The 55,247-nt window shown below is 67.5% G+C and carries 50 protein-coding genes and 1 tRNA gene; 31 read left to right on the forward strand and 20 right to left on the reverse strand.

Translation table 11 applies throughout. The annotated features are described in order from the left end of the window. Positions 1-548: hypothetical protein (locus tag VBO01S_RS32675; protein WP_062474471.1), on the forward strand; the 548-nt coding region annotated here is incomplete at its 5' end. A gap of 15 nt (positions 549-563) precedes the next feature. On the opposite strand, the gene VBO01S_RS12515 is transcribed toward VBO01S_RS32675, so the two are convergent. From VBO01S_RS12515 to serA, 3 genes are all read right to left on the reverse strand, one after another. Continuing rightward, entirely contained in the window at positions 564-1,001 is a 438-nt protein-coding gene (locus VBO01S_RS12515) for an HIT family protein (protein WP_062474473.1), read from the reverse strand. Next, positions 998-4,876: a DUF3683 domain-containing protein gene (locus tag VBO01S_RS12520; RefSeq protein WP_062474475.1), complete on the reverse strand. Its 3,879-nt coding sequence runs from the start codon at positions 4,874-4,876 to the stop codon at positions 998-1,000. The genes VBO01S_RS12515 and VBO01S_RS12520 overlap by 4 nt, the downstream gene beginning before the upstream one ends. 182 nt (positions 4,877-5,058) lie before the next feature. Continuing rightward, positions 5,059-6,291, reverse strand: coding sequence for a phosphoglycerate dehydrogenase (gene serA, locus VBO01S_RS12525; RefSeq protein ID WP_062474477.1), 1,233 nt, complete (start codon positions 6,289-6,291; stop codon positions 5,059-5,061). Positions 6,292-6,518: 227 nt separating this feature from the next. Between serA and ugpB the strand changes: the two genes are divergently transcribed. The 6 genes from ugpB (at position 6,519) to VBO01S_RS12555 (ending at position 14,025) form a co-directional block, all read left to right on the forward strand. Beyond that, positions 6,519-7,829, forward strand: coding sequence for a sn-glycerol-3-phosphate ABC transporter substrate-binding protein UgpB (gene ugpB, locus VBO01S_RS12530; RefSeq protein ID WP_062474479.1), 1,311 nt, complete (start codon positions 6,519-6,521; stop codon positions 7,827-7,829). 98 nt (positions 7,830-7,927) lie between these two features. Then, positions 7,928-8,809: a sn-glycerol-3-phosphate ABC transporter permease UgpA gene (gene ugpA, locus VBO01S_RS12535; RefSeq protein ID WP_062474481.1), complete on the forward strand. Its 882-nt coding sequence runs from the start codon at positions 7,928-7,930 to the stop codon at positions 8,807-8,809. Between the two features lie 39 nt (positions 8,810-8,848). Further along, positions 8,849-9,700, forward strand: a complete 852-nt coding sequence (gene ugpE, locus VBO01S_RS12540) for a sn-glycerol-3-phosphate ABC transporter permease UgpE (protein ID WP_062474482.1) — start codon at positions 8,849-8,851, stop codon at positions 9,698-9,700. A gap of 2 nt (positions 9,701-9,702) precedes the next feature. Beyond that, the gene (gene ugpC / locus VBO01S_RS12545) at positions 9,703-10,710 is read left to right on the forward strand and encodes a sn-glycerol-3-phosphate ABC transporter ATP-binding protein UgpC (RefSeq protein ID WP_062474484.1); all 1,008 of its coding nucleotides are present in this window, start codon (positions 9,703-9,705) and stop codon (positions 10,708-10,710) included. Between the two features lie 3 nt (positions 10,711-10,713). After that, positions 10,714-11,460 carry a glycerophosphodiester phosphodiesterase gene (gene ugpQ / locus VBO01S_RS12550; protein WP_062474486.1) on the forward strand — a complete coding sequence of 249 codons (747 nt, stop codon included), beginning with the start codon at positions 10,714-10,716 and terminating at the stop codon, positions 11,458-11,460. 51 nt (positions 11,461-11,511) lie between these two features. After that, the gene (locus tag VBO01S_RS12555) at positions 11,512-14,025 is read left to right on the forward strand and encodes a DUF3772 domain-containing protein (protein ID WP_062474488.1); all 2,514 of its coding nucleotides are present in this window, start codon (positions 11,512-11,514) and stop codon (positions 14,023-14,025) included. A gap of 13 nt (positions 14,026-14,038) precedes the next feature. On the opposite strand, the gene VBO01S_RS12560 is transcribed toward VBO01S_RS12555, so the two are convergent. Beyond that, positions 14,039-14,509, reverse strand: coding sequence for an Lrp/AsnC family transcriptional regulator (locus tag VBO01S_RS12560; protein ID WP_056578260.1), 471 nt, complete (start codon positions 14,507-14,509; stop codon positions 14,039-14,041). 225 nt (positions 14,510-14,734) lie between these two features. Between VBO01S_RS12560 and VBO01S_RS12565 the strand changes: the two genes are divergently transcribed. The 4 genes from VBO01S_RS12565 to VBO01S_RS12580 all read left to right on the forward strand — a co-directional run bounded on the left by VBO01S_RS12565 (position 14,735) and on the right by VBO01S_RS12580 (position 18,001). Continuing rightward, positions 14,735-15,712, forward strand: a complete 978-nt coding sequence (locus tag VBO01S_RS12565) for an ABC transporter substrate-binding protein (protein WP_157627359.1) — start codon at positions 14,735-14,737, stop codon at positions 15,710-15,712. Between the two features lie 80 nt (positions 15,713-15,792). Continuing rightward, on the forward strand, positions 15,793-16,689 hold the full coding sequence (locus tag VBO01S_RS12570; protein ID WP_062474491.1) for an ABC transporter permease: 897 nt from the start codon (positions 15,793-15,795) through the stop codon (positions 16,687-16,689). Beyond that, positions 16,689-17,483 (forward strand): ABC transporter ATP-binding protein, encoded by a 795-nt coding sequence (locus VBO01S_RS12575; RefSeq protein ID WP_062474493.1) that lies wholly within the window; start codon positions 16,689-16,691, stop codon positions 17,481-17,483. The genes VBO01S_RS12570 and VBO01S_RS12575 overlap by 1 nt, the downstream gene beginning before the upstream one ends. Beyond that, entirely contained in the window at positions 17,483-18,001 is a 519-nt protein-coding gene (locus VBO01S_RS12580) for a GNAT family N-acetyltransferase (protein ID WP_062474494.1), read from the forward strand. Before VBO01S_RS12575 ends, VBO01S_RS12580 begins: the two co-directional genes overlap by 1 nt. 7 nt (positions 18,002-18,008) lie before the next feature. Here the strand turns inward: VBO01S_RS12580 and VBO01S_RS12585 are convergent, their stop codons facing one another. Next, positions 18,009-18,287 carry a hypothetical protein gene (locus VBO01S_RS12585; RefSeq protein ID WP_062474495.1) on the reverse strand — a complete coding sequence of 93 codons (279 nt, stop codon included), beginning with the start codon at positions 18,285-18,287 and terminating at the stop codon, positions 18,009-18,011. A 112-nt stretch (positions 18,288-18,399) separates the two neighbouring features. Here VBO01S_RS12585 and hemA point away from each other — a divergent pair, with 112 nt between their 5' ends. The 5 genes from hemA (at position 18,400) to paeA (ending at position 23,499) form a co-directional block, all read left to right on the forward strand. Beyond that, positions 18,400-19,674, forward strand: a complete 1,275-nt coding sequence (gene hemA / locus VBO01S_RS12590; RefSeq protein WP_062474496.1) for a glutamyl-tRNA reductase — start codon at positions 18,400-18,402, stop codon at positions 19,672-19,674. 105 nt (positions 19,675-19,779) lie between these two features. Next, positions 19,780-20,868 carry a peptide chain release factor 1 gene (gene prfA, locus VBO01S_RS12595; RefSeq protein ID WP_062474498.1) on the forward strand — a complete coding sequence of 363 codons (1,089 nt, stop codon included), beginning with the start codon at positions 19,780-19,782 and terminating at the stop codon, positions 20,866-20,868. Further along, positions 20,868-21,725, forward strand: a complete 858-nt coding sequence (gene prmC, locus VBO01S_RS12600; protein WP_062474499.1) for a peptide chain release factor N(5)-glutamine methyltransferase — start codon at positions 20,868-20,870, stop codon at positions 21,723-21,725. The genes prfA and prmC overlap by 1 nt, the downstream gene beginning before the upstream one ends. Positions 21,726-21,757: 32 nt before the next feature. Then, entirely contained in the window at positions 21,758-22,087 is a 330-nt protein-coding gene (gene grxD, locus VBO01S_RS12605) for a Grx4 family monothiol glutaredoxin (RefSeq protein ID WP_062474501.1), read from the forward strand. A 92-nt stretch (positions 22,088-22,179) separates the two neighbouring features. Next, on the forward strand, positions 22,180-23,499 hold the full coding sequence (paeA, locus tag VBO01S_RS12610; RefSeq protein ID WP_062474502.1) for a polyamine export protein PaeA: 1,320 nt from the start codon (positions 22,180-22,182) through the stop codon (positions 23,497-23,499). A 10-nt stretch (positions 23,500-23,509) separates the two neighbouring features. Here the strand turns inward: paeA and VBO01S_RS12615 are convergent, their stop codons facing one another. Together VBO01S_RS12615 and VBO01S_RS12620 are read right to left on the reverse strand one after the other, a co-directional pair. Further along, complete coding sequence (locus VBO01S_RS12615; protein WP_062474504.1) at positions 23,510-24,166, reverse strand: lytic transglycosylase domain-containing protein; 657 nt, start codon at positions 24,164-24,166, stop codon at positions 23,510-23,512. Then, a complete protein-coding gene (locus VBO01S_RS12620; RefSeq protein ID WP_062474505.1) occupies positions 24,163-25,908 on the reverse strand; it encodes a proline--tRNA ligase in 1,746 nt (581 codons plus the stop codon). Before VBO01S_RS12620 ends, VBO01S_RS12615 begins: the two co-directional genes overlap by 4 nt. Positions 25,909-26,043: 135 nt before the next feature. Here VBO01S_RS12620 and VBO01S_RS12625 point away from each other — a divergent pair, with 135 nt between their 5' ends. Together VBO01S_RS12625 and VBO01S_RS12630 are read left to right on the forward strand one after the other, a co-directional pair. Then, entirely contained in the window at positions 26,044-26,712 is a 669-nt protein-coding gene (locus VBO01S_RS12625; RefSeq protein WP_062474507.1) for an RNA pyrophosphohydrolase, read from the forward strand. A 31-nt stretch (positions 26,713-26,743) separates the two neighbouring features. After that, complete coding sequence (locus VBO01S_RS12630; protein ID WP_255221111.1) at positions 26,744-27,253, forward strand: CNP1-like family protein; 510 nt, start codon at positions 26,744-26,746, stop codon at positions 27,251-27,253. Positions 27,254-27,290: 37 nt separating this feature from the next. Here VBO01S_RS12630 and proB read toward each other — a convergent pair whose 3' ends face one another. The 4 genes from proB to rplU all read right to left on the reverse strand — a co-directional run bounded on the left by proB (position 27,291) and on the right by rplU (position 30,244). Then, complete coding sequence (gene proB / locus VBO01S_RS12635) at positions 27,291-28,430, reverse strand: glutamate 5-kinase (protein WP_062474510.1); 1,140 nt, start codon at positions 28,428-28,430, stop codon at positions 27,291-27,293. 80 nt (positions 28,431-28,510) lie between these two features. After that, positions 28,511-29,587, reverse strand: coding sequence for an Obg family GTPase CgtA (gene cgtA, locus VBO01S_RS12640; protein WP_062474512.1), 1,077 nt, complete (start codon positions 29,585-29,587; stop codon positions 28,511-28,513). A 72-nt stretch (positions 29,588-29,659) separates the two neighbouring features. Further along, a complete protein-coding gene (rpmA, locus tag VBO01S_RS12645) occupies positions 29,660-29,920 on the reverse strand; it encodes a 50S ribosomal protein L27 (protein ID WP_013543198.1) in 261 nt (86 codons plus the stop codon). 12 nt (positions 29,921-29,932) lie between these two features. Then, positions 29,933-30,244, reverse strand: coding sequence for a 50S ribosomal protein L21 (gene rplU, locus VBO01S_RS12650; RefSeq protein ID WP_062474515.1), 312 nt, complete (start codon positions 30,242-30,244; stop codon positions 29,933-29,935). Between the two features lie 182 nt (positions 30,245-30,426). Between rplU and VBO01S_RS12655 the strand changes: the two genes are divergently transcribed. The 10 genes from VBO01S_RS12655 to VBO01S_RS12700 all read left to right on the forward strand — a co-directional run bounded on the left by VBO01S_RS12655 (position 30,427) and on the right by VBO01S_RS12700 (position 39,856). Beyond that, the gene (locus VBO01S_RS12655) at positions 30,427-31,419 is read left to right on the forward strand and encodes a polyprenyl synthetase family protein (protein WP_062474516.1); all 993 of its coding nucleotides are present in this window, start codon (positions 30,427-30,429) and stop codon (positions 31,417-31,419) included. A 52-nt stretch (positions 31,420-31,471) separates the two neighbouring features. Further along, positions 31,472-31,548: transfer RNA gene (locus VBO01S_RS12660), tRNA-Pro, on the forward strand. 115 nt (positions 31,549-31,663) lie between these two features. Then, positions 31,664-33,397 carry a type IV-A pilus assembly ATPase PilB gene (gene pilB / locus VBO01S_RS12665; RefSeq protein ID WP_062474518.1) on the forward strand — a complete coding sequence of 578 codons (1,734 nt, stop codon included), beginning with the start codon at positions 31,664-31,666 and terminating at the stop codon, positions 33,395-33,397. Positions 33,398-33,421: 24 nt separating this feature from the next. After that, a complete protein-coding gene (locus VBO01S_RS12670) occupies positions 33,422-34,651 on the forward strand; it encodes a type II secretion system F family protein (RefSeq protein WP_062474520.1) in 1,230 nt (409 codons plus the stop codon). Beyond that, positions 34,651-35,616 (forward strand): prepilin peptidase, encoded by a 966-nt coding sequence (locus tag VBO01S_RS12675; RefSeq protein WP_062474521.1) that lies wholly within the window; start codon positions 34,651-34,653, stop codon positions 35,614-35,616. The genes VBO01S_RS12670 and VBO01S_RS12675 overlap by 1 nt, the downstream gene beginning before the upstream one ends. A 13-nt stretch (positions 35,617-35,629) precedes the next feature. Continuing rightward, positions 35,630-36,238, forward strand: coding sequence for a dephospho-CoA kinase (gene coaE, locus VBO01S_RS12680; protein WP_062474523.1), 609 nt, complete (start codon positions 35,630-35,632; stop codon positions 36,236-36,238). Between the two features lie 76 nt (positions 36,239-36,314). After that, a complete protein-coding gene (locus tag VBO01S_RS12685; protein WP_062474524.1) occupies positions 36,315-37,808 on the forward strand; it encodes an MBOAT family O-acyltransferase in 1,494 nt (497 codons plus the stop codon). 6 nt (positions 37,809-37,814) lie between these two features. Beyond that, entirely contained in the window at positions 37,815-38,846 is a 1,032-nt protein-coding gene (locus VBO01S_RS12690; RefSeq protein ID WP_062474527.1) for an alginate O-acetyltransferase AlgX-related protein, read from the forward strand. 36 nt (positions 38,847-38,882) lie between these two features. Next, positions 38,883-39,638, forward strand: a complete 756-nt coding sequence (gene zapD, locus VBO01S_RS12695) for a cell division protein ZapD (RefSeq protein ID WP_062474529.1) — start codon at positions 38,883-38,885, stop codon at positions 39,636-39,638. Positions 39,639-39,646: 8 nt separating this feature from the next. Then, positions 39,647-39,856 carry a DNA gyrase inhibitor YacG gene (locus tag VBO01S_RS12700; protein WP_062474531.1) on the forward strand — a complete coding sequence of 70 codons (210 nt, stop codon included), beginning with the start codon at positions 39,647-39,649 and terminating at the stop codon, positions 39,854-39,856. Between the two features lie 39 nt (positions 39,857-39,895). Here VBO01S_RS12700 and VBO01S_RS12705 read toward each other — a convergent pair whose 3' ends face one another. From VBO01S_RS12705 to secA, 5 genes are read right to left on the reverse strand one after another with little or no spacing between them, the layout of a single operon-like run. Continuing rightward, positions 39,896-41,860, reverse strand: a complete 1,965-nt coding sequence (locus tag VBO01S_RS12705) for an acyltransferase family protein (RefSeq protein WP_062474533.1) — start codon at positions 41,858-41,860, stop codon at positions 39,896-39,898. 37 nt (positions 41,861-41,897) lie between these two features. Continuing rightward, positions 41,898-42,356, reverse strand: coding sequence for an NUDIX domain-containing protein (locus tag VBO01S_RS12710; RefSeq protein ID WP_062474534.1), 459 nt, complete (start codon positions 42,354-42,356; stop codon positions 41,898-41,900). After that, positions 42,353-43,228, reverse strand: coding sequence for an ATP-binding protein (locus tag VBO01S_RS12715; RefSeq protein WP_062474537.1), 876 nt, complete (start codon positions 43,226-43,228; stop codon positions 42,353-42,355). The genes VBO01S_RS12710 and VBO01S_RS12715 overlap by 4 nt, the downstream gene beginning before the upstream one ends. Further along, positions 43,225-44,454, reverse strand: coding sequence for a bifunctional glutamate N-acetyltransferase/amino-acid acetyltransferase ArgJ (gene argJ / locus VBO01S_RS12720; protein WP_062474539.1), 1,230 nt, complete (start codon positions 44,452-44,454; stop codon positions 43,225-43,227). Before argJ ends, VBO01S_RS12715 begins: the two co-directional genes overlap by 4 nt. A 30-nt stretch (positions 44,455-44,484) precedes the next feature. Beyond that, a complete protein-coding gene (secA, locus tag VBO01S_RS12725; RefSeq protein WP_062474541.1) occupies positions 44,485-47,271 on the reverse strand; it encodes a preprotein translocase subunit SecA in 2,787 nt (928 codons plus the stop codon). 204 nt (positions 47,272-47,475) lie between these two features. Between secA and VBO01S_RS12730 the strand changes: the two genes are divergently transcribed. After that, a complete protein-coding gene (locus tag VBO01S_RS12730; protein ID WP_062474543.1) occupies positions 47,476-47,784 on the forward strand; it encodes a DciA family protein in 309 nt (102 codons plus the stop codon). Positions 47,785-47,805: 21 nt separating this feature from the next. Here VBO01S_RS12730 and VBO01S_RS12735 read toward each other — a convergent pair whose 3' ends face one another. The 4 genes from VBO01S_RS12735 to VBO01S_RS12750 form a co-directional block, all read right to left on the reverse strand. Beyond that, positions 47,806-49,041 (reverse strand): pyridoxal-phosphate dependent enzyme, encoded by a 1,236-nt coding sequence (locus tag VBO01S_RS12735; RefSeq protein WP_062474544.1) that lies wholly within the window; start codon positions 49,039-49,041, stop codon positions 47,806-47,808. Between the two features lie 104 nt (positions 49,042-49,145). Continuing rightward, entirely contained in the window at positions 49,146-49,838 is a 693-nt protein-coding gene (locus VBO01S_RS12740; RefSeq protein ID WP_255221112.1) for a PA4824 family protein, read from the reverse strand. A gap of 90 nt (positions 49,839-49,928) precedes the next feature. Beyond that, a complete protein-coding gene (locus tag VBO01S_RS12745) occupies positions 49,929-50,936 on the reverse strand; it encodes a response regulator transcription factor (protein WP_062474545.1) in 1,008 nt (335 codons plus the stop codon). 20 nt (positions 50,937-50,956) lie between these two features. Continuing rightward, positions 50,957-54,583 carry a hybrid sensor histidine kinase/response regulator gene (locus tag VBO01S_RS12750; RefSeq protein WP_062474547.1) on the reverse strand — a complete coding sequence of 1,209 codons (3,627 nt, stop codon included), beginning with the start codon at positions 54,581-54,583 and terminating at the stop codon, positions 50,957-50,959. Positions 54,584-54,685: 102 nt separating this feature from the next. Here VBO01S_RS12750 and VBO01S_RS12755 point away from each other — a divergent pair, with 102 nt between their 5' ends. Further along, on the forward strand, positions 54,686-54,988 hold the full coding sequence (locus VBO01S_RS12755) for an urease subunit gamma (protein WP_062474548.1): 303 nt from the start codon (positions 54,686-54,688) through the stop codon (positions 54,986-54,988). Between the two features lie 29 nt (positions 54,989-55,017). Then, the coding region (locus VBO01S_RS12760) for a HupE/UreJ family protein (RefSeq protein ID WP_174543656.1) at positions 55,018-55,247 on the forward strand (230 nt) is incomplete at its 3' end.

Consider the following 55,247-nt stretch of genomic DNA (forward strand, 5'->3'; position numbering starts at 1 on the left):
CGATGGCGCTGGGCGACGACGCCGCGCATGCCGCCCAGGCCGGCTCGCGCGGCTTCGGCGGCGCGCATGAACTGAGCACCGTGAACGCCGCGCTGCCACCCGAGGTCGCGGCCTACCTTGCCAAGCCGGCGAAGGAGCTCACGCCCAAGGACACGTCGTTCATGATGGACAACTACCGGCAGATGGTCGAGCGCGCCGGCAAGAGCGGCGACTTCACCGCCGTCGAGCGCATGCCGACCTCGGCGGGCACCGCACGCACGCTGCCTGCGGAGCCGGTCAAGGCTGCAGCAACACCGCAGCCGACGACCACTGCAGCAACCGCGTCATCTGGCAGCTCGGGCGCGCTGCCCTTCCACGCGGTGCGCCTGCTGGCCCATGCCGCGCATGCGGGCAACAAGAGCGCGCAGGCCGAGCTCGATCGCGTGTGCAGGGATGGCAGCGTGGCCTCGAAGCGCTTCTCGAAGGAAACGCGCGCCACGCCGGAATTCAAACAGGCCTGCGCGGACCGCAAGGCAGGCAGCGCGACGCGCACCGCCGCGGCCAACTAAGAAGAAACGAAGGCCTCAGGCCAGCGACGCGAGCCGGCGGACCATGTCGGCCTCCGCCTGCGGCAGCAGCGCCTGCACGGCGGCCAGCCGCTCGGCTGGCGCGGTCCGTTGCACGGCAGCCCAGACCGAACCGGGGAAATGGCTGTCCCAGTCGAAGCGCGCGATCACGTGCCAGTGCAGGTGCGCCACCATGTTGCCGAGCGCGGCGATGTTGAGCTTGGTGGGCGCCAGCGCGTCGCGCAGGCACTGCTCCACGCGCACCACGGCCTCCATGCACAGCACGCGGTCGGCCGCGTCGAGGTCGGAGAACTCCGCCGCATGGTCGCGCCACACCACGCGGTAGAAGGCCGGAAAGCCTTCTTCCTGCGCATGGATGACGCGCAGCTTCGCGCCTTCGAACACGACACGCCCGCCGGGCGCGTCGCACAGCGGGCAACCCGCCACTGCCGTCATACGAGCACCCGCTCGATGCCGCCCTGGTTGGCGGCCGCCACGTAGTTCGGCATCCAGTCGTCGCCGAGCAGCTTGTTGGCCATCTCGACCACGATGTAGTCGGCTTCGAGCAGGCCGTTGTTCAGGTCGTTGCCGTAGCGCGAGAGGCCTTGCAGGCAGCTCGGGCAGCTGGTGAGGATCTTCACGTTGCCGGTCGCGCCGACATTGCCGCTCTCGCGCAGCGCGGCCTCGCCCTTCTTCAGCTCTTCTTCCTTGCGGAAGCGGATCTGCGTCGAGATGTCGGGCCGCGACACACCCAGCGTGCCCGACTCGCCGCAGCAGCGGTCGTTCTTGAGCACGTTGTCGCCGACCAGCGCCTTCACGGTCTTCATCGGGTCCTGCTGCTTCATCGGCGAATGGCAGGGGTCGTGGTACAGGTAGCCGCCACCGCCCGCATCGGCCAGGGTGATGCCCTTTTCGAGCAGGTACTCGTGGATGTCGATGATCCGGCAGCCCGGGAAAATCTTGTCGAACTGGTAGCCCTGCAGCTGGTCGTAGCAGGTGCCGCAGCTCACCACCACCGTCTTGATGTCGAGGTAGTTGAGCGTGTTGGCGACGCGGTGGAAGAGCACGCGGTTGTCCGTGATCATCTTCTCGGCCTTGTCGAACTGGCCGCTGCCGCGCTGCGGATAGCCGCAGCACAGGTAGCCCGGCGGCAGCACGGTCTGCACGCCCGCGTGCCAGAGCATCGCCTGTGTGGCCAGGCCCACCTGCGAGAACAGCCGCTCCGACCCGCACCCCGGGAAGTAGAAGACCGCCTCGGTTTCCGAGGTGGTCGTCTTCGGGTCGCGGATGATCGGCACGTAGTCGGCATCCTCGATGTCCAGCAGCGCGCGCGCCGTCTTCTTCGGCAGGTTGCCCGGCATCTTCTTGTTGATGAAGTGGATCACCTGCTCCTTGATGGGCGCAGGCCCCAGCGTGGCCGGCGGCGCGCCGGTCTGCTTCTTCGCGAGGCCGCGCAGCAGGTCGTTGGCCATGCGCTGCGCCTTGAAGCCGATGCCCACCATGCCGGCGCGCACCGCCTTGATGGTCTGCGGGTTGGTCGCGTTCAGGAAGAACATCGCGGCCGCGTTGCCGGGACGGAAGCTCTTCTGGCCCATCTTGCGCAGCAGGTTGCGCATGTTCATCGACACGTCGCCGAAGTCGATCTTCACGGGGCACGGCGTGAGGCACTTGTGGCACACGGTGCAGTGGTCGGCCACGTCCTCGAACTCTTCCCAGTGCTTGATGCTGATGCCGCGCCGGGTCTGCTCCTCGTAGAGGAAGGCCTCGACCAGCAGCGAGGTCGCGAGGATCTTGTTGCGCGGGCTGTACAGCAGGTTGGCGCGCGGCACGTGCGTGGCACACACCGGCTTGCACTTGCCGCAGCGCAGGCAGTCCTTCACGCTGTCGGCGATGGCGCCGATGTCGCTCTGCTGCATGATCAGCGACTCGTGCCCCATGAGGCCGAAGCTCGGCGTGTAGGCATTGGTCAGGTCGGCGTGCAGCGTCTGCGCTTGGCCGGCAGGCGCGCGCAGCAGCTTGCCCTTGTTGAAGTGGCCCTCGGGGTCGACCCGGGCCTTGTATTCGGTGAACGGGCGCAGCTCTTCGTCGGTGAGGAACTCGAGCTTGGTGATGCCGATGCCGTGCTCGCCCGAGATCACGCCGTCCAGGCTGCGTGCCAGCGCCATGATGCGCACCACCGCGGCATGCGCGGTCTGCAGCATCTCGTAGTTGTCGCTGTTGACGGGCAGGTTGGTGTGCACGTTGCCGTCGCCCGCGTGCATGTGCAGCGCGACCCACACGCGGCCCTTGAGCACCTGCTTGTGGATGGCGGTGCACTCGGCCAGGATCGGCCCGAACTCGGCGCCCGAAAAAATCTCCTGCAGCGGCTGGCGCAGCTGGGTCTTCCAGCTCGCGCGCAGCGTGTGGTCCTGCAGTTGCGGGAACAGCGAGTCGACGTTCTGCAGCCAGCCGGCCCACAGCGCGCGCACCTCGTGCACCAGCGCCACGGCCTGCACCACGCGGTCTTCCAGCAGCTCGGCCGCCGGGATCTCGTGCGCGTCGTCGGTCTTGCCCAGCGGCAGGTTGCCGCGCGTCAGGAACGCTTCGAGCGCGTCGGTGAGCGCGAGCTTGTTCTGTAGCGACAGCTCGATGTTGATGCGTTCGATGCCGTCGCTGTACTCGGCCATGCGCGGCAGCGGGATCACCACGTCTTCGTTGATCTTGAAGGCGTTGGTGTGCTTGCTGATGGCGGCCGTGCGCTTGCGGTCGAGCCAGAATTTCTTGCGCGCCTCGGGACTGATGGCAATGAAGCCTTCGCCGCTGCGCGAGTTGGCGATGCGCACCACTTCCGAGGTGACGCGCGCCACCGCGTCGGCGTCGTCGCCCGCGATGTCGCCGAACAGCACCATCTTGGGCAGGCCGCCGTGTTTTTTCGACTTGGTGGCGTAGCCCACGGCCTTCAGGTAGCGGTCGTCCAGGTGCTCGAGGCCGGCCAGCAGCACGCCCGAGCGCTTCTGCTCGGCGAACATGAAGTCCTTGATCTCGACGATGCTGGGCACGGCGTCCTTCGCGTTGCCGAAGAATTCGAGGCACACGGTGCGCGTGTGCGCCGGCATCTTGTGCACCACCCAGCGGCAGCTGGTGATGAGGCCGTCGCAGCCCTCTTTCTGGATGCCCGGCAGGCCCGAGAGGAACTTGTCGGTCACGTCCTTGCCCAGGCCTTCCTTGCGGAAGGTGCGGCCCGGGATGTCGAGGCGCTCGGTGCGCAGTTTCGTCTTGCCGTCGGCCGCGTAATACTGCAGCTCGAACACGGCGCTCTCGGCGTCGTGGATCTTGCCCAGGTTGTGGCCGATGCGGGTCACTTCGAGCCATTCGGCCTGCGGCGTGACCATGCGCCACGAGGCGAGGTTGTCCAGCGCCGTGCCCCAGAGCACGGCCTTCTTGCCGCCGGCGTTCATGGCGACGTTGCCGCCGACGCACGAGGCCTCGGCGGAGGTCGGGTCGACCGCGAACACGAAGCCCGCGCGCTCGGCCGCGTCGGCCACGCGCTGCGTGACCACGCCGGCCTCGGTCCAGATGGTGGGCACGGGGTGGTCGAGGCCGGGCATCGCCACGTGCTCGACCTCGGTCATGGCCTCGAGCTTCTCGGTGTTGATGACCACGCTCTTCCAGGTCAGCGGAATGGCGCCGCCGGTGTAGCCGGTGCCGCCGCCGCGCGGAATGATGGTCAGGCCCAGCTCGATGCAGCCCTTGACCAGCAAGGCCATCTCGGCCTCGGTGTCGGGGCACAGCACGACGAAGGGGTACTCGACGCGCCAGTCGGTGGCGTCGGTCACGTGCGACACGCGCGAGAGGCCGTCGAACTTGATGTTGTCCTTGGCCGTGAGCCGGCGCAGCACGCGCGTGGCCTTGCGGCGCAGGGCGGCGACTTCGCGGAAGGTGTCGTCGAAGGCGGCGACGGCCTGGCTGACGAGGCCGGTGAGCTCGCCCACCAGCTGGTCGCGCGGCAGGTCGCTGTCGGGGGTGCGGCGCTTCTGCACTTCGCCCAGGCGGTGGCGCAGGGCATCGACCAGCTGGCCGCGGCGGCGCGGGTTGTCGAGCAGGTCGTCGACAAGGTAGGGGTTGCGCTGCACCACCCAGATGTCGCCCAGCACCTCGTAGAGCATGCGCGCCGATCGGCCGGTGCGGCGCTCGGCGCGCAGGGTCTGGAGCAGGTCCCAGCCGCGTTCGCCCAGGAGGCGAAGCACGATCTCCCGGTCGGAGAAGCTGGTGTAGTTGTAAGGGATCTCGCGCAGTCGTACAGGCTCTGCGGCCTGTGACAACAGCGTATTCAACGCGGTCGGAGCATTCATCGGGTGGGGCCCTTGGCCAGGCGCTGCGCGCCCATGTAGCCGGGGGATGGATTTTAGGGCAGGCCTTGGGGTCTTTGCCCTTCCCGTTCCGCTATTCCCTATGGCAGGCCCGATGCCTGCCGTGGAGGCCGCCGGCCCTCACCCCCGCCCTCTCCCGAGGGAGAGGGGGAAAGACAAGGGGCTTAGAACAGCACGCGGCTGCGAATCGTCCCGTTCACCTTGGCCAGCTTCTCCAGCGCCAGGTCCGAAGAAGCGGCGTCGATGTCCATCACGACGTAGCCGATCTTCTCGTTGGTCTGCAGGAACTGGGACGAGATGTTGATGTTGTTGTCCGAGAAAATCTTGTTGATCTCGGACAGCACGCCCGGCACGTTGCGGTGGATGTGCAGCAGGCGGTGCTTGCCCGGGTGCGCCGGCAGCGCCACCTCGGGGAAGTTGACCGACGAGGTCGAGGTGCCGTTGTCGCTGTACTTGACCAGCTTCTCGGCCACTTCGAGCCCGATGTTGGCCTGCGCCTCCATGGTCGAGCCGCCGATGTGCGGCGTGAGGATCACGTTGTCCAGCCCGCGCAGCGGCGACAGGAACTCGTCCTTGTTGGTGCGCGGCTCGACCGGGAATACGTCGATGGCGGCGCCCAGCAGCTTCTTGCTCTTGAGGGCCTCGGCCAGCGGCTCGATCTCGACCACGGTGCCGCGCGAGGCGTTCAGCAGGATGGCGCCCGGCTTCATGGCGGCGATCTCGGCCGCGCCGATCATCCATTGCGTGGCCTGGGTCTCGGGCACGTGCAGGGTCACGATGTCGCTCTGGCCCAGCAGCTGGTGCAGCTCGCGCACCTGGCGGGCGTTGCCCAGCGGCAGCTTGGTGACCACGTCGTAGAAGGCCACGTGCATGCCCAGCGCCTCGGCCAGCACCGACAGCTGCGCGCCGATGGAGCCGTAGCCCACGATGCCCAGCGTCTTGCCGCGGATCTCGAAGGCGTTCTCGGCCGACTTGAGCCAACCGCCGCGGTGCGCCACGGCGCTTTTCTCGGGCACGCCGCGCAGCAGCAGGATGGCTTCGGCCAGCACCAGCTCGGCCACCGAACGGGTGTTGGAATACGGCGCGTTGAACACGGCCACGCCATGCTCGCGGGCGGCTTCGAGGTCGACCTGGTTGGTGCCGATGCAGAAGCACCCGGCGGCCACCAGCTTGTGGGCGGCGGCGAACACCTCGGCCGTCAGCTGGGTGCGCGAGCGGATGCCCACGAAGTGCACGTCGGCGATCTTGGCCTTGAGTTCGGCGTCGGGCAGTGCACCCGGCAGCGACTCGATGTTGGTGTAGCCGGCGGCGCGCAGCACCTCCACGGCCGAGGGGTGGATGCCTTCGAGCAAAAGGAACTTGATCCTGCTTTTGTCGAGGGAGGTTTTGCTGCTCATGGCGTACTCAAGGAAGCCCCGGCCATGGCGACAAGCTAGGCCAAAAAAGGGAGGGCGATGCTAGCATGGTGCAGCGCAGCATGAGGCCCGCAACCCGCGCCGGGCTTGACGCCAAAGGGGTTTCCCCGATTGGAGGAACCCTTCGGTCCGTGCCCCAATGTGACGCGGCTGTGTCACGCACATGCCCTAGCATTCGCGCTTTCCATTTTTTCCCTTCAGGAGTCTTCATGCGATTCAAGACGCTCGCGTTGGCATCGGCGCTGGCCGCCACGCTGTTCAATGCAGCCCAGGCCCAGACCGAGATCCAGTGGTGGCATTCCATGACCGCCGTCAACAACGAGTGGGTCAACGACCTGGCCAAGCAGTTCAACGAGAGCCAGAAGGAATACAAGATCGTCCCGACCTTCAAGGGCACGTACGACGAATCGATGACGGCCTCCATCGCGGCCTTCCGCGCCGGCAACGCACCGCACATCCTGCAGGTGTTCGAAGTGGGCACCGCCACCATGATGGCCAGCAAGGGCGCCGTCATTCCGGTCGGCCAGGTCATGAAGGACGCGGGCGAGAAGTTCGACCCGTCCGCCTACATCCCCGCCGTGGCCGGTTACTACACCGCCCCCAACGGCCAGATGCTGAGCTTCCCGTTCAACAGCTCGACCACGATCTTCTATTTCAACAAGGACGCCTTCAAGGCCGCCGGCCTGCCCACCGACAAGGCACCCGCCACCTGGCCCGAAGTGGTCGCCGCCGCCGCTAAGCTCAAGGCCAGCGGCCACAAGTGCCCGTTCACCACCGCCTGGCAGAACTGGACGCAGGTCGAGAGCTTCTCGGCCTGGCACAACGTGGAGTTCGCCAGCAAGGCCAACGGCCTGCAGGGCCTGGACGCGCGCCTGAAGGTGAATTCGCCCCTGCACCAGCGCCACATCGAGAACCTGGCCAGCATGTCCAAGCAGGGCCTGTTCATCTACAAGGGCCGCGGCAACGTGCCTGAAGCCTCGTTCGTGTCGGGCGAGTGCGCCATGATCAACACCTCGTCGGGCTTCTACGGCAACGTGGCCAAGAACGCCAAGTTCGCCTACGGCCTGGCCCCCCTGCCCTACTACCCGGACGTGCCGGGCGCACCGCAGAACACCGTGATCGGCGGGGCCAGCCTGTGGGTCATGTCGGGCAAGAAGGCCGCCGAGTACAAGGGCGTGGCCAAGTTCTTCAGTTTCATCTCGACGCCTGAAGTGCAGTCCGCCAGCCACAAGCGCACCGGCTACCTGCCGGTCACCACCGCCTCGTACAAGCTCACCGAAGAGTCGGGCTTCTACAAGCAGAACCCCGGCACCGACGTGGCCGTGACGCAGATGATCCGCAAGGTCACCGACAAGAGCCGCGGCATCCGCCTGGGCAACTACGTGCAGATCCGCGCCATCGAGGACGAAGAGCTCGAACAGGTCTGGGGCGGCAAGAAGACCGCCAAGGAAGCCCTCGACTCGATCGTGACCCGCGGCAACGAGCAGCTCGAACGCTTCCAAAAGGCGAACAAAAGCTAACGATTGAAGATCCGGGCTCCGTGTCCGGCTAATATCGCCCGCCCCCGCACGCCCTTCTTCCAGGGTGCGCCGGGCGGGATTTTTTATGTAGGGGCTTCATGGAAAAACGCGTTTTCTTTCGCTCGGGCTGGTTGCCCTGGCTGCTGCTGACACCGCAGATGGCGGTGATCCTCGTGTTTTTCTTCTGGCCGGCCGGCCAGGCGCTGTTGCAGTCGCTGCAGCAGCAGGACGCGTTCGGCACGTCGGTCGAGTTCGTCGGGTTCGACAACTTCCGCCACCTGTTCGACGACCCGGCCTACGCCGAGTCGTTCAAGACCACCGCGCTGTTCTCGGTGCTGGTGGCCGGCATCGGCATCAGCCTGTCGTTGATGCTGGCCGTGTTCGCCGACCGCATCGTGCGCGGCGGCATGTTCTACAAGACCATGCTGATCCTGCCGTACGCCGTGGCGCCCGCCGTGGCGGCCGTGCTGTGGGTCTTCATGTTCTCGCCCTCGCTGGGCGTGGTGGCCTATGCCCTGGGCAAGATCGGCATCAACTGGAACCACCTGCTCGACTCGGGCCACGCCATGACGCTGATCGTGATGGCCTCGGTGTGGAAGCAGATCTCCTACAACTTCCTGTTCTTCCTGGCCGGCCTGCAGTCGATCCCGAAGTCGCTGATCGAGGCCGCGGCCATCGATGGCGCGCGCCCGTGGCGCCGCTTCTGGACCGTGCAGTTCCCGCTGCTGTCGCCCACCACCTTCTTCCTCTTGGTGATCAACGTGGTGTACGCCTTCTTCGACACCTTCGCGATCGTCGATGCGGCCACGCAGGGCGGTCCGGGCAAGGACACGACCATCCTGGTCTACAAGGTCTACCACGACGGTTTCAAGGGCCTCGACCTCGGCGGCTCGGCCGCGCAGTCGGTGGTGCTGATGGTGATCGTGGTGGCGCTGACCGTCATCCAGTTCCGCTACGTCGAGAAGAAAGTGCAGTACTGATGAAGCAACAAGAACAAATCGAATCCGGCGGAGCACAGCATGGTTGAGAAACGCGGCACGCAGGGCATCCTGGCCCACGTCATCATGATCCTGGGCGTGTTCATCGTCGCCTTCCCGCTCTACCTGGCGTTCGTGGCCTCCACGCACACGGCCCAGGAGATCGTGCAGGCGCCGATGCCCCTGACCCCCGGCTCGAACATCGTCGACAGCTACAAGGGCGCACTGTTCGGGCGCGAGAGCAGCGCGGGCTCCAACGCCCCGGTGGCGCACATGATGTGGGTGAGCTTCGTGACGGCCATGGTCATCGCCATCGGCAAGATCACCATCTCGCTGCTGTCGGCCTTCGCCATCGTGTACTTCCGCTTCCCGTTCAAGAAGATCTGCTTCTGGGCCATCTTCGTGACGCTGATGCTGCCGGTGGAGGTGCGCATCCTGCCCACCTACAAGGTGCTGTCCGACCTGAACATGCTGAACACCTACGCGGGCCTGACGGTGCCGCTGATCGCGTCGGCCACGGCGACCTTCCTGTTCCGCCAGTTCTTCCTCACGGTGCCCGACGAGCTCACCGAAGCGTCGCGCATGGACGGCGCCAGCCCCATGCGCTTTTTCTTCGACGTGCTGCTGCCGCTGTCCAAGACCTCGATCGCGGCGCTGTTCGTGATCCAGTTCATCTACGGCTGGAACCAGTACCTGTGGCCGCTGCTGGCGACCACGAGCGAAGACATGTACCCCGTGGTGGTCGGCATCAAGCGGATGATTGCCGGCGGCGACGGACAGAACGAATGGAACGTCGTGATGGCCACCGCCATCCTGGCGATGCTGCCGCCCGCGCTGGTGGTGATCCTGATGCAAAAGTGGTTCGTCAAGGGCCTCGTGGACACTGAAAAATAACTATGGCTGCTCTCTCTCTACGCAACGTCATCAAGCGCTACGGCCACGGGCCGAAAGCCAACCAGGTCATCCACGGCGTGAGCGCCGAGATCGCCGACCATGAATTCATCGTCATCGTCGGCCCTTCGGGCTGCGGCAAGTCGACGCTGCTGCGCATGGTCGCGGGCCTGGAGGAAATCTCCGCCGGCGAAATCTGCATCGGCGGCAAGGTCGTGAACCAGCTCGAACCCTCCGAGCGCGACATCGCCATGGTGTTCCAGAACTACGCGCTGTACCCGCACATGAGCGTGTTCGCGAACATGGCCTACGGCCTGAAGATCGCCAAGGTGCCGACGGCCGAGATCAAGGTGCGCGTCGACAAGGCGGCCAAGATCCTCGAGCTGGGCCACCTGCTCGAACGCAAGCCGCGCGAACTCTCGGGCGGCCAGCGCCAGCGCGTGGCCATGGGCCGCGCCATCGTGCGCCAGCCGCAGGTGTTCCTGTTCGACGAACCGCTGTCGAACCTGGACGCCAAGCTGCGCGCCCAGACCCGCCTCGAGATCCAGAAGCTGCACCGCGAGCTCGGCATCACCTCGCTGTTCGTCACGCACGACCAGGTCGAGGCCATGACGCTGGCGCAGCGCATCATCGTGATGAACGGAGGCGTGATGGACCAGTTCGCGACGCCCGAAGAGGTGTACTCCAGGCCCGCCACCACCTTCGTGGCGAGCTTCATCGGCTCGCCGCCGATGAACCTGCTCAAGCACGCACCGGGCGTGCGCCCGGGCCAGATCCTGGGCATCCGCCCCGAGCACATGAAGCTCGACGAAAGCGGCTGGACGGTGCAGGTCGAGCAGGTCGAACTGCTGGGCGCCGAGCGCCTGGTGTACGGCCGCATCGGCGAGGAGCAGATCATCATGCGCACCGACGAAGGCGACCACCCGCCGGTGGCCGGCGACACGGTGAAGATCGCCGCGCGCGAAGACAAGCTGCACTGGTTCGACGCCGGCTCCGGCAAGCGCGCCGACTGAGCGATGGCCGAACGCAGCCCCTGGCCCTACCCCCGTTGGGTCGCGCACCGCGGCGCCGGCAAGCTGGCGCCTGAGAACACGCTGGCCGCCTTCCGCTTCGGCGCGTCGCACGGCTACCGCATGTTCGAGTGCGATGCCAAGCTCAGCGCCGACGGCGTGGTGTTCCTGATGCACGACGCCACGCTCGATCGCACCACCAACGGCCACGGCATCGGCGGCCAGCAGGCGTGGAGCGCGCTGTCGCAGCTCGACGCCGGCGGCTGGCATTCGCGCGCCTTCGCGGGCGAGCCGCTGCCCACGCTGGAAAACCTGGCGCGCTTCTGCTGCGCCAACGACCTGCTGCTGAACATAGAGATCAAGCCCACACCCGGCACCGAACGCGAGACCGGCGAAGTGGTCGCACGCGAAGCCGCGCGCCTCTGGCAGGGCGCGGCCGTGCCACCGCTGCTCACCTCGTTCCAGATCGACGCGCTGAAGGGCGCCCAGGCCGTGCAGCCCGAACTGCCGCGCGGCCTGCTGCTCGACACGCTCTGGAACGGCTGGCTCGACACCGCGCTGAACCTGGGTTGCCAGGCCATCGTCTGCAACCACGCACTGTGGGACGCCACCACCGTGGCGCAGGTGCATGGCGCGGGCCTGCGCTCGCTGAGCTACACGGTGAACGACGATTGGGCCGCGCAGCGGCTCATCGACCTGGGCACCGACGGCATCATCACCGACCGCGTCGACCTGTTCAGTCCCGCGGGCTGAGGCTGCATTTCTTACCCGTTCTTACGTCATGGCGGCTTCTATGATGCGGCCATGAATCGGACCTCTCGCCTCGCGGGCCTGCGCCTCCCCGCCCTCCTGGCCGCGTTGACCGTGTGGGCCCTGCTGATGTGCGGCAGCGCCCTCGCGCAGCCCGACGCCAGCATGAACGCAGGCAACGGCAACCCCAACAACAGCGCCAACACCGCGGCGGCGGCCGCCCCGCCCCCCACCATCGCCGAACTGCGCGCGCAGTTCGCCCGCATCGCGCCTTCGGGCAAGGGCAACGCCAGTGTCGTTCCGGGCGCCGAAGACGACGCACGCAAGCAGCTCGCGCAGATCAACGAGATCGGCGTGCAGGCCGACAAGTTCGTCGCCGCCCGCGCCGGCGAGCTGGCCGACCTGAACGCGCGCCTCGGCGAACTCGGCAACCCGCCCGCCGCCGGCGCCACCGAAGACCCCAACATCACGCGCCAGCGCGCGCAGCTGACCAAGGAGCGCAACGCGCTCGACGCGGACATCCGCCTGGCCAAGCTGCTGGCGATCGACGTGCGCCAGCGCGGCACCGACGTGGTGTCGCAGCGGCGCCAGCAGTTCGAGGCCGAGCTCACCAGCCGCGCCGCCTCGCCGCTCAGCGGCGAGTTCTGGGACGACCTGCGCGAGGCTTGGCCCGACGACTTCGAGCGGCTGCAGGCGATCGGGGCAGCGCTCGGCGACGGCTTCGACCAGGCGCTGCAGCCCGAAAGCCGCACACCGGTGATCGCCTCGTTCATCGGCGCGCTGCTGCTCGCCTGGCTCGGCGTCTGGGCCGCCGAGCGCGGGCTGGCGCGCCTGGCCACGCGCGTGCTGCCGGCCGGGCGGCTGCGCCGCTCGCTGCTGGTGATCGCCATCGTCGCCACGCACGTGCTGCTGGTCGCCGTGGCCGCGCACGGCGTCGTCGAAGTGCTCAAGGCCCACGCGATGTGGGACGCGCAGGCGCGCAAGGCGCTGCAATCGGCGGCGCAGACGCTGACCTTCATGGCGTTCATCATCGGCCTGGGGCGCGGGCTGCTGGCCACGGGGCGGCCGTCGTGGCGCCTGCCGGCCATTCCCGACCTCACGGCGCAGCGCCTGTCGGCGCTGCCGTGGCTGGTGGCGCTGGTGGCCGCGCTGGCGTGGACGCCGGCCGAGATCAACGCGCTCATCGACGCCAGCTTTGCCGCCGTGGTCACCACGCACGTGGCGACGGCGCTGCTGCTCACCGCGCTGGTCGGCACCGTCGTGTACCGCCTGAAGGCGCTGCGCGCCGACGCGCCCGAGGCCGGCCTGCCGGAACGGCCGATGTGGGTCGGGGTGCTGGTGGCGCTGATCGTGGTGCTGGTGATCGCGATCTGGGTGCTGGTGGCCTTCGGCTACGTGGCGCTGGCGAGCTTCCTGGCCTCGCAGCTCACCTGGAGCGGCATCGTCGCGGCGGCCTTCTATGTGCTGTTCAAGTTCGCCGACGACCTGTTCATGGCCGTGGTGTCCTCGCGCAGCGCCTCCGGCCAGCGGCTGCAGAAGAGCTTCGGCCTGGCGCCGCAGACGCTCGACCAGGCGGCCACGGTGCTCTCGGGCCTGAGCCGCGTGGCGCTGTTCTTCTACATGCTGGTGGCGCTGGCCGCGCCGCTGGGCACGGGCCCGGGCGAGGTGTTCCAGCGCGGCGGCAAGCTCGGCACCGGCGTGAAGGTGGGCGAATTCCAGCTGGTGCCCGGCGCGATCCTCAGCGCCGTGGCGGTGGCCGTGATCGGCTTCATCGTGCTGCGGGTGTTCAAGCGCTGGCTCTCGCGCAGCTACCTGCCGAGCACGCAGTTCGAACCGGGCATGCAGAGCTCGATCACCACGCTGCTGGGCTACGTGGGCGGCATCCTGGTGGTGGCGTTCTCGCTGTCGGCGCTGGGCATCGGCATCGAGCGCATCGCGTGGGTGGCGAGCGCGCTGTCGGTGGGCATCGGCTTCGGCCTGCAGGCCATCGTGCAGAACTTCATCTCGGGGCTGATCCTGCTGGCCGAGCAGCCGGTGAAAGTGGGCGACTGGGTGGTGCTGGGCACCACCGAGGGCGACGTGCGGCGCATCAACGTGCGCGCCACCGAGATCCAGCTGGGCGACCGCTCGACGCTGATCGTGCCGAACTCGGAGTTCATCACCAAGACCGTGCGCAACATGACGCTGGCCAACGCCGAAGGCCGCGTGCTGATCCGCCTGCCCATGCCGCTGACCACCGACGCGCAGCGCGTGCGCGAGCTGATCCTCGAGGCCTGCCGCGCGCACGAGGGCGTGCTGGAAACGCCGGCGCCCTCGCTCACGCTCGAAGGCATCGAGAACGGGCTGCTGATCTTCCAGGCCATCGCCTACGTGCCGAGCCCCCGGCTGGCGGGCGGCGTGCGCAGCGACCTGCTGTTCACGATCCTCGACGCGCTCAAGCAGGCCGACCTGCCGCTGGCCACGCCCACGACGCTGGTGATGGCGGCGCCCGCGCCGGTGCTGCCCGCCGAGCCGTCGCCGGCGCCGGCCACGCCGGCGTCTCCGCTGCCGGGCACCACCAGCACCTGACGCCGCTGCCGCCCTATTCGAGCGGCAGCGCCCCGGTGCACTTGATCTCGTTCAGGCACACGCTGGAGCGCACCGCCGACACGCCCGGCATGTGCATCAGCGTGTGCATGAGGAACTGCGACAGCGCCTCCAGGTCGCGCGCGACCACCTTGAGCACGTAGTCGAAGTCGCCCGTCACCGAGTAGCACTCCAGGATCTGGCGCATGTCGGCGATCAGGTCCTGGAACTTGGGCAGCTCGTCGACGTGGCCGCGCGCCATCGTGACGTGGATGAAGGCGATCACGCCCAGCCCGATGTGCCGCGCGTTGAGCCGCGCAGCGTAGCCGCTGATCAGCCCCAGTTCCTCGAGCCGCCGGTGGCGCCGCAGGCACTGCGCTGGCGACAACTGGGCCACCTCGGCCAGGTCCAGGTTGGACGCGCGGCCGTGCGCCTGGAGGTGGTCCAGAATCCGCCGATCGGTCCGGTCGAGTTCGATGATCTGCAATTTCGTCTCCTCATACGCATCAAGGATGCAATTATGTTTCCTAAAGCGGGGAAAGCCCGAGGTATTCATGCACCTTAATTGTGCAAAGTACGATCTAGACTTCGACGCGCCCGGACGGCGTTGCGCCACGCCGGGCCGCTGAATTGCGCGCCCTGGTGCTTTGCCGGTGCCTTGCCGGCGGCTTCGAACGCACCCACACCCCTTTCCCCACCCGGAGACCCTTACGTGAAAAACGCTTTGCTTCGCACCCCCTTCAGCGCCGTGGCCCTGGCCCTCGGCGTGCTCGCCGCCGCACCGGCGCTGGCCGCCGACAAGTCGGTCGCCGTGACCGCCATCGTCGAGCACCCGGCGCTGGACGCCGTGCGCGACGGCGTGAAGGAAGAGCTGAAGGCCGCCGGCTACGAAGCGGGCAAGAACCTCAAGTTCACCTACCAGAGCGCACAGGGCAACGTGGGCACCGCCGCCCAGATCGCCCGCAAGTACGTGGGCGATGCGCCCGACGTGATCGTCGCCATCGCCACGCCGTCGGCGCAGGCGACCGTGGCCGCCACCAAGACGATTCCCGTCGTGTACTCGGCCATCACCGACCCGGTGGCCGCCAAGCTGGTGAAGAACTGGGAGCCTTCGGGCACCAACGTGACCGGCGTGTCCGACCTGTCGCCGCTGGAGAAGCACATCGACCTGATCAAGAAGGTCGTGCCCACGGCCAAGCGCGTCGGCGTGATCTACAGCCCCGGCGAAGCCAACTCGGTGGCCATCGTCGAGTCGCTCAAGAAGGCCGCCTCGGCCGCCGGCATGACCGTGGTCGAAGCCGCCGCCGCGCGCACGGTCGACGTGCCCACCGCCGCCCAGAGCCTGGTCGGCAAGGCCGACGTGATCTACACGCCCACCGACAACAACGTGGTCTCGGCCTTCGAGGGCATCGTGAAGGTGGCCCAGCAGGCCAAGCTGCCCGTGGTGGCCGCCGACACCGCCACCGTCGAGCGCGGCGCCGTGGCCGCACTGGGCCTGAACTACACCGACATCGGCCGCCAGACCGGCAAGATCGTGGTGCGCATCCTCAAGGGCGAGAAGCCCGGCGCCATCGCCTCGCAGACCAGCACCAACTTCGAGCTGGTGGTGAACCCCGGCGCGGCCAAGCTGCAGGGCGTGACCCTGTCGGACGCGCTGCTGAAGTCGGCGAAGGTCGTCAGCACCAAGTAAACGCCGCCCCGGCGGGCCTTCCGCTCCCGGCGCAGGCCGGGCGCCGGGGCCCGCCGACTGCGCTCCCGCCGGAAGCCCCCATGTCCCTCATTGCTTCGCTGGGCGCCATCGAGATCGGTCTGATTTTCGGACTGGTCGCGCTGGGCGTCTTCATGTCGTTTCGCATCATCAACTTTCCCGACCTCACGGTGGACGGCAGCTTTCCGCTGGGCGCCGCCGTGGCCGCGACGCTCATCGTCGCGGGCTGGAACCCCGCCGCCGCCACGGCCGTGGCCTGCGTGGCCGGTGCCGCCTCGGGCTGGCTCACGGCCTGGCTCAACGTCAAGCTGAAGATCATGCAGCTGCTCGCGAGCATCCTGGTGATGATCGCGCTGTACTCCATCAACCTGCGCGTGATGGGCAAGCCCAACGTGGCGCTCATCACCGAACCCACCGTGTTCAGCATGGTCAGCTTCGGCGGCATGCCCGAGCAGTGGGCCAAGCCGCTGCTGCTGCTGATCATCGTGATCGCCGCGAAGATCGTCGTCGACCTGTTCTTTGCCTCCGAAGCGGGCCTGGCGATGCGCGCCACCGGCGGCAACGCGCGCATGGCGCGGGCCCAGGGCATCTCGACCGACTTCCAGACCATGGCGGGCCTGGCGCTCTCCAATGCGCTGGTGGCGCTGGCCGGCGCGCTGTTCGCGCAGAGCCAGGGCACGGCCGACATCTCGATGGGCGTGGGCACGATCGTGATCGGCCTGGCCGCCGTGATCATCGGCGAGACCCTGCTGCCCGCGCGCAGCATGGTCATCACCACGCTGGCCTGCGTGCTGGGTGCGCTGCTGTACCGCTTCTTCATCGCGATGGCGCTGAACACCGACTTCATGGGCCTGCAGGCGCAGGACCTGAACCTGGTCACCGCCGTGCTCGTGGCGTTCGCGCTGCTGGTGCCCGCCTACAAGCGCAAGCTGGGCGGACTCTTCAAGGGGAAGAACTGATGCTGCGCGCCCAACAACTCGAAATCACCTTCAACCCGGGCACGCCGATCGAGAACCGCGTGCTGCGCGGCCTGAGCCTGGACATTCCGACCGGCCAGTTCGTCACCGTGATCGGCTCGAACGGCGCGGGCAAGTCGACTTTCCTCAATGCGATCAGCGGCGACCTGATGGTCGACAAGGGCCGCATCGACATCGACGGCAAGGACGTGACGCGCCTGAACGCCTGGCAGCGCTCGGGCATGGTGGCGCGCGTGTTCCAGGACCCGATGGCCGGCACCTGCGAGGCGCTGACCATTGAGGAGAACATGGCGCTGGCGTGGAAGCGCGGCGAGCGGCGCGGCTTCGGCTTTTCGCTCAACCGCAACCTGCGCGAGCTGTTCCGCGAGAAGCTGTCGATCCTGAAGCTGGGCCTGGAAAACCGTCTGGCCGACCGCATCGGCCTGCTCTCGGGCGGCCAGCGCCAGGCCGTGAGCCTGCTGATGGCCTCGCTGCGGCCCTCGCGCATCCTGCTGCTCGATGAGCACACGGCCGCGCTCGACCCGAAGACCGCCGCCTTCGTGCTGGAGCTCACCGCCAAGATCGTCGAAGGCAGCCAGCTCACCGCGATGATGGTCACGCACAGCATGCGCCAAGCGCTGGACTACGGCACGCGCACCGTGATGCTGCACGAGGGCCAGGTCATCCTCGACGTGGCCGGCGACCAGCGCGCGGGCCTGGACGTGCCCGACCTGCTGCGCATGTTCGAGCAGACGCGCGGCGAGAAGCTGGACGACGACAAGCTGCTGCTGGCCTGATGGACGCGGTGCCTTCCCGTCTCCTCGTGCGCGACATGCGCGCGGACGACCTCGACGCGGTGCTGGCGATCCAGCTCGCCTGCTACGGCGCGGGGTTCGTGGAGGACGGCGTGCTCATCGCGCGGCGGCTGGCGGCCTCGCCGCACACCGGCTGGGTGGCCGAGCACGGCGGCGCCGTGCGGGCCTACCTGGCGGCGTATCCCTCGCAGCGCGGCAAGCTCACGCCGCTGCACGGCGACTTCGAGGTGGCGCCCGACGCCGATGCGCTGTACCTGCACGACCTGGCCGTGCACCCCGAGGCCTCGGGGCTGGGCCTGGGGCCGCGCCTCGTGCGCCATGCCTGGGCGCACGCGCTGCGCGCGGGCTGGCAGCATTCGACGCTGGTGTCGGTGCAGGCTTCGGTCGGGTTCTGGGAACGCCAGGGCTATGCGGCCACGGTGCCGGCCGATGACGCGCAGCAGGCCCGGCTGGCGACCTACCCCGGGCACTCGGTCTACATGGCCCGCCGGCTGGACTGAGGCCGGCTCAGCGGCCCCAGCCGCGCATCGCAAGCCACTGCACGGTGCCGCAGACCACCGCCAGCGCGGCATAGGTGGCCATCGAGCCGTCGCGGCCCGTGAGGATCAGCCCGGCCAGCGAAGTCAGCAGGCCGGCCCCGAAGGTGATCGCCCATTGCATCCACCAGCGCGGAATGCCGGTGCGCGGGCCGCCGAGGAAGCGCCCGACCGCCACCAGCACCAGGGCGATGAAGGCCGCCGGTGCCGCAAAATTAAGCAGATGATTGAAGAGATCCAGAAGGTCCATGAGGGGGCCACGAGTGGGCGCGGGGCCATGTGGCGAAGCGTATGGCTGTCATAGGGAAAGCCATTTGCCCCTCGGCAAACCTCGCCCGGCTGCTGATTTTATAATCATGGACATGTCAGTCTGGGCTCTCGGCTTGAACCACACGACCGCGCCGCTCGATCTGCGCGGTCGTTTCGCGTTCGCGCTCGACCAGATCGCCCCGACGCTGCACAGCCTGCGCAGCTCTTTCGCCGGCAACAGCAGCCACCCGCAGGTCGAGGCCGCGATCATCTCGACCTGCAACCGCACCGAGATCTACTGCGCCTCCGAGCACATCGCGCTCGACCACACCTTCGGCTGGCTGGCCCAGAGCGGCGGCGTGGCCCCCGCCCTGCTGCGCTCGCACGCCTACACCCTGCACGACGACGAAGCCGCGCGCCACGCCTTCCGCGTGGCCAGCGGGCTCGACTCCATGGTGCTCGGCGAGGCCCAGATCCTCGGCCAGATGAAAGACGCCGTGCGCGCGGCCGAAACCGCCGGCGCGCTCGGCAGCACGCTCAACCAGCTGTTCCAGCGCTCGTTCGCGGTCGCGAAAGAAGTGCGCACCGCCACCGAGATCGGCGCCCACTCGATCAGCATGGCCGCCGCCGCCGTGCGCCTGGCCGGCCAGCTGTTCGAAGACCTGCGCAAGACCCGCGTGCTGTTCGTCGGCGCGGGCGAAATGATCGACCTCGCGGCCACGCACTTCGCGGCCAAGGAGCCCAAGGCCATCGCCATCGCCAACCGCACGCTGGAGCGCGGCGAAAAGCTGGCCTCGCGCTTCGGCGGCGAAGCCATGCGCCTGGCCGACCTGCCGGCGCGGCTGGCCGAGTTCGACATCGTCATCAGCTGCACCGCGAGCACGCTGCCGATCATCGGCCTGGGCGCCGTGGAGCGCGCGCTCAAGGCACGCAAGCACCGCCCGATGTTCATGGTCGACCTGGCCGTGCCGCGCGACATCGAGCCCGAAGTGAAGGCCCTCGAAGACATCTACCTGTACACCGTGGACGACCTCGCCCAGGTGGTGCAGCAGGGCCAGGCCAACCGCCAGGCCGCCGTGGCGCAGGCCGAAGTCATCATCGACGCCGGCGTGCAGAGCTTCATGCACTGGCTGGGCCAGCGCGGCACCGTGCCGCTGATCCAGCAGCTCAACGCGCAGGCCGACGAGTGGCGCGCCACCGAGATGGCCCGCGCGCGCAAGCTGCTGGCCAAGGGCGAATCGATCGATGCGGTGCTCGAAGCCATGTCGCGCGGGCTCACGCAGAAGATGATGCACGGCGCCATGGCCGAGCTGCACGCGGGCGATGCCGCCTCGCGCGAACAGACGGCGCAGACGCTGTCGCGCCTGTTCCTGCGCAAAGAGCGTTAGCGACGACGCGCGTCGATGGCCCCGCCCGCCGCGCGGGCCGCGCTTTTCATGCGCCCTGCCGTTGCACTGCGGCGTTCCCCTCCCCTTTTTCGAGCCCCTTCCGTCGTGAAATCCTTTCTGCGCCACCAACTCGAACGCTACGTCCAACGCCTGGGCGAGCTCGACTTCCTGCTCTCGCGCGAAGACATCATGAGCGACATGGCGCAGTACCGCACCATTTCGCGCGAGCACGCCGAGGTCACGCAGATCGCCGGCCGCTACGAGCGCTTCAAGCAGCGCGAGGCCGACATCGCGGGCGCCCAAGAGATGCTCGACGACCCCGACATGGCCGAGATGGCTAAGGAAGAAATCGCCGGCGCCGAGGCCGAGCTGGTGCAGCTCGAGGACGAGCTGCAGCGCCTGCTGCTGCCCAAGGATCCCGACGACGCGCGCAACGCCTTCATGGAAATCCGCGCCGGCACGGGCGGCGACGAGTCGGCGCTGTTCGCGGGCGACCTGCTGCGCATGTACACGCGCTACTGCGAGCGCGCCGGCTGGCGCTGCGAAGTGGTGAGCGAAAGCGAGAGCGAACTCGGCGGCTACAAGGAAGTGGTGATCCGCATCGTGGGCGACGACGTCTTCGGCCACCTGCGCTTCGAGTCGGGCGGCCACCGCGTGCAGCGCGTGCCGGCCACCGAGACGCAGGGCCGCATCCACACCAGCGCCTGCACGGTCGCCGTGCTGGCCGAGCCCGACGAGACCGTGGCGGTGCAGATCAACCCGGCCGACCTGCGCATCGACACCTACCGCGCCAGCGGCGCGGGCGGCCAGCACATCAACAAGACCGACTCGGCCGTGCGCATCACGCACATCCCGACCGGCATCGTGGCCGAGTGCCAGGACGATCGCAGCCAGCACCGCAACAAGGCCAAGGCGCTGCAGGTGCTGTCGGCGCGCATCCAGGAGAAGGAACGCAGCGAGCGCGCCGCCAAGGACGCCGCCATGCGCAAGGGCCTGATCGGCAGCGGCGACCGCTCGGACCGCATCCGCACCTACAACTTCCCGCAGGGTCGGCTCACCGACCACCGCATCAACCTCACGCTCTACAAGCTGCTGGCCATCATGGAAGGCGACCTGGGCGACGTGCTCGAGGCGCTGCGCGCCGCGCGCGAGGCCGAGCAGCTGGCCGAGCTGGAATCGAGCCTGCCGGCGTGATGACCGAAGCCTCCGCACCCTCCACCGTCGCGCAGGCACTGGCCGCGGCCATGGCCCTGGGCATCGACCGCCTGGACGCCCAGCTGCTGCTGCTGCACGCGCTGGGCCGCCCCGTGAACGACCGCGCCTGGCTGCTCGCGCACGACACCGACCCGTTCCCCGGCGAGGCCTGGCCCACATTCGCGCGCCAGCTGTCGCGCCGCACGGCGGGCGAGCCGGTCGCCTACCTGCTGGGCGAGAAGGAATTCCACGGCCTGCAGCTGCAGGTCGACGCCCGCGTGCTGGTGCCGCGCCCCGACACCGAAACGCTGGTCGAGTGGGCTCTGGCCTGCCTTGCATCTCCGGACAGCCGCCCGGCCCCGCGCGTGCTCGACCTCGGCACGGGCAGCGGCGCGATCGCGCTGGCGCTGCAGCATGCACGGCTCGACGCGCAGGTCGACGCGGTCGACGCCAGCGCCGATGCGCTCGCAGTGGCCCGGGCCAACGCGCAGCGCCTGGGCCTGCCGGTGCGCTTCACCGAATCGAGCTGGCTCGACGGCGCGGCCGACGGCTACGCGGTCATCGCCAGCAATCCGCCGTACATCGCCGCCGGCGATCCGCACCTGCCCGCGCTGCGCCACGAGCCGACCCGCGCGCTGGTCGCCGGCGCCGACGGCTTGGACGACATCCGCCAGATCGTGCGCGACGCGCCCGCCCACCTGGCCGAAGGCGGCTGGCTGCTGCTGGAGCACGGCCACGACCAGGCCGAGGCCGTGCGCCAGTTGCTGGCCACCCGCGGCTTTGCCGAGGTGCAAAGCCGTGACGACCTCGCCGGCATCGCGCGCTGCTCCGGCGGCATCTGGCGCACGGTGAAATAATCCCCCCAGCCCACTTTTCTTCAGGAGTCCCCATGTCCGACGCTCAACAACGCATCGACGACCTCGTCAAGTCCAACGAACTCGTGCTCTTCATGAAGGGCAACGCCAGCTTCCCGATGTGCGGTTTCTCGGGCCGCGCCATCCAGATCCTCAAGGCCGTGGGCGTCGACACCAAGACGCTCAAGACCGTCAACGTGCTCGAGGACGACGGCATCCGCCAGGGCATCAAGGAATACAGCAACTGGCCCACCATCCCCCAGCTCTACGTGAAGGGCGAATTCGTGGGCGGCTCGGACATCATGATGGAGATGTACGAGTCGGGCGAGCTGCAGCAGGTGATCGGCGGCGGCGCGTCCGCCTGAGCCTTCCGCTCCCCGTTTGACGGGCGCCGCGCCCCGCGCGCGCCCGAACCCGGTGCCAGTCATGGCACCATGGCGGTCTACGACGTGCCGCCATGACCCTCACCCAAAGCCTGCTCATCATCGCGCTGCTGATCGCGATGAGCGCCTTCTTCTCCCTCGCCGAAATCTGCCTGGCCGCCTCGCGCCGCCTGCGTCTGCGCCAGATGGCCGACGAGGGCGATCCGCGCGCGGAAAAGGTGCTGCGCGTGCAGGAGCAGCCGGGCCACTACTTCACCGTGGTGCAGATCGGCCTGAACGCGGTGGCGATCCTCGGCGGCGTGGTGGGCGAAGGCTCGCTGAGCCCGTATTTCGCCCGCTTCTTCGAGAACTGGCTCAGCGTGGAGGTGGCGGCCAACATCGCCTTCCTGTGCTCGTTCGTGATCGTGATCGCGGTGTTCCTGGTGTTCGCCGACCTGTTCCCCAAGCGCCTGGGCATGAGCGCGCCCGAGCGGCTTGCGGTGCGCATCGTCGGCCCGATGCTGCTGCTGATCACCGCCTTCAAGCCGCTGGTGTGGTTCTTCACGCGCGCGACCGACCTGCTGTTCAAGGTGCTGGGCATGCCGATGGCGCGCGACGACAAGATCACCTCGGCCGACATCCTGGCCATGACCGAGGCCGGCGCGCAGGCCGGCGTGCTGGCGGCGCGAGAGCAGCAGGTGATCGCCAACGTGTTCGAGCTGGACACGCGCCTCGTCAGCAGCGTGATGACGGCGCGCGAGAGCATCGCCTGGTTCTTGCACGACGACCCCGAGTCGGTGCTGCGCGCGCGCATCGTGGCCGAGCCCTATTCCGCCTACCCGGTGTGCGACGGCGACATCGACCACGTGCTGGGCTACGTGGACGCCAAGGACATGTTCCAGCGCGTGCTCAGCGGCCAGCCGCTGGCCTTCGACCAGGGCCTGACGCTGCACAAGGCGCTGGTGATTCCCGACCGGCTCTCGCTCACCGAGGTGCTCGAGCAGTTCCAGCAGGCGCACGAAGACTTCGCGATCATCGTCAACGAGTACAGCCTGGTGGTGGGCGTGATCACGCTCAACGACGTGATGAGCACGGTGATGGGCGACCTGGTGTCGACCTCGACGCCTGAAGAAGAGCAGATCGTGAAGCGCGACGAGAACTCGTGGCTGATCGACGGCATCACGCCCATCCAGGACGTGCAGCGCGCGCTGCACATCGACGAGTTGCCGCATGCCGAGGAATACGAGACGTTGGCGGGCTTCCTGATGGTGATGCTGCGCCGCGTGCCCAAGCGCACGGACAGCGTGACCTGGGGCGGCTACACCTTCGAGGTGATGGACGTCGACAGCTACCGCATCGACCAGGTGATGGTCACCAAGGGCTCGGCGACCGCCAAGGCCGTGGTCGCCGACTGAGCGACGACCTTCAGGCCGCCGAGCGGTCCCTGTCGACGTAAGCCCAGAGCCGCTGGTTCGCGAACACCGCGTTCGGGTACGGCGCACGGCCCCGGCTGCCGTTGTAGCGGCCCAGCGTCATGAACAGGTCGCCCTTCTCACGGTCGAGGTAGTGGCGCAGGATCACGCAGCCGAAACGCAGGTTGGTCTGCATGTGGAACAGCTTGGCCGAATCGCTGTCGCCGATCACGCGGGTCCAGAACGGCATCACCTGCATGTAGCCGCGCGCGCCCGCACTGGAGACCGCGAACTTGCGGAAGTTGCTCTCGACCTGGATCAGGCCCAGCACCAGGCTCACGTCGAGCCCCGAGCGCTTGGCCTCGTACCAGACGGTCTGCAGGAACTCGATGCGCGTGGCCGGGTCGGCGACCTTCTTGCGCAGGCGCTCGCTCATCTCGCCGAGCCACCGCAGGTACGCGAGGCGGGCCTCGGTGTCAGCGAACTGCGGCACCGGCGGCGCCTTGTTGTGGATGGCCGAGCTCAACGCGGTGCGCACCGAGTCGATCAGCGGCTCTTCGATCTGCGCGCCGGCCCAGGCCACCTGGGGCAGCGCCAGCGTCGTCAGGGCGCCTGCCGCAACGCTGCCCAGCAGGCAGCTGCGTCGCGAAAGGCCCCCCGCCACGCTCATGCCGCGAGCTTGCCGGCGATGAAGTCGGCGATGCCGGCCACGGGCACCTTGGTGGCGGCGGTGTCGCGCCGGCCCTGGTACTCGAGCTGGCCTTCCTTGAGGCCGCGGTCGGAGATGACCACGCGGTGCGGCACGCCGATCAGTTCCCAGTCGGCGAACATCGCGCCGGGGCGCTCGCCGCGGTCGTCCAACAGCACGTCGACGCCCTTGGCCAGCAACTCTTCGTAGAGCGCTTCGGCCGCGACCTTGACCTCGGGGCTGCGGTCCATGCCGATCGGGCAGACCACGACCGTGAACGGCGCCAGCGCGTCGGGCCAGATGATGCCGCGCTCGTCGTGGTTCTGTTCGATGGCGGCGGCCGGCAGGCGCGTGATGCCGATGCCGTAGCAGCCCATCTCGAGGAACTGCGGCTTGCCGCCTTCGTCGAGGTAGGTGGCATTCATGTCCTTGCTGTACTTGGTGCCGAGCACGAAGACGTGGCCCACCTCGATGCCGCGCTCGATGGCCAGCACGCCCTTGCCGTCGGGCGAGGCGTCGCCGGCGACCACGTTGCGCAGGTCGGCGACCAGGTCGGGCTCGGGCAGGTCGCGGCCCCAGTTGACGCCGGTCATGTGGAAGTCGATCTCGTTGGCGCCGGTGATCCAGTCGGCCAGCACGGCGGCCTCGCGGTCGGCCACGAGCTTGACGGGCTTCTTGAGGTTCAGCGGGCCGAGGTAGCCCGGCTTGCAGCCGAAGTGCTCGTCGATCTCGGCGGTGGTGGCAAAGCGGAAGCCCTTGTCCAGGCCAGGCAGCTTGCTGACCTTGATCTCGTTCATGTCGTGGTCGCCGCGCAGCAGCAGCAGCCAGATCTGCGCGCCCTTGATGTTGCCGGCGTCGTCGAGGATGTCGGTGGCCAGCACCAGCGACTTGACCGTGGTGGCCAGCGGCACGCCGAGCAGTTCGGCCACGTCGGCGCAGGTGCTCTTGCCGGGCGTGGGCGTCTTCTCGAGCGCGTTGGCGGCGGCAGGACGCGGACCGGCCGGGGCCAGCGCCTCGGCCTTTTCCATGTTGGCGGCGTAGTTGCTGTCGGGGCAGTAGACGATCGCGTCTTCGCCGGTGGCAGCGATCACCTGGAACTCTTCGCTCAGGTCGCCGCCGATGGCGCCGCTGTCGGCCGCCACGGCGCGGTAGCGCAGACCGAAGCGGTCGAAGATGTTGCGGTAGGCCTGGGCCATCACCTGGTAGCTGGCCTTGGCCGCATCGAGGTCGCGGTCGAAGCTGTAGGCGTCCTTCATGATGAACTCGCGCCCGCGCATCAGGCCGAAGCGCGGACGGCGCTCGTCGCGGAACTTGGTCTGGATCTGGTAGAAATTCTTCGGCAGCTGCTTGTAGCTGCGGATTTCCTGGCGCGCGATGTCGGTCACCACCTCTTCGCTGGTCGGCTGGATCACGAAGTCGCGGTCGTGGCGGTCCTTGATGCGCAGCAGCTCGGGGCCCATCTTGGCGAAGCGGCCGGTCTCCTGCCAGAACTCGGCCGGCTGCACCACGGGCATCGTGAGCTCGACGGCGCCGGCGCGGTTCATTTCCTCGCGCACGATCGCTTCGACCTTGCGGATCACGCGCAGGCCCATGGGCATGTACGTGTAGATGCCCGTGCCGAGCTTCTTGATCATGCCGGCCCGCATCATGAGGCGGTGGCTCGCGACCTCGGCGTCAGCGGGCGCTTCCTTCAGGGTGGAGACAAAGAATCGGGAAGCTTTCATCGGGATCGCGCAGGTGGGTTCGAAGTGAGGAGGGAGACAGGCACCCCGGAGAGACCCTGAGAGCCCGGAACCGGTCGCTTGCCGAGTGCAACCCGGCATGCATAATCGACTCAGTTCAAAAATTGGGGTTTGATTATGCTCGACCGGGACGGCTTCAGGCCCAACGTCGGCATCATCCTGCTCAACCAGAGAAACCAGGTTTTCTGGGGCAAGCGCATACGCACGCATTCCTGGCAGTTTCCGCAAGGCGGCATCGACCGTGGCGAAAGTCCCGAGCAAGCCATGTTCCGGGAACTGCACGAGGAAGTCGGGCTCCACCCGGAGCATGTGCGCATCGTGGCCCGTACCCGCGACTGGTTGCGCTACGAGGTGCCGGATCGGTTCATCCGCCGTGACGCACGGGGCCACTACAAAGGCCAGAAGCAGATCTGGTATCTGCTGCAACTTGTCGGCCACGACTGGGATCTCAACCTGCGTGCCACCGACCATCCCGAATTCGACGCCTGGCGCTGGCATGACTACTGGGTCCCGCTCGACGTGGTCGTCGAGTTCAAGCGCGGCGTCTACGAGATGGCGCTTACCGAGCTTGCTCGCTACCTGCCCCGGCAGGATTTCCGCAACCGCTTCCTGCGCAGCAATGTGCGCGCCCGAGAATTCGAGCGCCACACGCTGGACCATGGAGCCCCCGCGGGCCTCGACCTGCCGCCCGGCGGCAGCTTCGACCCGCATCCCGACATTCCTTCTGCGAGCGATGAACCTCCTCCCAAGAACAGCGCGCCCTCTTCTTTCCCGACGCCACGCTGAGCGTGCGCTCGTCATCGCCTGCGTCGGCCTGTTGGCCGCCTGCGCCTCCCGCGGCTACGACACCGACAACCCCGACTGGGCCCAGGCCGGCATGCCACCGGCGCCCAAGAGCACCGAGCAGGACAAGGAGTGGGAAGAAACCGCGGTGCCGCCGCCGCCCGCCTTCAGTGAAAGCCGTCTGCTGCCGATCGCGATGCCGCCCTACATGACGCTGAAGTTCGGCGTCGATCCGAACACCATCGCCATCACGAAGGACGGCATCGTGCGCTACGTGGTGGTGGCACAGAACCGGGCCGGCGGTGCCGTCAACGCGTTCTATGAAGGCGTGCGCTGCTCGACGGCGGAGATGAAGAGCTATGCCCGCTACAACAACGGCGCCTGGCAGGAAACGAAGTCGCCCGAGTGGAAGCGCGTGAGGGACATGAACTCCAGCTACGTGCCGGCGCTGGCGTCGCAGGGCCTGTGCCGGGGCAACGCGCCGCGCAGCTCGGTCAACGAGATGGTGCAGAACATCCGCAACCCGCTGCGCGAACTGCCCTGAAGCAGCGGCGGGGCACGGCGCCCCGCCCTGGCGGCGATCAACCGGGCATCAGCACCATGTTGTCGCGGTGCACCATCTCCGGCTCGGCCGCGTAGCCCAGCAGCCGCTCGAACTCGGCCGAAGGCTTGCGGCACAGCAGCCGGGCCTCCACGCTCGAATAGTTGGCCAGCCCGCGGGCCAGCTCGACGCCGTCGACGTCGCGCACCGCGATCACGTCGCCGCGCGAGAACTCACCCGACACGCCCGTCATGCCGATCGGCAGCAGGCTCTTGCCTTCGCCGCGCACCTTCGCAGCCGCACCGGCGTCGACGATGACGGCACCACGCAACTGTAGGTGATCGGCCATCCAGCGCTTGCGCGCCTGGTGCTTGGCGGTCTGCGCTACCAACAGCGTGCCGATCGATTCGCCACGCGTGAGCCGCAGCAGCGCGTCAGCTTCGCGCCCCCAGGCGATGACCGTGGAAGCGCCGGAACCCGCCGCGCGCTTGGCCGCGAGGATCTTGGTGATCATGCCGCCGCGCCCGATGCTCGAGCCGGCGCCGCCCGCCATGGCTTCGAGCGCCGGATCGCCCGCGGCGGCCTCGTGCACGAATTTCGCGTCGGGGTCCTTGCGCGGGTCGGCCGTGTACAGGCCCTTCTGGTCGGTCAGGATGATCAGGGCATCGGCTTCGACCAGGTTGGCGACCAGGGCGCCGAGCGTGTCGTTGTCGCCGAACTTGATCTCGTCGTTGACCACCGTGTCGTTCTCGTTGATCACCGGCACCACGCCCAGGCGCAGCAGCGTGACCAGGGTCGAGCGGGCATTGAGGTAGCGCTCGCGGTCCGCGAGGTCGGCATGCGTGAGCAGCACCTGCGCGCTGCCGATCTGGTTCTCGCGCAGCTTGGTCTCGTACATCTGGGCCAGGCCCATCTGCCCGACGGCCGCCGCAGCCTGAAGCTCGTGCACTTCGTGCGGACGGGTCTTCCAACCCAGGCGCTTCATGCCTTCGGCGATCGCGCCGCTCGACACCATGACCACTTCGCGCCCGTCGCGCACCAGCTCAGCCAGTTGCCGGCACCACTCGCCGATGGCGCCTTCATCGAGGCCGCGCCCCTCGTTGGTCACGAGGCTGGAGCCCACCTTGACGACGATACGGCGGGCATCCCGCAAGGCAGTGGAACCGGAATTCGAGGTCATGAAGAAAGAAGGCGTGTTTCAGGAATGCAGCCTGCGCTGCTTGCTATCCATTTTGCAGCACCGAAGGTGCCGCGACGCCCTCAGTTTCCTTCGGGCGGCAGCGGAACGAAGCGCGGATCGACCACGACGGTTTCATGCTCGGCCACCTGCTGCGCCTTGACCTGCTGGTACACGGCCTTGATCAGGTGCTCGCAGCCTTCGCGCGTGAGCGCCGAGATCTCGAAGACCGGGCCCTTGAAGCGCAGGCGCTTGACGAAGTCCTTGACGCGCGCGGCGCGCTCGTCGTCCGGCACCATGTCCAGCTTGTTCAGCACCAGCCAGCGCGGCTTCTCGTGCAGCGCCGCGTCGTACTTCTTGAGCTCGGCCACGAGGGCCTTGGCCTGGGCGACCGGATCGACGCTGTCGTCGAACGGCGCCATGTCGACCACGTGCAGCAGCAGGCGAGTGCGCTGCAGGTGACGCAGGAACAGGTGACCGAGACCGGCGCCTTCCGAGGCACCCTCGATCAGACCGGGCAAATCGGCCACCACGAAGCTCTGCTCGGGGCCGACGCGTACGACACCGAGGTTCGGGTGCAGCGTGGTGAAGGGGTAGTCGGCAATGCGCGGGCGGGCGTTCGAAACGGCGCTGATCAGCGTCGATTTTCCGGCATTCGGCATACCCAGCAGGCCCACATCGGCCAGCACCTTGAGTTCGAGCTTGAGGCTCTTCTTCTCGCCGGGCCAGCCGGGCGTCTTCTGGCGCGGCGCGCGGTTGATCGCGCTCTTGAAGCGCATGTTGCCGAAGCCGCCGTCGCCGCCCTTGGCGATGGTGATGACCTCGCCGTCCTTGAGCAGCTCGTACAACACCTCACCCGTTTCAGCGTCGGTGATGATCGTGCCGACAGGCATCTTGAGGACGATGTCGTCGCCGGCGGCGCCGAACATGTCGGAGCCCATGCCGTGCTCTCCGCGCTTGGCTTCGTGCCGGCGCGAGTAGCGGAAATCGACCAGGGTGTTGAGGTTCGAGTCGGCCACCGCGAACACGTGGCCGCCACGGCCGCCGTCGCCGCCATTGGGGCCGCCGAACTCCTTGTACTTCTCATGACGGAACGACACGCAGCCGTTGCCGCCATCGCCCGCGGCGATGTCGATGAAGGCTTCGTCGACGAACTTCATGGGATGTCCAGTTTACAAATGAAGAAGCCCCGGCAATGCGGGGCCTCGGAAAGATCGAAGTGACTGCGGGGCTTAGGCCGCGGGCGTCACGTTGACCATGTGCTTGTTCAGCGCACCCTTGTGACCGAACGACACGTGGCCGTCGACCAGGGCGAAGAGCGTGTGGTCCTTGCCCACGCCGACGTTCACGCCGGGGTGGAACTGGGTGCCGCGCTGGCGCACGATGATCGAGCCTGCGCTGATCAGTTCGCCGCCGAAGGCCTTCACGCCGAGCATCTTGGGCTTGGAATCGCGCCCGTTTCGCGTGGAGCCGCCGCCTTTTTTCTGTGCCATGGAATCTGCTCCTTAGCCGGCGATCGCGCCGATTTGCAGTTCGGTGAACTGCTGGCGATGGCCTTGACGTTTTTGATAGTGCTTGCGACGGCGCATCTTGAAGATGCGAACCTTGTCGTGCAGGCCGTGCGACAGCACCGTGACTGTCACCGTTGCGCCGGACACCAGGGGCGTGCCAACCTTGATTTCAGCGCCGTTTCCGACAGCCAGAACCTGGTCGATCACGATTTCCTGGCCTACGTCCGCAGCAATCTGTTCTACTTTAATTTTCTCGCCGGAAGCAACGCGATACTGCTTGCCGCCGGTTTTTATGACCGCGTACATGTAAACCTCTTAAAAATGAGTCTCCGCAGCGAATTCCGCAGAGCCCAAGATTATAGCGCGGTTTGCGAACACTCACCACCCCGACGTTGAGACGCTCCAGGGAATCGTGCACGGCTCCCTATAATTCGCGCGTTCCGGCCTCCAGGGCCGCCCTCATCCTCGCAGCGCCCCGCGCCTTCGCTTTGCCAGTTCCCGCCGCCGACACCTCCCCCACCGCCACCGTGCTGGACCTGATTGCCGGCGACATGGTCGAAGTCGACCGTGTGATCGCCCAACGCCTCAATACCGGCGTTCCGCTGGTCAGCCAGGTTTCGCAATACATCATCTCCGCCGGCGGCAAGCGGCTGCGGCCGGCGCTGCTGCTGCTCATGGCAGGCGCGCTCGGCTACACGGGCGACCAGCGCTTCAACCTGGCGGCCGTGGTGGAGTTCATCCACACCGCGACCCTGCTGCACGACGACGTGGTCGACGAATCGACCCTGCGCCGCGGCCGCGCCACCGCCAACGAATCCTTCGGCAACCCCGCCAGCGTGCTGGTGGGCGACTTCCTGTATTCACGCGCCTTCCAGATGATGTTGGATGCAAACAACATGCGCATCATGCAGATCCTGGCCGAGGCGACCAACGTGATCGCGGAAGGCGAAGTACTGCAACTGATGAACATGCACGACGCCTCGCTGGACGAAGCGGCGTACCTGCGCGTGATCCGCTCCAAGACCGCCAAGCTCTTCGAGGCGAGCACCCGGCTGGCGGCCGTGCTGGCCGGCACGACGCCCGAAGTCGAAGAAGCCTGCGCCACCTACGGACAGGCGTTGGGCACGGCCTTCCAGGTGATCGACGATGTGCTCGACTACGCAGGCGATGCCCAGGAAACCGGAAAGAACGTCGGCGATGACCTGCGCGAAGGCAAGACCACCTTGCCGCTGATCTTTGCCATGCAGCGTGGCACCCCCGAACAGAGCGCCTTGGTGCGTGCCGCCATCGAGGCCGGCGACACCGCGCAGCTGGGGAAAATCGTCGAGATCGTTCGCGAAACCGGCGCGCTGGAAGCCTCGCGCGCAGCCGCTGCAGCAGAGGCCGAACGCGCAATTCATGCATTGCGCGACCTTCCGTCGAATTTGCACGCTTCAGGTTTGCTACAATTAGCGGCTCAGTTGCTTGAGCGACGTGCCTGAAACACCTCCACAGAGTTGGCATCTAGGACGAGTTCTTTTTCTTGCAACCAATCGGGGTGTAGCTTAGCCTGGTAGAGCGCTACGTTCGGGACGTAGAGGCCGGAGGTTCGAATCCTCTCACCCCGACCAGTTTTTCTCGACTGGTCCAGTTAATGTCAGCCCCTGTTGCTGTGTAACGATTTACAGCACAGGCGTGTTCAGCGATGATCGTGAAGCACTTTTTCACATCTTTTGCATTCGCTGAATGGCCGCTGCCGAAATTCCCGTTAAAGAAACTACGCAGATCGCCCTTCCCGGCTTGGCGCGCGCCCTCGTGTCGGCCGGCAAGCTCGCGGCAAAGACAGCGGAAGACATCTATCAGAAGTCGCTGAGTGGCCGCACCAGCTTCATCGCTGAACTGACCGGCACCGGCGCCGTCTCGGCGGCGGATCTCGCCCACACCCTCTCAAGCGCCTTCGGCGCCCCGTTGCTCGACCTCGATGCCATCGATCACCAGCGCCTGCCCAAGGACCTGCTCGATCCGAAGCTCTGCCATGCGTACCGCATCGTCGTTCTCAGCAAGCGCAACAACCGCCTGATCGTCGCGACGGCCGACCCGTCGGACCAGCAAGCCGCGGAGAAAATCAAGTTCGCGTCGCAGATGGGCGTGGACTGGGTCATCGCGGAGTACGACAAGCTTTCGCGCATGATCGAAGCCGCCGCAGCCAGTGCTGCGGAAACGATCAACAGCATCGTCGGCACCGAGTTCGAGTTCGACGACGTCACGGCCGACACCTCGGGCGATGCCAACGAGCAGGCCATCGCCGAAGTCGAAGACGCACCTGTGGTGCGCTTCCTGCACAAGATGCTGCTCGACGCAGTCAGCATGCGGGCCTCGGACATCCACTTCGAGCCCTACGAACACCATTACCGGGTGCGCTTCCGGGTCGATGGCGAGCTGCGCGAAATCGCCAGTCCGCCCACGGTCATCAAGGACAAGCTGGCCTCGCGCATCAAGGTCATTTCCCGGCTCGACATCTCGGAAAAACGCGTGCCGCAAGACGGCCGCATGAAGCTCAAGATCGGTCCCGACCGCGTGATCGACTTCCGCGTCAGCACGCTACCCACGCTGTTCGGCGAGAAGATCGTCGTGCGTATCCTGGACCCGAGCAGCGCACGCATGGGCATCGACGCCCTGGGCTACGACGCCGACGAGAAAGAACGACTCCTCCACGCCATCGGCCGCCCCTACGGCATGGTGCTGGTGACCGGCCCCACGGGCTCGGGCAAGACCGTGTCGCTGTACACCTGCTTGAACCTGCTCAACCAGCCGGGCGTCAACATCGCGACGGCGGAAGACCCGTCGGAAATCAACCTGCCCGGCGTCAACCAGGTCAACGTCAACGAGAAGGCCGGCCTCACTTTCGCGGCCGCGCTGCGTGCCTTCCTGCGGCAGGATCCCGACATCATCATGGTCGGCGAAATCCGCGACCTCGAAACCGCCGACATCTCGATCAAGGCCGCGCAAACGGGTCACCTGGTGCTGTCGACGCTGCACACCAACGACGCCCCGACCACGCTCACGCGCATGCGCAACATGGGCATCGCGCCGTTCAACATCGCGTCGAGCGTGATCCTGATCACCGCGCAACGCCTCGCGCGCCGGCTGTGCATGCTGTGCCGCGCGCCGATCGACATTCCGCGCGAAGCCCTGCTCGATGCCGGCTTCAAAGAGGAAGACATCAACGGCACCTGGAAGCCCTACCGCCCGGTCGGCTGCGCCGCCTGCAGCGGCGGCTACAAGGGCCGGGTCGGCATCTACCAGGTGATGCCGATTTCGGAAGCCATCCAGGAAATCATCCTGCGCGACGGCAGTGCGCTGGACATCGCGAACCAATCCGAAGCCGAAGGCGTGCGCTCGCTGCGCCAGTCCGGCCTTCGAAAAGTCATGCAGGGCCTCACTTCGCTCGAAGAAGTCGTCGCCTGCACCAACCTATAACGAACACACTGAACCGGAGATCGAATGGCAACAGTGGCATCCTCCCGCTCCCAGGTCACGCACAAGGAATTCGTCTTCGAATGGGAAGGCAAGGACCGCAACGGCAAGCTGGTGCGCGGCGAACTTCGCGCTGCCGGGGAGAACCAAGTGCAGGCGGCCTTGCGTCGCCAGGGCGTGCTGGCCTCCAAGATCAAGAAGCGCCGCATGCGCTCGGGCAAGGCGATCAAGCCCAAGGACATCGCGATCTTCACACGCCAGCTCGCGACCATGATGAAGGCGGGCGTGCCGCTGCTGCAGTCCTTCGACATCGTCGGCCGCGGCAACGCGAACGCGAGTGTCGCCAAGCTGCTGAACGACATCCGCAGCGATGTCGAGACCGGCACATCTCTGTCGGCCGCTTTCCGCAAGTTCCCGAAGTACTTCGACAACCTCTACTGCAACCTGGTGGAGGCCGGCGAGGCGGCCGGTATCCTGGAAGAGTTGCTGGACCGTCTCGCAACCTACATGGAGAAGACCGAGGCGATCAAGTCGAAGATCAAGTCGGCATTGATGTACCCGACCTCGGTGGTCGTCGTGGCCTTCGTCGTGGTGGCGATCATCATGATCTTCGTGATCCCCGCGTTCAAGCAGGTGTTCACCTCCTTCGGAGCCGACCTGCCCGCACCGACGCTGTTCGTGATGGCGATGAGCGAGTTCTTCGTGTCTTACTGGTGGCTGATCTTCGGCGTGCTCGGCGGTGGCATCTACTTCTTTCTGCAAGCGTGGAAACGCAATGAGCGCGTCCAGAAAGTCATGGACCGCCTGCTGCTGCGCATTCCCGTCTTCGGCACGCTGATCGAGAAATCCTGCATAGCCCGCTGGACCCGCACGCTCGCCACCATGTTCGCGGCCGGCGTGCCGCTGGTGGAGGCGCTCGACTCGGTGGGCGGCGCATCGGGCAACTCGGTGTACGGCGATGCCACCGCCAAGATCCAGCAAGAGGTCTCGACCGGCACCAGCCTGACGACGGCCATGACCAACGTCAACCTGTTCCCCTCGATGGTGATCCAGATGACCGCCATCGGCGAGGAGTCGGGCTCGATCGACCACATGCTCGGCAAGGCCGCCGACTTCTACGAATCCGAAGTCGACGACATGGTCGCCGGCCTCTCCAGCCTGATGGAACCCATCATCATCGTGTTCCTGGGCGTCATCATCGGCGGCATCGTGGTGTCGATGTACCTGCCCATCTTCAAGCTCGGCCAGGTCGTCTGATGCTGGTGTCGCAAGGGTTCGACACCGCGCTGGCCGGTGTGCTGGGGCTATTGATCGGCAGTTTCCTCAACGTGGTGATCTACCGCACCCCGGTCATGATGTACCGGGGCTGGCTGAGCGATGCGGTCACCAATCTCATGTCGTCGAAGGACATGCCTTCGCTCTGGTCGCTGGTCTTCGGCCCGAAGGCCGTGCCACCCGCAGGGCTCGAGGCGGCCGCCGACAAGGCCGCCGAAGCACTCGAGAAGCTCCCGCCCTTCGATCTCACGCGCCCCTCCTCGCGCTGCGGCGCGTGCGGCCACAAGATCCGCTGGCACCAGAACATCCCCGTGCTCAGCTACCTCGTGCTGCGCGGCCGATGCGCCAGCTGCAAGACCTCGATCAGCCCCCGCTACCCGCTCGTCGAACTGATCACGGGCGCGCTGTTCGCCCTGTGTGCACACCGCTTCGGCATCACCCCCACGGGCGCGCTCTGGGCGGCCTTCGGCGCCGTGCTGATCTGCCAGTTCCTCATCGACTTCGACACCCAGTTCCTGCCCGACGCCCTGAACTACCCGCTGCTCTGGCTCGGCCTGGTCGGTGCCGCCATGGGCTGGACCGGCGTCAGCCTGAACACCGCGGTCTGGGGCGCCGTGTTCGGCTACCTGAGCCTGTGGCTTGTGTACCATGCCTACCGCCTGGCCACAGGCAAGGAAGGCATGGGACATGGGGACTTCAAACTGCTCGCCGCTCTGGGCGCCTGGCTCGGCGCCGACTACCTCGTTGCGATCATCCTCGTCTCCTCGGTGGTGGGCGCCGTGATCGGCCTCACGCTGCGCTTCGCCGGCAAGCTGGCCCACAAGGACATTCCCATCGCCTTCGGCCCCTTCCTGGCCGGCGCCGGCCTGATCTGCCTCGTGGCCGGTCCCGCCGTCGTCAAGCAGTGGATTCCCTTCGCCTTCCCTTTCGGGGCCCTGGCCCTTTGAGAACGACAGCGGCATGGCGGTGAAGCGCATCGGCCTGACCGGCGGCATCGGCAGCGGCAAGAGCACGGTCGCGTCGCTGTTGGTGGCCGAAGGGGCGGTGCTGGTCGACACCGACGCCATCGCACGCAGCATCGCGCAGGCCGGCGGCATCGCGATGCCCGCCATCGAAGCCGCGTTCGGCCCCTCCGTCATCGCACCCGATGGCGGCCTCGACCGGGCCGCCATGCGCCAGCTGGTGTTCGCCGACGCGGGCGCCAAGGCCCGTCTCGAAGCGATCCTGCATCCGCTGATCGGCACCGAGACGCAACGCCAGGCCGCCGCCGCCGGCGATGCCGTCGTCGTGTTCGACGTCCCGCTGCTGGTCGAATCCGGCCGCTGGCGGGCCCTCGTGGACCGCGTGCTGGTGGTCGATGCCCGCGAAGACACGCAGCTGCAGCGTGTGGTCGCACGCTCGGGATGGGAGCCCGAAGCCGTGCGCGCCGTGATCGCCCAGCAGGCGCCGCGCAAGGCGCGCCGGGCCGCCGCCGACGCCGTGATTTACAACGAGTCGTTGACGCTCGCGGAACTGGGCACCGAGGTGCGGGGTCTCTGGAAGCTGTGGGCTGCGGCCACCACGCGATAATCCGAGACCAGCCGCCCCGGCGGCTCTATAACGATTACGACAAAAAGGCGCTCGCCCCTGCAGTGCCCTCCCCGAGATGCTTTTCAACTCGTATCCCTTCATTTTTGTCTATTTCCCGCTGGTCCTGATCGGGTTCTTCCTGATCGGCAAGCGCAACGCCCGCGCCGCCGCCGGCTTCCTCGGACTGGCCTCGCTGTTCTTCTACGGTTGGTGGAGCGTGCAGGCCCTGCCGCTGCTGCTGGGTTCCATCTGCGTCAACTACTGGTTCGGCCTGCAGCTGACGCCCGCGCCGGGGCGCAACGACCGCAAGCGCAAGACGCTGCTGATCGCCTCGCTGGTGATCAACCTGGGCGTGCTGGCCGTCTTCAAGTACGCCAACTTCTTCCTGGAAAACGTCGATGCGGGGCTGGTCGCCGCGGGTCTCACGCCGATCGATCTGGTGCACATCGTGCTGCCGATCGGCATCTCGTTCTATACCTTCACGCAGATCGCCTTCCTGGTCGACTGCTGGCAGGGCAAGGTGCACGAGCGCAGCTTCATCCACTACGTGCTGTTCGTCACCTACTTCCCGCACCTGATCGCGGGCCCGGTGCTGCACCACGCGCAGATGATGCCGCAGTTCGCGAGCCCCGCGACCTACCGGATGGACCCGAACAAGGTCGCCATCGGCCTCACGATCTTCGTCTTCGGCCTCGCCAAGAAACTGCTGATCGCCGACCCCATGGGGCAGTACGCCGACCTGATGTTCAACGGCGTTCACAAGGGCATCGAGCCCACGCTGTACACCGCGTGGTTCGGTGCGCTGGCCTATACGCTGCAGATCTATTTCGACTTCTCGGGCTACTCGGACATGGCCGTCGGCCTCTCGATGTGCCTGGGCGTGCAGCTGCCGCTCAACTTCCGCTCGCCCTACAAGTCGACCAACATCATCGAGTTCTGGCGCCGCTGGCACATCTCGCTGTCGACCTTCCTGCGCGACTACCTCTACGTGCCGCTGGGCGGCAACCGCAAGGGTCCGGCGCGGCGCTACCTGAACCTGTTCCTCACGATGCTGCTGGGCGGCCTGTGGCACGGCGCGGCCTGGACCTTCGTGGTCTGGGGCGCGATGCACGGCGCGTTCCTGATGGTCAACCACCTCTGGAACGCCAAGGTCCGTCGCAACGCCACCCCGGGGCGCATCGCGCGCGTGCTGGGCTGGCTGCTGACATTCCTGTGCGTGGTGGTGGCCTGGATCGTCTTCCGCGCCGACGGCATGAACACTGCCATGTCCATCTACAAGGGCATGCTGGGCCTGCACGGCGCGCCGGTCTCGGCGTTCAGCGAGTTCGGCAAGGTGCCGTTCCGCAAGCCGGAGTTCTTCCAGCTCATGCTGGTGGCGATCGTCATCTGCCTGACGCTGCCGCCGACCATCACCCTGGAGCGCTGGATTCCCCACCCGAAGTCGATGGCCGGCCGCCCGGTGATGGCCCGCCTGTCGACCGTGGTGCTCGCCATCGGTACCTTCGCACTGTTCGCGTGGTGCGTTTCGAAGCTGGGCGGCTACAGCCCCTTCCTCTATTTCCAATTCTGATTCGACATGACGACGACCACGACGCCCGCGAAAGTCTGGCTGCGGTTCTTCCTCTTCGGCTACTTCGTCCTGATGGCCCTGTGGATCATTTCGCTCACCAGCCCGGTGCCCTACGGCGACCTCACGCGCATCGGACGCCTGTCCGAACGCGAGTTCGGCTGGCGCGACCCGCCGCCCAAGGTCGATCCGGTCTACCTTGCCAGCACGCCCATCGAACAGGCGGACGTGATGGTCGTCGGCGACAGCTTCTCCATGACGCACCGCTGGCAGTCCGTGCTCGCCAAGGCCGGCTACCGGGTCTCGACCTCGTACTGGGGCCAGTACGGCGAATCGCTGTGCGGCGACTTCAGCCAGTGGGTCCACGACTCCGGCTTCAAGGGCAAGCTGGTCATCATCGAAAGTGTGGAGCGACTGCTGGACATGCGCATGCGCTACAGCGAGCGCTGCAAGGACGGCAAGACCATCTTCCCCTACAGCGCCAAGGCCGAGCCCCTCATCGAGCCCGACGAGACCGTGCCGGCCTTCGCGCCCAACTGGGAAGTCCAGTACATGACCGGCGTCGTGACCTACTACCACACGTGGAAGGCCAAGAACTCGCCGGTAGACACCTATTTCGATCGTGACACCTGGGTAAGGAAAGTCCCCGACGGTTGCAAATTCTTCTCGCATCGCCAGTGCGACCGGATGCCCTTCTTCCAGGAAGACGAGGACAATGGCCCGTTGACATCCGACACGCTGGCGCGAATGAAGAACTTCACCGCTGCGCACAGCACCATCCCGCTCCTGTGGATGGTGGTGCCCAACAAGACCACGGTCTACCTCAAGCCCGATTTCTCGAAGGACTTCGAAAGCGGCTTCCGCGACGCGAAGCTGGGCCCCGACCTTTACGCCTTCACCCGCGAAAAGCACACGCAGATCCGCGACTTCTACTTCTCGAACGACACGCACATGTCCATGCACGGACAGCTCGCACTCGGCGAGCGCATGCTGGCCGCGGTGCGCGAAGTGATGCCCACACCCCCTTCCAAATCGCCCTGAAGTTATGATTCCGCGACAGGAAACCGACAAATACGCGTGATCCTCTACGAGTACCCCTTCAACGAGCGCATCCGCACGTACCTGAGGCTGGAGCATCTGTTCCGTCGCCTCGGGGAACTGGTGCCCTCGGAATCGCCGCTTTCGCACCACTACGCCCTGGTCACGATCTTCGAGATCATGGACGTGGCGGCGCGCGCCGACCTCAAGGCCGACGTGCTGCGCGACCTCGACAAGCACAAGAACGTCTTCAACAGCTACCGGGGCAATCCGGCCATCGCCGAGACGGTGCTGAACCAGGTCGTCGACCAGCTCGAACGCAACTTCAGCGCGCTGAACGGCGTGGCCGGCAAGGCGGGACAGGCACTCACCGAGAACGAGTGGCTCATGAGCATCCGCAGCCGCGCCGGCATTCCGGGCGGCACCTGCGAGTTCGACCTGCCCGCCTACTACGCGTGGCAGCACCGCATGCCGGCCAGCCGCCGTGCCGACCTGGAACGCTGGTCGAACACGCTGTCGCCGCTGGCCTCGTCGATCTACCTGCTGCTCAAGCTGCTGCGCGACGCCGACGTGCCCTACAAGGTGATCGCCACCCACGGGCAGTTCCAGCAGAACCTGCCGCAGGGGCGCAGCTTCCAGCTGCTGCGGCTGCGCATCGATCCCAAGCTGGGCCTGGTCCCTGAAATCAGCGGCAACCGCCTCATGGTCTCGGTGCGGCTCATGCGGCACGAGGCCGACGACCGCCTGCACCCGAGCACGGAAGACACCCCCTTCGAACTGACCCTCTGCGCGTGAGGCCCGGTGTGAGCAAGAAGAAAGAAGACGAACGCATCGTCCGCTGCCCGACCTGCGGCGGCGACAGCATTTATGCGGAGCGCAACCCGTTTCGGCCGTTCTGCAGCGCACGCTGCAAGGGCATCGACTTCGGCGCCTGGGCGACCGAGGAATTCAGGATGCCGGCGGAGACACCGCCCGACGAAGAGCCCTTCGGCGATCCCAAGCTGCAGCAATAGATTGGCTGCACGCCGCCGCAGCCCAAGGCTGCGGGGTCGTCAGTTGGCCGCCGCGGGCTGCACGCCCTCTTCCAGGAACACCTTGTCCAGGTAGGTCGCGAACTGCCGCGTGAACGCGGGCCGCAGGTGGCCGTGGTCCTTGTAGGCCGGCGCACCGTCGGGCATCGTCCGCGGGCACTGGCCGTCCTTGCACAGGGCGCCCAGCACGTCGATCGCCTCCGCGCCGCTGGCGGCCGCGATCTGCAGGAGCCGCTGGTTGAGCTTCACCTGGTCGGCGAGCACGGGCGCGGTCGGCGAATTGCCCACCACCGAGAGCGTGCGCAGCCGGCTGCCCTCGATCATGCGGCGCGGCTCGAAGTCGTCGCCCAGCGCGTTGTCCAGCAGCAGATAGACCTTTTTCTTCTGCTTGACCAGCTCGGTCACCCACGCCTGCAGCGCCACCAGCGAGGGCTCGATGCCGGCGCGGTCGCCGCGGGTCAGGGAGAGCGACGCGCCGTTCGCGCGCAGCACGTAGTCCAGCGGGAAATCGCCCGTGAAGTAGCAGTTCCAGCAGCTGCCGATCAGCACCGTGTCGATCTGCGGGTCGCGTGCCATCGCCATCCACTGGTCGCGGGCCGGGCCGCAGCCGGGGTTCTGCTCGGCGAAGACGTTCGGAATGGCCGGGCACGCGCCGTAGGTGAAGAAGTAGGTGGTCGCCATGCGCTCGGGCGCGAGGCGTGCCAGCTCCGCGGCACGCGGGCCGTATTCGATGACGTGGCTGTCGCCGATCAGCAGCACCTTGCGGGCGCCGTTGCCGATGCGATTCACCGCGTAGGGTCCGAAGTTCTCCGAGGAAAAGCCGGCGTAGTAGTCACCGTCCACCGTCGCATCGGTCACCTTCTGCAGCAGCTCGCTGTTGTGGCGGGCGGGCAAACCGTTGAGCACGGCCACGCCGGCCACGGCCACGAAGGCCCCGGTGCCCACGAGCGTGCGCAGCATGCCTGCGCCCAGGCGGGCCCGCGTGAACCGTTCGATGAAGCGGTAGGTCAGCCAGGCCAGCAGCACGCTGGCCACCACCATCGTCACGCGCGTGCCCACCGACGGCTCCGCGCCCTTGACGATCCGCGCATACACCAGGAGCGGCCAGTGCCACAGGTACAGCGGATAGCTGATCAGGCCGATCCACACCATCGCGCGGTTCGACAGGAAGTACTTGTTCAGCACACCCGTCGGGCCGGCCGCGATGCAGCTCACCGCGCCCAGCGTCGGCAGCAGCGCCCACCAGCCGGGGAAGGCCTTGTCGCTACGGATCATCACGAGGCCCAGCACGATCAGGCCCACGCCCAGCACCGACTGCACATGGCTGCGCCAGACGCTCGGCGCCGACGGCTTCATCCGCATGCAGGCCAGGATGCCGCCCACCATGAGTTCCCAGAAGCGCGAAGCCGGCGAATAGAAGGCCGCCGTGCGGAACGGGTGGATCGTCGTCACGTTGATGAGGAACGACACCACCGCCAGCACCCACAACACGCGCACGATCGGCCAACGCCTGCGCCAGGCCAGCCCGAGCAGCAGCGGCCAGAAAATGTAGAACTGTTCTTCGATGCCCAGCGACCACAGGTGCAGCAGCGGCTTGGTCTCGGCGGCCGTGTCGAAGTAACCGGCCTCGCTCCAGAAGACGAAGTTGGCCACGAAGCCCACGCCGCCCAGCGCCTGCTTGCCCAGCTCGACGAATTCCTTGTTGAGCAGCACGTACCAGCCGAAGGCCAGCACGCCCGCCAGCATCAGCATCAGTGCCGGGAAGATCCGACGGATGCGCCGTGCGTAGAAATCGCGGTAGCTGAAATCGCCGGCCGCGTGGCTCTGCATGATGATCGTCGTGATCAGGAAGCCCGAGATCACGAAGAAGATGTCGACGCCGATGAAGCCGCCCGGCAGCAGCTTCGGAAAAGCGTGGAAGATGACGACCGAGGCCACGGCCACGGCGCGCAGGCCGTCGATGTCGGCACGGTACTTGGGATGCATATCTCTTACTTCTGGACCACGGTCGTGCCGTGCGTCGTCAGGCGACGCTCGACACCGCCTCGGCGGCCGACGCGGGCAGGCCGCGTTCCTCGACCAGCCACGCCAGCACCGGCAGCGCGCCCGGCAGCACCGGCGCCACGTCGAGCGGCAGTTGCTGCCAGGCCATGGCCTGGCTTTCGCGCATTTCGAACTCGCCGGTCCAGTCCGTCACCTTGCACCAGTGCAGGCGCACCAGCGCGTGCGGGTAGTCGTGCTCCGTGACCTTCCAGACCTCGGCGCCGCCGATGGTGATACCCAGTTCTTCCTGCAGCTCGCGGCGCAGGGCTTCCTCGACCGTTTCGCCGGCCTCGATCTTGCCGCCCGGGAACTCCCAGTAGCCCGCATAGGCCTTGCCTTCGGGGCGCGTGGTGAGCAGCAGCGCCTCGTCGGCCAGCCGGATCAGCACACCGACAGCCACTTCGGTGTGCTTGCGCGCCGATGTCACAGCCTCGCTCACGCGCCGGCCCGCCCTGCGTAATCGCGCGCGAACTGGTAGGCCACGCGGCCGCTGCGCGAGCCGCGCTCCAGCGCCCACACGAGCGCCTCGGGCCGTGCCGCCGCGATGGCCGCGTCGTCGACGCCGAACGACGAGAGCCACTGGCCCACGATCGTCAGGTATTCGTTCTGGCTGAAGGGATAGAAGCTCACCCAGAGGCCGAAGCGCTCCGACAGCGAAATCTTCTCTTCGATCACCTCGCCCGGATGCACCTCGCCGTCGTCCGTGTGCTTGTACGTGAGGTTGTCCTTCATGTACTCGGGCAGCAGGTGGCGCCGGTTGCTGGTGGCGTAGATCAGCACGTTGGGCGTCGAGGCGGCAATCGATCCGTCGAGGATCGACTTGAGCGCCTTGTAGCCCGGCTCGCCCTCGTCGAAGCTCAGGTCGTCGCTGAAGACGATGAACTTCTCGGGGCGCTGCGACACCACCTCGACGATGTCGGGCAGGTCGGTGAGCTCGGCCTTGTCGACCTCGATCAGGCGCAGGCCCTGCGGCGCGTAGGCCTGCAGGCAGGCGCGGATCAGCGACGACTTGCCCGTGCCGCGTGCGCCGGTCAGCAGCACGTTGTTGGCCGGCTTGCCTTCGACGAACTGGCGCGTGTTGCGTTCGATCTTTTCCTTCTGGACGTCGATTTCCCTCAGCGAATCGAGCGCCATCGTGGCCACGTGCTTCACGGGCTCCAGCACGCCATGGCCGGAGCTGCGGCGGCGGTAGCGCCACGCGATGGAGGCGCTCCAGTCGGTCGGCGCGGCCAGCGGCTGCGGCAGGATCGATTCGATGCGGCCGATGAGCTGCTCGGCGCGCTCGATGAGCTTCTGGAACTGCTCGTTCATGACCGGTAGTCGGCGTTGATGGTCACGTATTCGTGGCTGAAGTCGCAGGTCCACACGGTGTCGCTGGCGGTGCCGCGGCCCAGGCCGATGCGCACGGTGATTTCGCTCTGCTTCATCACGCGCTGGCCGTCTTCCTCACGGTACGACGGGTTGCGCCCGCCCTTCACCGCCACGTGCACGTCGTCCAGGAACAGGTCGATGCCGGTTTGGTCGAGGTCGGCAATGCCGGCATAGCCGACGGCCGCCAGGATGCGGCCCAGGTTCGGGTCGCTGGCGAAGAAAGCGGTCTTGACCAGCGGCGAATGCGCCACGGCATAAGCCACCTGGCGGCACTCGGCCCCGTCCTTGCCGCCGTCGACCTGGATGGTGATGAACTTGGTCGCGCCTTCGCCGTCGCGCACGATGGCTTGCGCCAGCAGGCGGGCCACGTCGCGCATCGCGGCCACGAGCGCCTGGCCGTCGGTCGAGTCGAGCGAGGTGATGGTCGCGTGCGCGGCCTTCTGCGTGGCGATGACCACGAAGGAGTCGTTGGTCGAGGTGTCGCCGTCGATGGTCACGCGGTTGAACGAGGCGTCGGCCAGCTGCGTGGCCAGCGGCTGGATCAGCGCCGGGTCGATCTTCGCGTCGGTCGCCATGAAGCCGAGCATGGTCGCCATGTTCGGGCGGATCATGCCGGCGCCCTTGCTGATGCCGGTGATGGTGACCGTGGCGCCGCCGATCTGCACCCGGCGGCTGAACGCCTTGGGGATCGTGTCGGTGGTCATGATGCCTTCGGCGGCACGGGCCCAGTTGTTTTCCGACGCGTCGGCCAGCGCGGCCGGCAGGCCGGCTTCGATGCGGTCCACGGGCAGCGGCTCCATGATCACGCCGGTCGAGAACGGCAGGATCTGCTCGGGAGCGAGCTCCAGGTGGCGCGCCAGCGCGATGCAGGTGGAGCGCGTGCGCATCAGGCCGTCTTCGCCGGTGCCGGCGTTGGCGTTGCCGGTGTTGATCACCATCGCGCGGATGCCGTAGTTGGCCTTCAGGTGATCGCGGCAGACCTGCACCGGGGCGGCGCAGAAGCGGTTCTGCGTGAACACGCCGCCGACCGCCGAGCCTTCGTCGATCAGCACGACGGTCAGGTCCTTGCGGTTGGCCTTGCGCACGCCGGCTTCGGCCACGCCGATGCGGACGCCGGGCACCGCGAACAAGGCGGCGGGATCGGGAGCGGACAGGTTCACGGGCATGGGATATCTCTCAATGAAAGGTGCGGGACTTCAGCTCAGCTTGCCGTGGCACGCCTTGTACTTCTTGCCGCTGCCGCAGGGGCAGGGGTCGTTGCGGCCGACGCGCGCAAACGCCGCGGCTTCGGCGCTCAGCGCGCCGGTGCCGACAGCCGCGAGGCGGCGCTGGTTCTCTTCGTCGACGCGCACCTCGACCTCGCCGGTCTCGGTGGGCGCGGTGTAGGTGATGTTCGAGACGTTCTCGCCGCGGCTTTCCATTTCCTCGGCCGCCTGCTCGAGCTGTTCGCCCGACTGCACGCGCACCGTCATGAGCTGGCGCGTGACTTCGTTCTTGACCGAGTCGAGCAGCTGGCCGAAGAGCTCGAAGGCCTCGCGCTTGTATTCCTGCTTGGGCTGCTTTTGCGCATAGCCGCGCAGGTGAATGCCCTGGCGCAGGTAGTCGAGCGAGGCCAGGTGTTCGCGCCAGTGGGTGTCGATGCTCTGCAGCAGCACCATGCGTTCGAACTGGGTGAAGTTCTCCTGGCCGATCAGCGTGACCTTGGCGTCGAAGCTCTCGTTGGCGTAGGCCACGATCTTCTCGACCACTTCCTCGTCGGAGATGGCATCGGCGGCCTCGACCTGCTGCTTGAGCGGCATGTCGATGCCCCACTCGCTGAACAGGCTCTTCTCGAGGCTGTCGAGGTCCCACTGTTCCTCGACCGATTCGCGCGGCACGTACTGGCGCGCGAGGTCGGTGAAGCAGCCTTCGCGCAGCGCGGCGATCTGCGCCGTGAGGTCGGCCGCGTCGAGGATGTCGTTGCGCTGCTGGTAGATCACCTTGCGCTGGTCGTTCGACACGTCGTCGTATTCGAGCAGCTGCTTGCGGATGTCGAAGTTGCGCGCCTCGACCTTGCGCTGCGCGCTCTCGATGCTGCGCGTGACGATGCCGGCCTCGATGGCTTCGCCGTCGGGCATCTTCAGGCGGTCCATGATCGCCTTCACGCGGTCGCCCGCGAAGATGCGCATCAGCGGATCGTCCAGGCTCAGGTAGAAGCGCGAGGAGCCCGGGTCGCCCTGGCGGCCCGAACGGCCGCGCAGCTGGTTGTCGATGCGGCGCGACTCGTGGCGTTCGGTGGCGATGATGCGCAGGCCGCCCAGCGACTTCACGAACTCGTGGTCCTTGGTCCACTCGGCGCGCACGTGGGCGATGTCGGCCTGCTTGGTGGCTTCGTCGCGGCCTTCGTCGGCCTCGATCGCCTCGATCATCTTCTCGATGTTGCCGCCCAGCACGATGTCGGTACCGCGGCCGGCCATGTTGGTCGCGATGGTGATCATCTTCGTGCGGCCGGCCTGCGCCACGATGTCGGCTTCGCGGGCGTGCTGCTTGGCGTTGAGCACCTGGTGCGGCAGGCCTGCCTTCTCGAGCAGGGCGTCGATGATTTCCGAGTTCTCGATCGACGAGGTGCCCACCAGCACCGGCTGGCCGCGCTCGTAGCACTCGCGGATGTCCTGGATCGCCGCCTCGTACTTCTCGCGCGTGGTCTTGTAGACCCGGTCGAGCTGGTCGTCGCGCTTGCTGATGCGGTTCGGCGGAATGATCGTGGTTTCGAGACCGTAGATTTCCTGGAACTCGTAGGCTTCGGTGTCGGCCGTGCCGGTCATGCCAGCCAGCTTGCCGTACAGGCGGAAGTAGTTCTGGAAGGTGATCGAGGCCAGGGTCTGATTCTCGGCCTGGATCTCGACGCCTTCCTTGGCTTCCACGGCCTGGTGCAGGCCGTCGCTCCAGCGGCGGCCGCTCATGAGGCGGCCGGTGAATTCATCGACGATGACCACTTCGCCCTGCTGCACCACGTAGTGCTGGTCGCGGTGGTACAGGTGGCGGGCACGCAGCGCGGCATTCAGGTGATGCATCAGCGTGATGTTGGCCGGGTCGTACAGCGACGCGCCTTCGGGAATCAGCTTGAGCTCGCCCAGGATGCGCTCGGCGTTCTCGTGGCCGTCTTCGGTCAGGAACACCTGGTGGGTCTTTTCGTCGACCGTGAAGTCGCCGGGCACCGTGACGCCTTCGCCCGTGCGCGGATCGGCTTCGCCTTCCTGCTTCTTGAGCAGCGGCACCACCTTGTTGATCGCCAGGTACAGGTCGGTGTGGTCTTCGGCCTGGCCGCTGATGATCAGCGGCGTGCGGGCTTCGTCGATCAGGATGGAGTCCACCTCGTCGACGATCGCGAAGTTCAGGCCGCGCTGCACCCGGTCGCCGGGCTCGTAGACCATGTTGTCGCGCAGGTAGTCGAAGCCGTACTCGTTGTTCGTGCCGTACGTGATGTCGCTGCTGTAGGCGGCCTGCTTTTCCTCGCGCGGCATCTGCGGCAGGTTGATGCCGACCGACAGGCCTAGGAAGTTGTACAGGCGGCCCATCCAGGTCGCGTCGCGGTTGGCCAGGTAGTCGTTCACCGTGACCACGTGCACGCCCTTGCCGGACAGCGCGTTCAGGTACACGGGCAGCGTGGCGGTCAGCGTCTTGCCTTCGCCGGTGCGCATTTCGGAGATCTTGCCGTTGTGCAGCGCCATGCCGCCGAGCAGCTGGACGTCGAAGTGGCGCATCTTCATGACGCGCTTGGAGCCTTCGCGCACGGTGGCGAAGGCTTCGGGCAACAGGTCGTCGAGCGACTCGCCCTTGGCGATGCGGTCCTTGAATTCCTGCGTCTTGGCGCGCAGCGCGTCGTCGCTGAGCTTTTCGAATTCGGGTTCGAGCGCATTGATGCGCGTCACCGTCTTGCGATACTGCTTGAGGAGCCGGTCGTTGCGACTGCCGAAGATCTGGGTCAGGAAGTTGGTTGCCATGGGCGTGGAGAGGGGCGGGCACCTGACACGACAGGCACTGCGACCGGATTCCCTAAGATATGGTGAAAGCAGTTGGGCGCACCTTCTTCGAATGCAAGCTTCGCAAGTCTCGAAGTCGGATGGCCCCGTTCCGGAACAAACGCCGACGCACGCGTCGGCAAACCGGGCATTTTAGCTGTCTTGTTTCTAACCCCTGGATTACCCATGTATCGCCGACTGCCCCCCGCCATTTCACTGCACGATGCTGCGGCAGGCGCCCCCACCCTGGGGAGCCTGATGGCGCGCGCGCGGGACACGGCCGAGCGGCTGAAGGCCATCGAAGGGTTGATTCCGCCGGCCATGCGCGCGGCCATCCAGCCGGGGCCGGCCGAGGGCGACGTGTGGTGCCTGCTGGTCAAGGGCAGCGCCGCTGCCGCCAAGCTGCGGCAGCTGTCGCCGATGCTGGTCACGCGGCTGAAGAACCGGGGCTGGGACGTCGCGACGATCCGCATCAAGGTGCACACGGGGCGCTGAGCCCCGGGGTCGCACACCGCCTCAGGCGGCCACGGCGCGATCGGGCCAGCTCGGGTCGCTCGACGCGTCGGAGGTCAGCACCATCACGACATGCGCATCGGCCGCGATGGTCTCGGCCTCGCGCAGTTGCCGCACCGCCCCCAGGCCCGCCGCTGCTGCCAGTTCGGCACTCACGCCGGCCGCAGTAAGCAGCCGCCGCGCCGCGCGGGCCTCGTCGTCGCCCACCACCACCGCACCGCCGCCACTGGCCGTGGCGGCCTGCCATTGCAGGTAAGTGACCGTCGCGCCCGCGCTCGACAGCTGCGCCGTGCGACCGGGGTAGCTGCCATTGAGTGCTCCGCCGCCGAGCACGCGCGACAGCCGCGGGAAGGGCTCGACCAGCCACATCCGCGGCAGGCGCGCGATGCGCCCCGCCGCCAGCAACTCGCGAAAACCGGCGTAGATGCCCCAGGCCATGTCGCCGCGACCGGTCGGCACCACGACGTGGTCGGGCAGGCCGCCGTCCTTCAGGCACTCTTCGGCGATGGCCTTGTAGCCCTCCACGCCCAAGGGCGCGCTGCCCAGCGCGGGCAGGCGGTAGTTGGAGAGCGCGAAATACCCCGGGTACTGCGAGCGCTCGCGCACGAAGCCCCAGCGGCCGGTGTTGTCGGCGAACACATAGCGCCGCGCGCCCAGTGCGTCGAGCTGGCGGGCATAGGTGGCGGGCATCGCCTCGTAGGAGGCCACCTCACAACCGAGCCCCGCGGCCCAGGCGTAGTGCGCCGCCGACACCGCCGTGTTGCCCGACGAGGCGAGCACCAGCGTGTGGGCGCCGGCGTCCAGCGCCTGCGCCACGCCCATCGCGGTCAGCCGGTCTTTCGGCGAGCCGGTCGGGTTGCGCGATTCGTCCTTGATGCTCAGGCGCGCGATGTCGAACTGCCGCGCGAGCTCGGGCATGTCGTGCTGCGGTGTGTTTCCTTCGCCGAGCGAGAAGCCCTGCACGTACGGCATCGGCACGACATCCGGGCCGCCGGGCCGGTAGCTGGCGCGCAGCCCGACATGGAAGCCGGCCTGCCGGCAGGCCGGGCAGCCGTCGTTGGCGAGCGTGACCGGGTACAGCGCGTCGCAGCGCAGGCACTGCAGCCCCTGCAGGCGCGGATTGCGCTGCGGCGTGAACGAGCGGCCGAGCACCCCGGCCGGCCGCCCCGGCAGGAAGGTCTGCGCGGGGCTCTCCGGCGGCGCGGTGAACTTGAAGTCCAGAACGGGCGATGGGGTCACGGATCGTTGACTCGTTAATAAATGTGACCGAATCTTATTCAAAATCAACAAAATCCACGATACGGGAGTTCATCCCATTGCAGCGGATTTCAGTTTTCCTTCACTTATTTCCAGCTGAATTCGTGGTTCAGCCCGATCACCACGCCGCGCACGCCTTGTGGCCCGGTGCGCGAGGTGCTGATGTCGACGCTGATCAGCGGCGTCAGGCTGAAGCGGCCGCCCACGCGCGAGGTCCACACGCCCCCGGCCCGGTTGCGCTCCGCGATCAGCGACACGGCGTCGTTCAGCGCCCACTCCACCGCCAGGCCGCCGCGCGGCGTGCGCGCGCCGGTGCCCAGCGCCCAGTCGGCGCCCAGGTTGGCGTGGAATTGCAGGCTGCCGGTGGGTCGCCAGGTGAGCGGCACGACCAGCTGGCCGCCCCAGCGACCGCCACGCCGCAGGTCGGCCACCGCGCCCATCGACACGGCGGCGCTGAAGGGCGCGTCGGCGGCCGTGCCGGCAAAGGTCCATTTGAGTTGCGGGCCGCCCGTGACCGAATGGACGCCCTGCGCCGAGAGCCGGTCGAAGTTCAGCCCCAGCTCGACCGGCCCGACCCGGCAGGCCGGCCCGACATGGAAACCCGTCGTGACCGGCTCGGCGCCGCTGCGGCCCCACCAGGTTTCGTACTGGCACTGGCCGGGATCGAGCGTGCCGGCATCGTCGACATCGAAGTGGCCGGCGGCCTGCGCGCCCAGGCCCGGCAACGCCGCGACTGCGGCAACGAGCAGGCGTGCGGTGCGTTTGTTGTTGTTCTTCATCTCGTGCTTCCCTCAGAGAGCCCTGCCTCATTCTAGGAAGCCGGAAAGTCCACGCCATGACGCGGCGCGGCCCTCTCACCCTTCACGACCTCAGAACTCGAACTGCGGCTGCAGCTCGCGGATGCGCTTGATCGCCACGCCGGCCGCTGCCGTGCGCGTCTCCACGCCCAGCTTCACGTACACGCGCTCCAGGTGCTTCTTGGCGGTGGCCGGGCTGCTGCCGAGGATCTCGCCGATGTCCTTGTTGGTCTTGCCCTTGACCACCCAGTACAGCACCTCGGCCTCGCGCGCCGTGAGCTTCAGGCTCAGGCTCATGGCCTCGATCACGGCGGTGTCGGACACCTCGCGCATGACGATCATCCATTCGTCGCCGGCGTCGTCCTCGCCGGTCTGGCGGTGCAGCCGCAGGCTCAGGCTGCGCGCACCCTGCGCGATGACCAGCGCCGGCGGCTCGATGCCGCGCGCGCGGGCTTCGGGCGCGTGCTGGCGCAGCCAGCCGAGCACGGCCGGCGGCGTCTCGGGCGCCTGCGTTTCGCAGTAGCGCCCCAGCAGGTCGCGCGCCAGCGCCGTCTGCCAGATCAGCCGCCCTTCGGGCAGCCGCACCGTGATGCTCGCGTAGCCGAAGGCGTCGAGCGCATTGCGCGCCTGGCCGGCCTGGTGCGCCTCCTGCCGCGCGCGGCGCGCGCCCTGCAGGTGCACGTTCATGCGCGCCAGCACTTCCTTGGGTTTGATCGGCTTGGTGACGTAGTCGACCCCGCCCGCCTCGAGCGCAGCCACGAGGTGCTCGGTTTCGGTGAGGCCCGTCATGAACACGATGGGGATGTGCGCGGTGGCCGCATCGGCCTTGAGCCGGCGCGCCACCTCGAAGCCGTCGATGCCCGGCATCATCGCGTCGAGCAGCACGATGTCGGGGCGCGCCTGCGCGGCGCGCTGCAGCGCCTGCTCGCCGTTGGTGGCGATGAGCACGGTGTAGCCCGATTCGTCGAGCGCGTCGTGCAGCACGGCGAGGTTGTCGGGCACGTCGTCGACGATCAGCACCAGGTCGCCGTGGGCGCCCTGCTGTTCACGCAGCGTGCGGGCGAGTGGCGAAGCGGGCATGGTGGGTGGAGACAACTGGGTCATGCGGCGCCCTCGGCGGCTTCGGCCAGCGCGCGGCCCATGGCTTCGAACTGGAACTGGCGGGCCAGCGCGCGCTGGGCCTCGGTCCACGCGGCGCACTCGGGCTGCGCGGCGTCGATGTCGTCGAGCTGGTTCATGATGCCCCGGAAGTAGCCCAGGCCCACGGCCTCGTCGAGCGCACGCAGGCGTGCCAGCGACGGCGGCTGCATCGCGCGCGGCGCGGCCGCGGCGGGCGCGGGCCGCGCGGCGGTGTCGGTCCACTGCAGGGCGAGCCGGCGCTCCAGCCAGTCGAGCAGCTCGGTGTGGCGCACGGGCTTGACGAAGAAGTCTTCGGGCGCGATGCCCACGTCGTTGTCCAGGCCCTTGTCGAAGGCGTTGGCCGAGACGATGGCCACCGACGCGTCGGCCAGCCCCAGCTTGCGCGCGCGGCGGATGGTTTCCCAGCCGTCGATGCCGGGCATCGCGAGGTCGACGAACATGGCGTCGGGCCGGTAGCCGGCGGCGATGAGGTCCAGCGCATCGTGCCCGCTGGCCGCGCTGCGCAGTTCGAAGCCCAGCGGCGCGAGCACATGGCCCAGCAGCTCGCGGTCGGCTTCCTCGTTGTCGACCACCAGCAAGCGCCGGCGCGCGCCCTCGTAGCCGCGCCGCGCGCGCGGTGCCGGTGCAATGCGCGCACTGCCCGCCACCGCCTCGTGCACGCGCGGCAGGAACAGCCGCACGCAGAACAGCGAGCCCTCGCCCGGCGTGCTGCGCACCTTCATCTCGCCGCCCATCAGGTCGGTCAGCATCTTCGCGATGGTCAGGCCCAGGCCCGCACCCGGCGCCGACGACACCGCCGCGTGGCCGCGCGCAAAGGGCTCGAAGATGCGCTCGATGTCGGCGTCCGTCATGCCCGGCCCGGTGTCCTCGATCTCGATGGCGGCGAACTCACGCGCGTACGAAATACGCAAGGTCACCTGCCCCGCCGCCGTGAACTTGATCGCGTTGCCCAGCAGGTTGATGAGGATCTGGCTCACGCGCTTCTCGTCGGCGCGCACCACGTCGGGCAGCGTGCCGGCCGCCTCGAAGCGAAAGCGCAGGCCCTTCTCGGCCGCCTGCAGCTCGAACATGTCGGCCAGCTCGCGCATCGCATCGGCAAAGCGCATCGGCCGCGCGTCCAGCGTGAGCTTGCCGGCTTCGATGTGGGCAATGGCCAGCGTGCCCTCGATGAGCGACAGCAGGTGCTCGCCGCCGCGCTTGATGACGGCCACCGCCTGCTGGCGGTGCGGCGGCACCGAGTGGTCTTCGCCCATGAGCTGCGCGTAGCCCAGGATACTGTTGAGCGGCGTGCGCAGCTCGTGGCTGATGGCGCTGATGTAGCGGCTCTTGGCCTGGTTCGCGAGGTCCGCCGCGCGCCGCGCCTGGTCGGCCGCGAGCTTGGCGTGCTCGGCGATCTCGCGGGCCTCTTCGGCGCTCTGCTTGGCATCCTGCAGCGCGCGGTCGGTCTCGCGGTGCAGGGCAATCTCACGCACCAGCAGGTGGGTCTGCCGGTTCGATTCTTCCTGCGCCACCTTGCGGCTCTGGTGCGCCAGCACCAGCCACCACGCGACGATGCCCGCGATGACCAAGAGCGCCATGTAGGCCTTGAGAAAACCCGAGCGCAGCGACGCCTGCTGCACGGCGACCAGCGCCCCGCCCACGTCGGCCTGCGCCGCCAGCGCGAGCGCGCCTTCGCTCAGCGCCCGCAGCTCCTGCTGGTAGAGCACGCCGAACACCACGGCCAGCAGCGGCACGATGACCAGCATCAGCAGCAGGAAGTGCCCGAGCCCCGTGTCGAGGTAGCGCCAGCTGCGGCGCGGCAGCAGCCAGCGCAGCACTGCGGACCACTGCGCCGACAGGCTCGCGTGCGGCTTGCACAGGTCGCCGCAGCGCGCGTCGAGCGTGCAGCACAGCGAGCAGATCGCGCCCTGGTAGGCCGGGCAGTGCGCCATGTCGGGGCCTTCGTACTCGCGTTCGCAGATCACGCAGTGCTGCACCTTCAGGCGCTGGTAGCTGCCGCCCTCGTCCGGCGACGGCTCAACCCGCGCCCAGCGCACCTTGCGCCCACCCGCGGCCGGCGCGAACAGCACCGAGCCGCCCGCGTCGGACGTGCGCGCGAGGTAGTACTTGCCACCCGTGGCCCACGCCAGCAGCGGCGACGCGACCAGCGCCGTGCCGAGCGCAATCAGCGCCGAGAAGGCCTGCGCCAGCGGCCCGAACACGCCCAGGTGCGCCGTGATCGACAGCACCGACGCCAGCGCCATCGCGCCCACGCCCACCGGGTTGATGTCCCACAGGTGCGCGCGCTTGAACTCGATGCCCGGCGGCGACAGCCCCAGCGGCTTGTTGACGACCAGGTCGGCCACCACGGCCATCATCCAGGCGATGGCGATGTTGGCGAACAGGCCGAGCACGTCGCCCAGCGCCTCGAACACGTTCATCTCCATCAGCATGAAGGCGATGAGCGCGTTGAACACCACCCACACCACGCGCCCCGGGTGGCTGTGCGCCACGCGCGAGAAGAAGTTGCTCCAGGCCAGCGAGCCCGCGTAGGCGTTCGTCACGTTGATCTTCAGCTGCGAGACCACCACGAACAGCGCCGTGGCCGCCACCGCCCAGCCGTAGTTCGGAAACACGTACTCGTAGGCCGCCAGGTACATCTGGTTCGGGTCGACCGCGCGCTCGACCGGCACCATGTGCGTGATCGCCAGGTAGGCCAGCGCCGCGCCGCCCAGCATCTTGACCACGCCCAGCACCACCCAGCCCGGCCCGCCCGCCAGCACGCCGGCCCACCAGCGGCGCGCCGTGCCCGCGGTGCGCGCGGGCATGAAGCGCAGGTAGTCGGCCTGCTCGCCCATCTGCGTGATGAGCGCGATGCCGACCGTCAGCGCGGCACCGAACAGGTGCAGGTTGAATCCTTGTGCGCCCGGCCTCGCCCCGCCGTAGTGCGTGATGCCCGCGAACGCACCAGGATCGCGCACGAGCACGAACACGAAGGGCACCACCAGCATCAGCAGCCACAGCGGCTGCGTCCACAGCTGCAGCCGGCTGATCACCGACACCCCGTGCGTGACCAGCGGAATCACCACCAGCGCACACACCAGGTAGCCCCACACCGGCGGAATGCCCAGCGCCAGCTCGAGCGCGTAGGCCATCACGGCCGCCTCGAGCGCGAAGAAGATGAAGGTGAAGCTCGCGTAGATCAGCGAGGTGAGCGTGGAGCCGATGTAGCCGAAGCCCGCGCCGCGCGTGAGCAGGTCCATGTCGACGCCGTAGCGCGCCGCGTACACGCTGATCGGCAGGCCTGCCAGGAAGATGATGAGCCCCGTGACCAGGATCGCCCAGAAGGCGTTGGCGAATCCGTACTGCACCAGCAGCGTGGCGCCGACCGCCTCCAGCACCAGGAACGAGGCCGCCCCGAAGGCCGTGTTGGCCACCCGCCATTCGGACCATTTGCGAAAGCGCTGCGGCGTGTAGCGCAGCGCGTAGTCCTCCAGCGTTTCGCTCGCGACCCAGCTGTTGTAGTCGCGCCGCACCTTGACGATGCGCTGGGGGGCGTCGTCGGTCAGGAGAGGTGGGTCGGCGGGATTCACACCGTTTCGGTGCAGCTTTCATGCCATCAGGTACGGCATTTGGCGAACAGGGCACGACTGTTGCAAAGCCACAGCCTTGCCCATAATCACCGACCGCCACCCGACCCCACCCCCGCCATGGAACTGACCCCGCGCGAAAAAGACAAGCTGCTGATCTTCACGGCGGCGCTGCTGGCCGAGCGCCGCAAGGCGCGCGGGCTCAAGCTCAACTACCCGGAAGCCGTCGCGCTGATCACCGCCGCCGTGATGGAAGGCGCCCGCGACGGCAAGAGCGTCGCCGAGCTGATGAGCGAGGGCCGCAGCGTGCTCACCCGCGCCGACGTGATGGACGGCATCGCCGAGATGATTCCCGACATCCAGGTCGAAGCCAGTTTTCCCGACGGCACCAAGCTCGTGACCGTCCACCAGCCGATCGTCTGAACCTCCGCCACAAGAAGAAAGACCTTTTCATGCGCTTCGCAAAGACTTCCGCCCTGCTCGTCACCCTCCTCCTGCCGCTGGCCGCCAGCGCCCACACCGGCGTCGACGGCGGCGTGCACCACGGCTTTGTCACCGGCTTCATGCATCCGCTGACCGGCGCGGACCACCTCGCGGCGATGGTCGCGGTCGGCCTGTGGAGCGCGCTGGTCGCGCGCCGCGCCTGGCCCGACCTGCTGTGGGCGCCGCTGGCCTTTGCGGG

Origin of the sequence: Variovorax boronicumulans NBRC 103145 (assembly GCF_001591345.1) — a bacterium.
Classification (GTDB): domain Bacteria; phylum Pseudomonadota; class Gammaproteobacteria; order Burkholderiales; family Burkholderiaceae_C; genus Variovorax; species Variovorax boronicumulans.

Excerpts from the sequence above, each read along its gene's own strand:
- VBO01S_RS12515 (WP_062474473.1), bottom strand. The coding sequence starts at position 1,001 with ATGACGGCAGTGGCGGGTTGCCCGCTGTGCGACGCGCCCGGCGGGCGT.
- VBO01S_RS12520 (WP_062474475.1), bottom strand. The coding sequence starts at position 4,876 with ATGAATGCTCCGACCGCGTTGAATACGCTGTTGTCACAGGCCGCAGAG.
- serA (WP_062474477.1), bottom strand. The coding sequence starts at position 6,291 with ATGAGCAGCAAAACCTCCCTCGACAAAAGCAGGATCAAGTTCCTTTTG.
- ugpB (WP_062474479.1), top strand. The coding sequence starts at position 6,519 with ATGCGATTCAAGACGCTCGCGTTGGCATCGGCGCTGGCCGCCACGCTG.
- ugpA (WP_062474481.1), top strand. The coding sequence starts at position 7,928 with ATGGAAAAACGCGTTTTCTTTCGCTCGGGCTGGTTGCCCTGGCTGCTG.
- ugpE (WP_062474482.1), top strand. The coding sequence starts at position 8,849 with ATGGTTGAGAAACGCGGCACGCAGGGCATCCTGGCCCACGTCATCATG.
- ugpC (WP_062474484.1), top strand. The coding sequence starts at position 9,703 with ATGGCTGCTCTCTCTCTACGCAACGTCATCAAGCGCTACGGCCACGGG.
- ugpQ (WP_062474486.1), top strand. The coding sequence starts at position 10,714 with ATGGCCGAACGCAGCCCCTGGCCCTACCCCCGTTGGGTCGCGCACCGC.
- VBO01S_RS12555 (WP_062474488.1), top strand. The coding sequence starts at position 11,512 with ATGAATCGGACCTCTCGCCTCGCGGGCCTGCGCCTCCCCGCCCTCCTG.
- VBO01S_RS12570 (WP_062474491.1), top strand. The coding sequence starts at position 15,793 with ATGTCCCTCATTGCTTCGCTGGGCGCCATCGAGATCGGTCTGATTTTC.
- VBO01S_RS12575 (WP_062474493.1), top strand. The coding sequence starts at position 16,689 with ATGCTGCGCGCCCAACAACTCGAAATCACCTTCAACCCGGGCACGCCG.
- VBO01S_RS12580 (WP_062474494.1), top strand. The coding sequence starts at position 17,483 with ATGGACGCGGTGCCTTCCCGTCTCCTCGTGCGCGACATGCGCGCGGAC.
- VBO01S_RS12585 (WP_062474495.1), bottom strand. The coding sequence starts at position 18,287 with ATGGACCTTCTGGATCTCTTCAATCATCTGCTTAATTTTGCGGCACCG.
- hemA (WP_062474496.1), top strand. The coding sequence starts at position 18,400 with ATGTCAGTCTGGGCTCTCGGCTTGAACCACACGACCGCGCCGCTCGAT.
- prmC (WP_062474499.1), top strand. The coding sequence starts at position 20,868 with ATGACCGAAGCCTCCGCACCCTCCACCGTCGCGCAGGCACTGGCCGCG.
- grxD (WP_062474501.1), top strand. The coding sequence starts at position 21,758 with ATGTCCGACGCTCAACAACGCATCGACGACCTCGTCAAGTCCAACGAA.
- paeA (WP_062474502.1), top strand. The coding sequence starts at position 22,180 with ATGACCCTCACCCAAAGCCTGCTCATCATCGCGCTGCTGATCGCGATG.
- VBO01S_RS12615 (WP_062474504.1), bottom strand. The coding sequence starts at position 24,166 with ATGAGCGTGGCGGGGGGCCTTTCGCGACGCAGCTGCCTGCTGGGCAGC.
- VBO01S_RS12620 (WP_062474505.1), bottom strand. The coding sequence starts at position 25,908 with ATGAAAGCTTCCCGATTCTTTGTCTCCACCCTGAAGGAAGCGCCCGCT.
- VBO01S_RS12625 (WP_062474507.1), top strand. The coding sequence starts at position 26,044 with ATGCTCGACCGGGACGGCTTCAGGCCCAACGTCGGCATCATCCTGCTC.
- proB (WP_062474510.1), bottom strand. The coding sequence starts at position 28,430 with ATGACCTCGAATTCCGGTTCCACTGCCTTGCGGGATGCCCGCCGTATC.
- cgtA (WP_062474512.1), bottom strand. The coding sequence starts at position 29,587 with ATGAAGTTCGTCGACGAAGCCTTCATCGACATCGCCGCGGGCGATGGC.
- rpmA (WP_013543198.1), bottom strand. The coding sequence starts at position 29,920 with ATGGCACAGAAAAAAGGCGGCGGCTCCACGCGAAACGGGCGCGATTCC.
- rplU (WP_062474515.1), bottom strand. The coding sequence starts at position 30,244 with ATGTACGCGGTCATAAAAACCGGCGGCAAGCAGTATCGCGTTGCTTCC.
- pilB (WP_062474518.1), top strand. The coding sequence starts at position 31,664 with ATGGCCGCTGCCGAAATTCCCGTTAAAGAAACTACGCAGATCGCCCTT.
- VBO01S_RS12670 (WP_062474520.1), top strand. The coding sequence starts at position 33,422 with ATGGCAACAGTGGCATCCTCCCGCTCCCAGGTCACGCACAAGGAATTC.
- VBO01S_RS12675 (WP_062474521.1), top strand. The coding sequence starts at position 34,651 with ATGCTGGTGTCGCAAGGGTTCGACACCGCGCTGGCCGGTGTGCTGGGG.
- coaE (WP_062474523.1), top strand. The coding sequence starts at position 35,630 with ATGGCGGTGAAGCGCATCGGCCTGACCGGCGGCATCGGCAGCGGCAAG.
- VBO01S_RS12685 (WP_062474524.1), top strand. The coding sequence starts at position 36,315 with ATGCTTTTCAACTCGTATCCCTTCATTTTTGTCTATTTCCCGCTGGTC.
- VBO01S_RS12690 (WP_062474527.1), top strand. The coding sequence starts at position 37,815 with ATGACGACGACCACGACGCCCGCGAAAGTCTGGCTGCGGTTCTTCCTC.
- VBO01S_RS12705 (WP_062474533.1), bottom strand. The coding sequence starts at position 41,860 with ATGCATCCCAAGTACCGTGCCGACATCGACGGCCTGCGCGCCGTGGCC.
- VBO01S_RS12715 (WP_062474537.1), bottom strand. The coding sequence starts at position 43,228 with ATGAACGAGCAGTTCCAGAAGCTCATCGAGCGCGCCGAGCAGCTCATC.
- argJ (WP_062474539.1), bottom strand. The coding sequence starts at position 44,454 with ATGCCCGTGAACCTGTCCGCTCCCGATCCCGCCGCCTTGTTCGCGGTG.
- secA (WP_062474541.1), bottom strand. The coding sequence starts at position 47,271 with ATGGCAACCAACTTCCTGACCCAGATCTTCGGCAGTCGCAACGACCGG.
- VBO01S_RS12730 (WP_062474543.1), top strand. The coding sequence starts at position 47,476 with ATGTATCGCCGACTGCCCCCCGCCATTTCACTGCACGATGCTGCGGCA.
- VBO01S_RS12740 (WP_255221112.1), bottom strand. The coding sequence starts at position 49,838 with ATGAAGAACAACAACAAACGCACCGCACGCCTGCTCGTTGCCGCAGTC.
- VBO01S_RS12745 (WP_062474545.1), bottom strand. The coding sequence starts at position 50,936 with ATGCCCGCTTCGCCACTCGCCCGCACGCTGCGTGAACAGCAGGGCGCC.
- VBO01S_RS12755 (WP_062474548.1), top strand. The coding sequence starts at position 54,686 with ATGGAACTGACCCCGCGCGAAAAAGACAAGCTGCTGATCTTCACGGCG.